General features: G+C 67.3%; 52 protein-coding genes, 4 tRNA genes and 1 pseudogene (2 of these 57 only partly in view). 44 read left to right on the top strand and 13 right to left on the bottom strand.

The features are described from left to right. From IEY36_RS14860 to IEY36_RS14835, 6 genes are all read right to left on the bottom strand, one after another. Positions 1-222 carry the 5' portion of an NUDIX hydrolase gene (locus IEY36_RS14860; protein ID WP_188968419.1) on the bottom strand. Its footprint begins 216 nt before the window's first position, so only the first 222 of its 438 coding nucleotides appear in the window; it begins with the start codon at positions 220-222; the stop codon falls past the left edge of the window. Next, positions 219-1,304, bottom strand: coding sequence for a DUF4340 domain-containing protein (locus tag IEY36_RS14855; protein ID WP_188967956.1), 1,086 nt, complete (start codon positions 1,302-1,304; stop codon positions 219-221). Before IEY36_RS14855 ends, IEY36_RS14860 begins: the two co-directional genes overlap by 4 nt. A gap of 12 nt (positions 1,305-1,316) precedes the next feature. Beyond that, complete coding sequence (locus IEY36_RS14850) at positions 1,317-3,263, bottom strand: GldG family protein (RefSeq protein WP_188967954.1); 1,947 nt, start codon at positions 3,261-3,263, stop codon at positions 1,317-1,319. Between the two features lie 4 nt (positions 3,264-3,267). Next, the gene (locus tag IEY36_RS14845; RefSeq protein WP_188967952.1) at positions 3,268-3,996 is read right to left on the bottom strand and encodes an ABC transporter permease subunit; all 729 of its coding nucleotides are present in this window, start codon (positions 3,994-3,996) and stop codon (positions 3,268-3,270) included. Next, the gene (locus tag IEY36_RS14840) at positions 3,996-4,724 is read right to left on the bottom strand and encodes an ABC transporter ATP-binding protein (RefSeq protein ID WP_188967950.1); all 729 of its coding nucleotides are present in this window, start codon (positions 4,722-4,724) and stop codon (positions 3,996-3,998) included. The genes IEY36_RS14845 and IEY36_RS14840 overlap by 1 nt, the downstream gene beginning before the upstream one ends. A 114-nt stretch (positions 4,725-4,838) precedes the next feature. Next, entirely contained in the window at positions 4,839-5,318 is a 480-nt protein-coding gene (locus IEY36_RS14835; protein ID WP_188967948.1) for an Lrp/AsnC family transcriptional regulator, read from the bottom strand. Positions 5,319-5,457: 139 nt separating this feature from the next. On the opposite strand from IEY36_RS14835, the gene IEY36_RS14830 reads away from it, so the two are divergent. Beyond that, positions 5,458-6,477 carry a 1-aminocyclopropane-1-carboxylate deaminase gene (locus IEY36_RS14830; RefSeq protein WP_188967946.1) on the top strand — a complete coding sequence of 340 codons (1,020 nt, stop codon included), beginning with the start codon at positions 5,458-5,460 and terminating at the stop codon, positions 6,475-6,477. Positions 6,478-6,481: 4 nt separating this feature from the next. Further along, positions 6,482-6,766 (top strand): hypothetical protein, encoded by a 285-nt coding sequence (locus IEY36_RS14825; protein ID WP_188967944.1) that lies wholly within the window; start codon positions 6,482-6,484, stop codon positions 6,764-6,766. A 27-nt stretch (positions 6,767-6,793) separates the two neighbouring features. Here IEY36_RS14825 and recG read toward each other — a convergent pair whose 3' ends face one another. After that, positions 6,794-8,914, bottom strand: coding sequence for an ATP-dependent DNA helicase RecG (recG, locus tag IEY36_RS14820; RefSeq protein WP_188967942.1), 2,121 nt, complete (start codon positions 8,912-8,914; stop codon positions 6,794-6,796). Positions 8,915-8,941: 27 nt separating this feature from the next. Between recG and IEY36_RS14815 the strand changes: the two genes are divergently transcribed. From IEY36_RS14815 to IEY36_RS14805, 3 genes are all read left to right on the top strand, one after another. After that, entirely contained in the window at positions 8,942-9,241 is a 300-nt protein-coding gene (locus tag IEY36_RS14815) for a succinate dehydrogenase assembly factor 2 (protein WP_188967940.1), read from the top strand. Further along, positions 9,196-12,687, top strand: coding sequence for a transcription-repair coupling factor (mfd, locus tag IEY36_RS14810; RefSeq protein WP_188967939.1), 3,492 nt, complete (start codon positions 9,196-9,198; stop codon positions 12,685-12,687). Before IEY36_RS14815 ends, mfd begins: the two co-directional genes overlap by 46 nt. A gap of 69 nt (positions 12,688-12,756) precedes the next feature. Beyond that, the gene (locus tag IEY36_RS14805) at positions 12,757-13,551 is read left to right on the top strand and encodes a hypothetical protein (RefSeq protein ID WP_188967937.1); all 795 of its coding nucleotides are present in this window, start codon (positions 12,757-12,759) and stop codon (positions 13,549-13,551) included. Between the two features lie 486 nt (positions 13,552-14,037). Here IEY36_RS14805 and IEY36_RS14800 read toward each other — a convergent pair. Next, a tRNA-Val gene (locus tag IEY36_RS14800) sits at positions 14,038-14,113 on the bottom strand. Between the two features lie 67 nt (positions 14,114-14,180). Then, entirely contained in the window at positions 14,181-14,840 is a 660-nt protein-coding gene (locus IEY36_RS14795; RefSeq protein ID WP_188967935.1) for a DsbA family oxidoreductase, read from the bottom strand. Positions 14,841-15,168: 328 nt separating this feature from the next. Between IEY36_RS14795 and IEY36_RS14790 the strand changes: the two genes are divergently transcribed. Then, complete coding sequence (locus IEY36_RS14790; RefSeq protein ID WP_188967933.1) at positions 15,169-16,584, top strand: hypothetical protein; 1,416 nt, start codon at positions 15,169-15,171, stop codon at positions 16,582-16,584. Positions 16,585-16,650: 66 nt separating this feature from the next. Here IEY36_RS14790 and IEY36_RS14785 read toward each other — a convergent pair. Together IEY36_RS14785 and IEY36_RS14780 are read right to left on the bottom strand one after the other, a co-directional pair. Next, positions 16,651-16,738 (bottom strand) — tRNA-Ser (locus IEY36_RS14785). 18 nt (positions 16,739-16,756) lie between these two features. After that, positions 16,757-18,157 carry an MmgE/PrpD family protein gene (locus IEY36_RS14780; RefSeq protein WP_188967931.1) on the bottom strand — a complete coding sequence of 467 codons (1,401 nt, stop codon included), beginning with the start codon at positions 18,155-18,157 and terminating at the stop codon, positions 16,757-16,759. Positions 18,158-18,264: 107 nt separating this feature from the next. Between IEY36_RS14780 and IEY36_RS14775 the strand changes: the two genes are divergently transcribed. From IEY36_RS14775 to IEY36_RS14620, 32 genes are all read left to right on the top strand, one after another. Next, positions 18,265-19,314: a lytic murein transglycosylase gene (locus IEY36_RS14775; protein ID WP_188967929.1), complete on the top strand. Its 1,050-nt coding sequence runs from the start codon at positions 18,265-18,267 to the stop codon at positions 19,312-19,314. Then, positions 19,311-20,177: a septal ring lytic transglycosylase RlpA family protein gene (locus IEY36_RS14770; protein WP_188967927.1), complete on the top strand. Its 867-nt coding sequence runs from the start codon at positions 19,311-19,313 to the stop codon at positions 20,175-20,177. Before IEY36_RS14775 ends, IEY36_RS14770 begins: the two co-directional genes overlap by 4 nt. Before the next feature lie 30 nt (positions 20,178-20,207). Then, positions 20,208-21,431 (top strand): D-alanyl-D-alanine carboxypeptidase family protein, encoded by a 1,224-nt coding sequence (locus tag IEY36_RS14765; protein ID WP_188967925.1) that lies wholly within the window; start codon positions 20,208-20,210, stop codon positions 21,429-21,431. Positions 21,432-21,480: 49 nt separating this feature from the next. Beyond that, positions 21,481-22,107 carry a dTMP kinase gene (tmk, locus tag IEY36_RS14760; protein ID WP_188968381.1) on the top strand — a complete coding sequence of 209 codons (627 nt, stop codon included), beginning with the start codon at positions 21,481-21,483 and terminating at the stop codon, positions 22,105-22,107. Between the two features lie 94 nt (positions 22,108-22,201). Further along, positions 22,202-23,203 carry a DNA polymerase III subunit delta' gene (locus IEY36_RS14755; protein WP_188967923.1) on the top strand — a complete coding sequence of 334 codons (1,002 nt, stop codon included), beginning with the start codon at positions 22,202-22,204 and terminating at the stop codon, positions 23,201-23,203. Positions 23,204-23,342: 139 nt separating this feature from the next. Then, complete coding sequence (metG, locus tag IEY36_RS14750) at positions 23,343-24,917, top strand: methionine--tRNA ligase (protein WP_188967921.1); 1,575 nt, start codon at positions 23,343-23,345, stop codon at positions 24,915-24,917. Position 24,918: 1 nt separating this feature from the next. Further along, on the top strand, positions 24,919-25,692 hold the full coding sequence (locus tag IEY36_RS14745) for a TatD family hydrolase (RefSeq protein WP_188967920.1): 774 nt from the start codon (positions 24,919-24,921) through the stop codon (positions 25,690-25,692). Positions 25,693-25,699: 7 nt separating this feature from the next. Further along, positions 25,700-26,488 (top strand): MBL fold metallo-hydrolase, encoded by a 789-nt coding sequence (locus IEY36_RS14740; protein WP_188968379.1) that lies wholly within the window; start codon positions 25,700-25,702, stop codon positions 26,486-26,488. A gap of 94 nt (positions 26,489-26,582) precedes the next feature. Continuing rightward, complete coding sequence (clpP, locus tag IEY36_RS14735; protein WP_229681327.1) at positions 26,583-27,230, top strand: ATP-dependent Clp endopeptidase proteolytic subunit ClpP; 648 nt, start codon at positions 26,583-26,585, stop codon at positions 27,228-27,230. A gap of 100 nt (positions 27,231-27,330) precedes the next feature. Further along, entirely contained in the window at positions 27,331-28,587 is a 1,257-nt protein-coding gene (gene clpX, locus IEY36_RS14730) for an ATP-dependent Clp protease ATP-binding subunit ClpX (protein ID WP_188967918.1), read from the top strand. A 139-nt stretch (positions 28,588-28,726) separates the two neighbouring features. Next, positions 28,727-31,132: an endopeptidase La gene (gene lon, locus IEY36_RS14725; protein WP_188967916.1), complete on the top strand. Its 2,406-nt coding sequence runs from the start codon at positions 28,727-28,729 to the stop codon at positions 31,130-31,132. 242 nt (positions 31,133-31,374) lie between these two features. Then, on the top strand, positions 31,375-31,650 hold the full coding sequence (locus tag IEY36_RS14720; RefSeq protein ID WP_188967914.1) for an HU family DNA-binding protein: 276 nt from the start codon (positions 31,375-31,377) through the stop codon (positions 31,648-31,650). 144 nt (positions 31,651-31,794) lie between these two features. Further along, positions 31,795-31,867: transfer RNA gene (locus IEY36_RS14715), tRNA-Val, on the top strand. Positions 31,868-32,160: 293 nt separating this feature from the next. Continuing rightward, a tRNA-Asp gene (locus IEY36_RS14710) sits at positions 32,161-32,237 on the top strand. 222 nt (positions 32,238-32,459) lie between these two features. Beyond that, positions 32,460-32,828 carry an NADH-quinone oxidoreductase subunit A gene (locus IEY36_RS14705; protein WP_188967912.1) on the top strand — a complete coding sequence of 123 codons (369 nt, stop codon included), beginning with the start codon at positions 32,460-32,462 and terminating at the stop codon, positions 32,826-32,828. 7 nt (positions 32,829-32,835) lie between these two features. Further along, complete coding sequence (locus tag IEY36_RS14700) at positions 32,836-33,390, top strand: NuoB/complex I 20 kDa subunit family protein (RefSeq protein ID WP_188967910.1); 555 nt, start codon at positions 32,836-32,838, stop codon at positions 33,388-33,390. After that, positions 33,383-34,045, top strand: a complete 663-nt coding sequence (locus IEY36_RS14695) for an NADH-quinone oxidoreductase subunit C (RefSeq protein ID WP_373290326.1) — start codon at positions 33,383-33,385, stop codon at positions 34,043-34,045. The genes IEY36_RS14700 and IEY36_RS14695 overlap by 8 nt, the downstream gene beginning before the upstream one ends. Next, positions 34,042-35,271, top strand: coding sequence for an NADH-quinone oxidoreductase subunit D (locus tag IEY36_RS14690; RefSeq protein ID WP_188967908.1), 1,230 nt, complete (start codon positions 34,042-34,044; stop codon positions 35,269-35,271). Before IEY36_RS14695 ends, IEY36_RS14690 begins: the two co-directional genes overlap by 4 nt. Beyond that, entirely contained in the window at positions 35,268-35,915 is a 648-nt protein-coding gene (locus IEY36_RS14685) for a complex I 24 kDa subunit family protein (RefSeq protein ID WP_188967906.1), read from the top strand. Before IEY36_RS14690 ends, IEY36_RS14685 begins: the two co-directional genes overlap by 4 nt. Before the next feature lies 1 nt (position 35,916). Further along, complete coding sequence (gene nuoF / locus IEY36_RS14680) at positions 35,917-37,212, top strand: NADH-quinone oxidoreductase subunit NuoF (protein ID WP_188967904.1); 1,296 nt, start codon at positions 35,917-35,919, stop codon at positions 37,210-37,212. 4 nt (positions 37,213-37,216) lie between these two features. Further along, on the top strand, positions 37,217-39,253 hold the full coding sequence (nuoG, locus tag IEY36_RS14675; protein ID WP_188967902.1) for an NADH-quinone oxidoreductase subunit NuoG: 2,037 nt from the start codon (positions 37,217-37,219) through the stop codon (positions 39,251-39,253). A 4-nt stretch (positions 39,254-39,257) separates the two neighbouring features. Continuing rightward, entirely contained in the window at positions 39,258-40,271 is a 1,014-nt protein-coding gene (gene nuoH, locus IEY36_RS14670; protein WP_188967900.1) for an NADH-quinone oxidoreductase subunit NuoH, read from the top strand. A 13-nt stretch (positions 40,272-40,284) separates the two neighbouring features. Further along, a complete protein-coding gene (gene nuoI / locus IEY36_RS14665) occupies positions 40,285-40,773 on the top strand; it encodes an NADH-quinone oxidoreductase subunit NuoI (RefSeq protein WP_188967898.1) in 489 nt (162 codons plus the stop codon). 9 nt (positions 40,774-40,782) lie between these two features. Continuing rightward, complete coding sequence (locus tag IEY36_RS14660; RefSeq protein WP_188967896.1) at positions 40,783-41,466, top strand: NADH-quinone oxidoreductase subunit J; 684 nt, start codon at positions 40,783-40,785, stop codon at positions 41,464-41,466. Between the two features lies 1 nt (position 41,467). After that, on the top strand, positions 41,468-41,776 hold the full coding sequence (gene nuoK, locus IEY36_RS14655; RefSeq protein WP_188967894.1) for an NADH-quinone oxidoreductase subunit NuoK: 309 nt from the start codon (positions 41,468-41,470) through the stop codon (positions 41,774-41,776). A 4-nt stretch (positions 41,777-41,780) separates the two neighbouring features. Then, positions 41,781-43,697 (top strand): NADH-quinone oxidoreductase subunit L, encoded by a 1,917-nt coding sequence (gene nuoL, locus IEY36_RS14650; RefSeq protein WP_188967892.1) that lies wholly within the window; start codon positions 41,781-41,783, stop codon positions 43,695-43,697. After that, positions 43,694-45,205: an NADH-quinone oxidoreductase subunit M gene (locus IEY36_RS14645; RefSeq protein WP_188967890.1), complete on the top strand. Its 1,512-nt coding sequence runs from the start codon at positions 43,694-43,696 to the stop codon at positions 45,203-45,205. Before nuoL ends, IEY36_RS14645 begins: the two co-directional genes overlap by 4 nt. Positions 45,206-45,209: 4 nt before the next feature. After that, positions 45,210-46,631, top strand: coding sequence for an NADH-quinone oxidoreductase subunit NuoN (gene nuoN, locus IEY36_RS14640; RefSeq protein WP_188967888.1), 1,422 nt, complete (start codon positions 45,210-45,212; stop codon positions 46,629-46,631). Then, positions 46,628-47,359, top strand: coding sequence for a biotin--[acetyl-CoA-carboxylase] ligase (locus IEY36_RS14635; RefSeq protein WP_188967886.1), 732 nt, complete (start codon positions 46,628-46,630; stop codon positions 47,357-47,359). Before nuoN ends, IEY36_RS14635 begins: the two co-directional genes overlap by 4 nt. A gap of 3 nt (positions 47,360-47,362) precedes the next feature. Beyond that, positions 47,363-48,181, top strand: a complete 819-nt coding sequence (locus IEY36_RS14630; protein ID WP_188967884.1) for a type III pantothenate kinase — start codon at positions 47,363-47,365, stop codon at positions 48,179-48,181. 5 nt (positions 48,182-48,186) lie between these two features. Next, on the top strand, positions 48,187-49,833 hold the full coding sequence (locus IEY36_RS14625; RefSeq protein ID WP_188967882.1) for a ribonuclease J: 1,647 nt from the start codon (positions 48,187-48,189) through the stop codon (positions 49,831-49,833). A 66-nt stretch (positions 49,834-49,899) separates the two neighbouring features. Next, complete coding sequence (locus IEY36_RS14620; protein ID WP_188967880.1) at positions 49,900-50,775, top strand: SEL1-like repeat protein; 876 nt, start codon at positions 49,900-49,902, stop codon at positions 50,773-50,775. A gap of 12 nt (positions 50,776-50,787) precedes the next feature. On the opposite strand, the gene IEY36_RS14615 is transcribed toward IEY36_RS14620, so the two are convergent. Beyond that, the gene (locus IEY36_RS14615) at positions 50,788-50,976 is read right to left on the bottom strand and encodes a hypothetical protein (RefSeq protein ID WP_188967878.1); all 189 of its coding nucleotides are present in this window, start codon (positions 50,974-50,976) and stop codon (positions 50,788-50,790) included. Between the two features lie 83 nt (positions 50,977-51,059). After that, on the bottom strand, positions 51,060-51,386 hold the full coding sequence (locus tag IEY36_RS14610) for a hypothetical protein (RefSeq protein ID WP_188967876.1): 327 nt from the start codon (positions 51,384-51,386) through the stop codon (positions 51,060-51,062). Positions 51,387-51,586: 200 nt separating this feature from the next. On the opposite strand from IEY36_RS14610, the gene IEY36_RS14605 reads away from it, so the two are divergent. From IEY36_RS14605 to IEY36_RS14580, 6 genes and pseudogenes are all read left to right on the top strand, one after another. Continuing rightward, positions 51,587-51,850 (top strand): DUF1467 family protein, encoded by a 264-nt coding sequence (locus tag IEY36_RS14605; RefSeq protein ID WP_188967874.1) that lies wholly within the window; start codon positions 51,587-51,589, stop codon positions 51,848-51,850. Between the two features lie 486 nt (positions 51,851-52,336). Continuing rightward, complete coding sequence (gene proS / locus IEY36_RS14600; RefSeq protein ID WP_188967872.1) at positions 52,337-53,653, top strand: proline--tRNA ligase; 1,317 nt, start codon at positions 52,337-52,339, stop codon at positions 53,651-53,653. Further along, complete coding sequence (locus IEY36_RS14595) at positions 53,653-54,900, top strand: lipoprotein-releasing ABC transporter permease subunit (RefSeq protein WP_188967870.1); 1,248 nt, start codon at positions 53,653-53,655, stop codon at positions 54,898-54,900. The genes proS and IEY36_RS14595 overlap by 1 nt, the downstream gene beginning before the upstream one ends. Continuing rightward, positions 54,893-55,585, top strand: coding sequence for an ABC transporter ATP-binding protein (locus tag IEY36_RS14590; protein WP_188967868.1), 693 nt, complete (start codon positions 54,893-54,895; stop codon positions 55,583-55,585). Before IEY36_RS14595 ends, IEY36_RS14590 begins: the two co-directional genes overlap by 8 nt. Positions 55,586-55,892: 307 nt before the next feature. Then, positions 55,893-56,057 (top strand): annotated as a pseudogene (locus tag IEY36_RS31345) (IS3 family transposase); the annotation flags it as partial. Between the two features lie 190 nt (positions 56,058-56,247). Beyond that, a protein-coding gene (locus IEY36_RS14580; protein WP_188967864.1) for a tetratricopeptide repeat protein crosses the window boundary here: on the top strand, positions 56,248-57,121 show its 5' portion. 809 nt of this gene lie beyond the right edge of the window; 874 of the gene's 1,683 nt are visible here — the first part of the coding sequence; its start codon is at positions 56,248-56,250; the stop codon falls past the right edge of the window.

The following is a 57,121-nucleotide window of genomic DNA, read 5'->3' as shown; positions in this document are numbered from 1 at the left end:
GGTCGCCAGCGCCAGGGGGCCGACCTCGACGCCGGCTTCCTCGAACAACTCACGCCGCGCGGCCGCCTCGGTGGTCTCGCCGAGATGCTGCGCGCCACCGGGAATGGACCAGCTGCCGATGCGCGGCGGTTTGCCTCGACGCACCAGCAGGACATGCTCGTCGCGAAAGACGATGCAGCCGATGCCGACCCAGGGGCGGTCGGGGTATTCGCGGCCGGTCACTGCGGCCGCGGCGGCGTATCCGGCGCCGCTGGCGCGTCGGCGGCGGGCACATCGTCGGCCGGCGTCTCGGCGGCCGGCGGGGTCGGCTCCTGGCGGAGCAGGTCGGCCATCTGCGGCACGAAGGACTTCTCCTTCCACGGCCCGACCTGATAGGCCCAGCTGCGCCATCGGGCGTTCAGCCGCGCCGCCTCGTCATCGCCCTCGGCGGCGAGGGCGATCCAGATCGTTTCGCCCGCCTTGCGCGGCCGCACCACGACGGCGAGGTTGTCGGTCAGTTCGAACCGCGCTTCGCCCAGCGGCTCGCCGGGGGCGTCCGCCTCGGGCTTCACATCGAGGAAGGTGAGGAATTCGAAGGCACGGCCGACCTCATCGAGGCTCGTCTCATCAGTCGGCGGGGCGTCGGCCGGCTCGGTGACCTGCAACTTGCCGTCGGGGCCCTCGCCACGGGTCAGCACCAGCGCCGGCTCGCCGGTGCGGTTGATGGCGACGCGGCGGACGCGTTCGCGCGGCAGGTTGGCGATGTCGCGGTCGAGCCAGAGCTGCGGGTCGGAATCGACCGGGATGCGCCCTTCGGCGAGCCAGGCCTGGTTCTCGTTCGGGCGCCGCACGAAGGCGCTTTCCGGCACATTGCCCTGGGTGCGCACGCGCCGCCGGCCAATGACCAACTCGGCGATCACAGCGTCCTGCGCATCGAGCACGCGCAGCAGCGTAGCGGTCGAACCGGCCCGCGTCGGGTCATCAAGGCCGAGGCGGTCGAGCATGTCGGGATTGGCGGTGCGCGGTTCGACGAGGCGCAGTTCGGTCAGGCCGACGAGCAGCTCGCGCACCTTCTCCTGCCGCACCGGATAGCCGCCCTTGGCGGGCAGCACCCAGGTCTCGCCGCGGCGGGCGACTTCCAGCGTGCCGTCTTGGCGCGTGGCGACGATCTTCGCGGCCGATTGCAGCCGCTGCGCCAGGCCCGGGAAGGCGAGCGCCGCCCCGGCCGGCGAGGGGGCGGGCCGTTCGGCCGGGTTCAGCAGCAGCGCGCCGCCAACCACCACGACCGCGGCGCCGCTGAGCAGGAGAAGCTGACGACGGTTCATCTGTCGTGCTCCTCAGGACCGCGCCGCGCTGCGGCGGCGCGACCGGGCGATGCCTAGGCCGATAGCGAAGAAGGCCAGCAACAACGGCACCGCGGCGATGTTGACGACGCGCAGCCAGACTTCGGTACGCTCGATGTCCCGCCGCAGGTCGAGTTGCACGGCGCGCAGCTGCTGACGTGTCTGCAGGATTTGCGCGCGTGCCGCGTCGATCTCGGCGCGCTGTTCCGGCGTGATGACGGCGGCACCTTGGCCGCGCTCGCCGCCCTGGCCCTGACGCAGTTCGCGCAGGCGGCGTTCGGTCTGCTGCAGGCGTTCCGTCAACTCGCGCTCGGTCTGACGGAAACGCGCATCGGCGTCACGGCGGATATCGTCCACCACGGTGAAGGGACGGATCGATTCACCGCGCGAACGCAGTGAGATCAGCGCGTCGCCACCGGCGAAGGTGTCGACGATGTTCGCCACCAGCGAGCCATTGTCGCTGAACGGCGTTGCCACCTGCTGGCCGAAGAAGTCCTGGGTACGCACCCAGAAGCGGTCCTCCAGCAGATCGGCATCGGCGAAAACGACCAGATTGGCGGCGCCGTCGCTATGGGCGCGATGGGCGGGGAAATCGGCCGGACGCTCGCTGCCCTCGGGCGGCGGCGGCGGGCCGTCGGGGAAGGCGGAATTCAGCTCGCCGCGGACCCGCGCGGCGATGGTCCGGTGCAGGTTCTCTGGGCGAAACTCGGCGAGGATGCGGGCCGGGTCCGGGTTCTCGCGGACACGCTCGACATTGGCCAGCATGCTGCGCTCGCTGCTCTGGAGCAGCGGCACGAATTCCACCGTGGCCCCGTCACGCCGGCGCAGATGGCCGGCTGAGGCGACTGTCACCTGGTTCAGCTGTGCCGTCGCCACCTCGGAACTGTTGATGGAATCGCCCTGCAGGTTGAACCAGGCCAAGTAGTCCACCGCTTGCACCCGGTCGGTCGGGTTGGCGCGCACCCGCCAGGCGCCGCGCAGATCGAGCACCACCGCCTCGGAGGGCGCATCGACGCCCCAGGCATTCAGCAGGCGGTTGAGCTGCGAAGCGGTATCGGTGGGCGGCCGGCCACCGGGGCCGGGGCGCGAGGCCTGGCCTTCGGAATACGGGTCGACGAAGACCATCAGCTTGCCGCCGCGCATGACGAACTGGTCGATGGCGTATTGCGTCGCATCCGACAGGTTCTGCGGATGCACCACCATCAGCACCTGTACGTCGTCCGGGATACGCTGGGTGTCGAGCGGCACGTCCTGCACGGCATAGAATTGGCGCAGCGTCTGCATTACCGCGAAGGGCTGCGGCGCCGGGCCGCCGCGCATCATCATCATCATGCGCGGATCGCCGTTCAGCGGCAGGGTGGACATCACCCCCACCACCGGCCGGCGCGGGTTCGACAGTTCATAGACCAGCCGCGTCAGGTCGAATTCCAAGAAGCGTTCGCGGTCGGGCTGGAAGAACGGGATGGAACGCTCGTCATCCAGCAGGTTGCTGCCGGCAAGACCGAAATAGATCTGCTCGCCCGACTGGTCGACCGGCACGCCCTGCATGCCGAAGGCGAGCGCGCGATCCTCGGTCTCGCTGAAGGGTTCGGGGTCGAGCACTTCCAGCTGGATCTTGCCGCCGGAGACGGCGACGTATTCCTCCAGCATGGCGCGCACGCGCTCGGCATAGGAGCCATAGGCCGGCACCGCCGCGCCGAGCCGGCGCGAATAGAACAGCCGCAGCGTCACCGGGTCCTGCAGGCCGCGCAGCACGGATTTCGTGCCGTCCGACAGGGTGTAGAGATGCTGTTGCGTCAGGTCGACGCGCGCGCGCGGCGCCACCCGGTCGACCAGCATGTTGACGCCGATCGCCAGCGCGGCCGCCGCGACGAGCCCGAGCGCCGAGGACCAGATCCGCCGCGTGCCCGGGCGAGGGGAGGGAGAGGAGGTACCGCTCATCGGGTCAGTCCGCCTTCCGGTGGTCGATGACCACGGCATTCACAAACAGGAAGAAGCCCATGAAGGAGCCGAAGAACACCACGTCGCGCAGCGCGATGACGCCGCGCACCAGGGAGTTGAAGCGTTCGGTGATCGACAGGCCGCGCGCGACCTCCGCCAGCACCGGCATCCGCTGCGAGAGGAAGTCGTTGATGATGGGGCTGCCCGCCACGGTGAACAGGAAGCAGACGGCGACGGCGAGGACAAAGGCGACGACCTGGTTCTTGGTCATCGCCGACATCGCCGCACCCACCGCCAGGAAGGCGCCGGCTACCAGAAGGCAGCCCAGATACCCGGCGGCGATCACGCCATTATCCGGCTCGCCGAGGTAGTTGACCGTCAGCACCAGCGGGAAAGTCAGCAGCAATGCGATGGCGCAGAACGCCCAGGCGGCGAGGAACTTACCGACCACCGCCTGCCATTGCGGCAGCGGCAGGGTCAGCAGCAGCTCGATGGTTCCCAGGCGCCGTTCCTCGGCCCACAGCCGCATGGTGAGGGCGGGGACGAGGAACAGGAAAAGCCAGGGCACGAAGGTGAAGAAGGGCGACAGGTCGGCCTGCCCGCGGGCGAAGAAGCCGCCCAGGGTGAAGGTCAGCGCGCCCGCCATCATCAGGAAGATGACGATGAACACATAGGCGACCGGGGTGGCGAAATAACCGGCGAGTTCGCGCCGCGCGACGATCAGCGCACCCATCAGGCGGCGTCCTTCGGCATGGTCAGGTCGCGGAACACCTGTTCCAGCGAACGGCCCGGCGCGACCAGCCCGGCCGGGGTGGAGTCGGCGAGAACCTTGCCGCCCGCGATGACGATCGCGCGGCTGCACACGGCTTCGACCTCCTCGAGGATGTGGGTCGAGATCAGGATCGCCTTCTGCGGCGCCATGCGGCGGATCAGTTGGCGGACCTCGTGCTTCTGGTTGGGGTCGAGGCCATCGGTCGGCTCGTCCAGCACCAGTACGGGCGGGTCATGCAGCAGGGATTGCGCGAGGCCGACGCGGCGCTTGAAGCCCTTGGAGAGCGTCTCGATTGGCTGCAGCTGCACGCCCTCGAGCTGGGTCAGCTGCATCGCGGCCTCGACCCGTTCATCCGCCTCCCCGCCGCGATAGCCGCGGATACTGGCGACGAAGCGCAGGAAGCCGGTGACGGTCATTTCCGGGTAGGTCGGCGCGCCCTCGGGCAGGTAGCCCAGGCTGCGCTTGGCCGCGACCGGGCTGTCCACGACATCCTTCCCGCAGATCCGCGCGGTGCCGGCGGTGGGCGTCACGAAGCCGGCCAGCATCTTCATGGTGGTGGATTTGCCGGCACCGTTCGGGCCGAGGAAGCCCACGACCTCCCCGCGATCGACGGAAAACGACACGTCGTCCACGGCCGTGAAGTCGCCGAAGCGCTTGGTCAGGCGCTCGATCTCGATCAGCGCGGGCAAAGGCAGTCTCCCCTGTGCTGGCCCATATCGGGCGGCGCGCGATTTGACCCTCCCGGGGCCGGGATGCAACCCCCCGCGCCGTTACCGTCTGCAACAGCGCGGCGGGGTGGCTTGTCAAAAATCGAGCAGCGCGTTGTCCACCACCTCCTTCATGACGAAGAAGGTGCGGGTCTGCCGGACGCCCGGCAGGCGCAGAAGCTGCTCGCCGTGCAGACGGTTGAAATCGGCGATGTCGCGCACACGGATCTTCAGGAAGAAGTCGAAATCCCCGGCGACCAGGTGGCAGTCCAGCACGAAGCTCAGCTTCCTGATGGCGTCCTCGAAGGCTGCGAAGCTCTCGGGCGTCGAGCGGTCGAGTTCGACGCCGACGATCACCAGCGTGCCGCGATGGACCAGTTGCGGGGCGATCTGCGCCCGCACGGCGGTGACGTAGCCGCGCTCGAACAGCCGCTGGGTACGGCGATGGCAGGTGGCGGGGCTGACATTCACGGCCCCGGCCAATTCGGCATTCGAGATCCGCCCGTCGCGTTGCAGCCGCTGGAGGATTCGGTGGTCGATGCGGTCGAGCTCGGAGGCGTTGGAAGGATCTTCCATTTTTTGCGTCCATATGACGAAGTACATGACCTAAACGCCAGCGGGCCGGAAGCCAAGGGCAGTAATGGCATTGTATTCGAGGGCACCTTTCAGGGTGCCGATGCTAAGCCTCCGCTCCCTTCCACGACAGGAGCGATCGGTGCTCAGACTCGACAAATTCGAACGTTTTCCCCTGACCTTCGGCCCGACGCCGATCGAACACCTGCCGCGCATGACCGCGGCGCTGGGCGGCAAGGTCGAGATCTACGCCAAGCGCGACGACTGCAATTCCGGCTTGGCCTTCGGTGGCAACAAGCTGCGCAAGCTCGAGTACATCGTGCCCGACGCGATCGCCTCGAATGCCGATACGCTGGTCTCGATCGGCGGCGTGCAGTCCAACCACACCCGCATGGTGGCGGCGACGGCGGCGAAGATCGGCATGAAGTGCGTCGTCGTGCAGGAAAGCTGGGTGCCGCATGAGGACGCCGTCTATGACCGCGTCGGCAACATCCTGCTGACCCGCCTGATGGGCGCGGACAGCCGCATCGTGCCCGACGGCTTCGACATCGGCATCCGCAAGAGCTGGGAAGACGCCATCCAGTCGGTGAAGGATGCCGGCGGCAAGCCCTACGGCATCCCGGCCGGCGCCTCGGTGCACAAGTTCGGCGGGCTCGGCTATGTCGGTTTCGCCGAGGAAGTGCGGCGGCAGGAAGCCGAGATGGGCATCCGCTTCGACTACATCATCGTCTGCGTCGTCACCGGCTCGACCCAGGCCGGCATGATCGTCGGCTTCGCCGCCGACAACCGCGCCGACCGCGTCATCGGCATCGACGCCTCCGGCACCCCGGTGCAGACCCGCCAGCAGGTGCGCGAGATCGTCGACAACACCGCCGAACTGGTCGAACTCGGCCGCGCCGTGCGCGACGACGAGATTGTCATCCTCGATGGGTATGCCTACCCCGCCTACGGCGTGCCGAGCCACGAGACGAATGAGGCGATCCGCTTCGCCGCACGAACCGAGGCGATGATCACCGACCCGGTCTATGAGGGCAAATCGATGCAGGGGATGATCGACCTGGTCAACAAGGGCTACTTCCCCGAGGGGTCGAAGGTCCTCTACGCGCATCTGGGGGGTGCGCCGGCGCTCAATGGCTACAGCTACACCTATCGCAACGGGTGAGGCCATGGTCGCCGTCGCCCTGTGCCGGATGGCGCAACCGGATGCCGCGCTGGAACGGCGGCTGTTCGAGGCGGCGCGGCTGTCGCAGCCGCATGCCGGGGCGGAACTCCTCTTTCTCGGGGAGGACCGCGCCGGCGGCGATGCCGTCCTGGTGGCGCTGCACTTCGGTGGCCTGCCCCAGGCGCTGGCCTTTCGGTCCGCGGTGGCGGGCATCGAGGGGGTGACGCTGCAATTGCTGCACCTGCGTCTGCCCTTTGACGGCGTACCGACCGCCGCGTTGTTTCCCTGACCGCGCCGGGCCGCCGGCGGCGCGGTCCTACCCCGCGTCGAGCGGCGCCATGGTGATGTCGTGCCCGAACAGGGCAAGCAGCAGCCGCGCCGCCTGGCCGCGCGGCGAGGCCAGCGCCGGGTCGCGCCCCAGCAGCACCTCGGCATCGTCATGGGCGATGTCGACCAGCCGGGCATACTCCTCGGGGTCCTCGCGCGGGTCGAGCAGCCTCGCCCCGGGCAGCCCGGCCTGGCGCGTACTGAGCGCGTCTCCGCCGCCACGCGCACGCAGATCCTCCTCTGCGATGACGAAGCCGTCATCGGAGTCGCGCAGCACCAGCAGGCGCCGCTTCTCGCCTTCCGTCAGTCCCGGCGAATGCACCAGCAGGCAGGAGGATGGCTTCGAGCCGCGCCCGACCCGCCCGCGCAGCTGGTGCAGCGCCGCCAGGCCGAAGCGTTCGGCCTGTTCGATCAGCATGATCGTCGCCTCGGGCACATCGACGCCGACCTCGATCACCGTGGTCGCCACCAGGATCTTGGTGCGCCCGGCCGCGAAATCGGCGAGCGAGGCTTCGCGCACCGCGATGTCCTGCATGCCATGGGCGATGCCGACCAGACCGGGGAACCGCCCGTTCAGCTCGGCGAAGCGGTCCTCGGCGGCCACGGAATCGTCGCGCTCGGACCCGCTGATGGCCCGCACCACCCAATAGGCGCGTTCCTCCCGCCCGATCGCCTCGCCGAGGCGCTCGATGATGTCCGGCAGCCGGTCCTGGCTGGTGATGCGGGTGACGATCGGCTGGCGGCCCGGCGGCTTGCCGGCGATGCGGCTGACCGCCATCTCGCCCCATTGCGTCAGCAGCAGCGTGCGCGGGATGGGCGTGGCGGTCATCACCAGCATGTCCACAGCGTCGCCCTTCTCGGCCAGCATCAGCCGCTGGGCGACGCCGAAGCGGTGCTGTTCATCCACCACCGCCAGCGCCAGGTCATGGAAGACGACGCCCTCCTGGAACAGCGCATGGGTGCCGAGCACCAGCGGGATCGACCCATCCGCCAGCCCCGCGAGCACACGCTTGCGTTCCTTGCCCTTCACGCTGCCGGTCAGCAGCGCGACCTTCACCCCCGCCGCGTCGCACAGTTTCTCGAAGGTGCGCAGATGCTGCCGGGCCAGCAATTCGGTCGGCGCCATCAGCGCGGCCTGCGCGCCGGCCTCGGCCACCCGCAGCATCGCCATCACCGCGACCAGCGTCTTGCCGGCGCCGACATCGCCCTGCAGCAGCCGCAGCATGCGGCGGGGCGCGGCAAGGTCGGCATCGATCTCGGCGACGGCCTGGCGCTGCGCCTCGGTGGGCGGGAAACCGAAGGCCGCCAGCGCCTTCGCCCGCAGCGTCTCGCCACCGGCCAGCGCCCGGCCGGGCCGTTCGCGCGACCTCCGTCGCACCAGGCCGAGCGCGATCTGGCCCGACAGCAACTCGTCATAGGCTAGGCGATGGCGGGGTGCCGCGCCGGGTTCGGCCTCGGGCGCCTGGATGGCGCGCAGGGCAGGGGTGAAGCCGGGCCATTTCTCGCGCCGCAGCAAAGGCGGATCCTGCCATTCCGGCAATTCCGGCAGCAGGGCGAGGGCCGCACCCATCGCCCGCGTCACCTGCGGCAGGCCGAGCGCCCCGGTCAGCGGCCAGACCGGCTGGACCTCGGGGATGCCGTCCTCCTTCGCCGAGATCTGCGGGTTCACCACGACCCAATCGTCGCCTTCCTCCTTCAGCGTGCCGGCGAACCAGCGCGTCGCACCCACCGGTAGTGCCTTTTCCGCCCAGGGCTTCTGCCAGTTCATCAATAGGGCGGTGACCGACTCGCCCTCCGCCTCGCAGCGCACCCGCACATAGGGACGGCCCTGGCCCGATCGGCCGGACTTGTGGGAGCTGATGACGACCGGGATCAGCACCTCGGAGTCGGGCAGCGCATGGGAGGGGCGGGTGATCCGTCGCCGCGTCAGGTAGCGTTCGGGCAGGTGCAGCAGCAGGTCGAGCACGCGCGGCCCGCCGGCGGCCTTGGCCATCAGCCGGGCATCGTTCTCCTTGACGCCCTTCAATTCGCCGATCGGCGCCATCAATGGTGCCAGCGCATCGGCGCCCTGCGGCATCGTCTCGTCTCGGCGGGCTGACACGATTCCCATCGCCCTCTATATGCCAGGACGGAGCCCATGCCCGAACCCCAGGACCTAGACCCTCGCCGCCGTCGCCTCGTCTACCGGGCGATGCACCGTGGTACCAAGGAAGCCGATCTCATGATCGGCGGCTTTGTCGCGCGCAACATCGCCGGCTTCACCGAGGCCGAACTCGATGCGATCGAGGCGGTGCTGGAACATTGGGACGTCGACCTGGCCGATTGGCTGTCCGGCCGCCGGCCCATCCCGCCCGAGGCCGATACGCCGATGATCCGCCGCATGGCCACCGAATGCGGCCGGACGGGCGCGGGCGTGCCGCCGGGGGCGGAGCGGTGAGGGCAGCCACCGTCCATGGCGCCCCCGAAGGCTTCGACGCCCTTCTGCTGTGCCGCCGCCGGGCGGAGACCGACGCCCCGGTGGTCCATGTCTGCCGTGACGACGCCCGCATGGCCCGGATGGCCGATGCGATCGGCTTCTTCGCCCCCGAGGTCGAAATCCTGCGCTTCCCGGCCTGGGATTGCCTGCCCTATGACCGCGTCTCGCCCAATCCCGAGATCGTCGCCGAACGCGTCGCCACCCTGACGCGGCTGCTGGAAAAGCCGACGCGCCCGCGCATCGTTCTGACCACGGTCAATGCCATCGCCCAGAAGGTGCCGCCGCCGGAAACCTTCGACGGCGCGACGATGCATCTGGCCAAGGGCGGCCGGGTGCAGCCGGAGGCACTGACCGCCTTCCTCGAATCCAACGGCTACCACCGCACCGGCACGGTGATGGAGCATGGCGAATACGCCATGCGCGGCGGCATCGTCGACCTGTTCCCCGCCGGTGGGTCCGACCCCGTCCGCCTCGATTTGTTTGGCGACGAGATCGAGGATATGCGCCGCTTCGACACGGCGACGCAGCGCAGCGGCAAGGTGGTGCCCGAACTGCGCCTGCGCCCGGTCGGCGAGGTGTTCCTCGACGAGGCCTCCCGCGCCCGCTTCCGCACCGCCTATCGCGAACTGTTCGGCGCAGCGGCAGCCGAGGACCCGCTCTATGTCTCGGTCAGCGCCGGGCGCAAGCATCCGGGCATGGAACATTGGGCCGGGCTGTTTCACGACAGCATGGCGACGCTGATCGACTACCTCCCCGGCGCCTCCGTCAGCCTCGACCATCAGGCCGAGGATGTCGCGACCGCCCGCTTCGAGATGGTCGAGGACCATTACCAGGCCCGCCGCGTGCCGGTGCGCGTCGCCGAGGGAGAAGTGCCCTACCGCCCCGCCCCGCCGGGCACGCTGCATCTCGACCGCGAGGGCTGGGACGAGATGCTCTCCGGCGGCCCCGTGCTGCTGTTCAGCCCCTTCACCGGCGGCGCCGAGGGCGGGCAGGGGATCGAGGCCGGCGGCCGCCCCGGCCCCTTGCTGACCGAAGCAAGGACGGCCGGCGAGAACGTCTTCGCCGCCTACGCCACCCTGCTCAGTGGCCAGTTGAAGGCCAAGCGCCGCCCGCTGCTCGCCGCCTGGACCAAGGGCTCGCGCGAACGGCTCGGCAATCTGTTGCGCGAGAACAACATCGCCGCCGCCCCGGCCGATGACTGGAAGGCCGCCCGCGCCCTGCCAGAGGGCGTCGTCGCCCTGGTGGTGATGGGCCTCGAACGCGGCTTCGTAGCCGCTGGCATCGCCGTCACCGCCGAACAGGACATTCTCGGCGAGCGCATCTCGCGTCCGGCGCGCCGCCGCCGCCGCGCCGACCAGTTCATCGCCGATGCCACCGAAATCGCCGAGGGCGACCTGGTCGTCCACCAGGACCACGGCATCGGGCGGTATGAAGGCCTGACCACCATCGAGGTCAGCGGCGCCCCGCATGACTGCCTGCGCCTGACCTACGATGGCGGCGACCGGTTGTTCGTGCCGGTCGAGAACATCGAGATCCTCTCGCGCTTCGGTACCGAGACGGCGGGGGTGGCGCTCGATAAGCTCGGCGGCGTCTCCTGGCAGAATCGCAAGGCCAAGGCCAAGTCGCGCATCCGCGACATGGCCGGCGAGCTGATCCGCACCGCCGCGCTGCGGCGCATGAAGGACGGTACCCTCGCCACCCCGCCCGAGGGGCTTTGGGACGAGTTCTGCGCCCGCTTTCCCTTCGTCGAGACCGAGGACCAGTCGCGCGCCATCGCCGATGTGCTGGAGGACCTCTCCGCCGGCCGGCCGATGGATCGCCTCGTCTGCGGCGATGTCGGCTTCGGCAAGACCGAGGTGGCGCTGCGCGCGGCCTTCGTCGTGGCGATGAGCGGCTCGCAGGTCGCGGTGGTGGTGCCGACGACGCTGCTCGCCCGCCAGCACGCTCGCACCTTCACGACGCGCTTCGAGGGATTCCCCATCCGCATCGCGCAGCTCTCGCGCATGGTGACAGCAAAGGAAGCGACCGAGGTCCGCGCGGGGCTGAAGGATGGCAGCGTCAACATCGTCGTCGGCACCCATGCGCTGCTCGCCAAAAGCGTCGAATTCGCCGATCTCGGCCTGGTCATCGTCGATGAGGAGCAGCATTTCGGTGTCAAGCACAAGGAAGCACTGAAGTCGCTCAAGGCCGACGTGCATGTGCTGACGCTGACCGCGACGCCCATCCCGCGCACCCTGCAACTGGCGCTGACCGGGGTGCGGGAGATGAGCGTCATCGCTACGCCGCCGGTCGACCGTCTCGCGGTGCGCACCTTCATCATGCCCTGGGACCCGGTGGTGCTGCGCGAGGCGGTGCAGCGCGAGCGCTTCCGTGGCGGGCAGATCTTCTGTGTGGTGCCGCGCATCGAGGACATGGCCAAGGTCGCCGAACGCCTGACCGAGATCGTCCCCGAGGCGCGCGTGGTGCAGGCGCATGGCCGCATCAGCCCAACCGAGCTCGAACGCATCATGACCGAGTTCGGCGACGGCAAGCACGACATCCTGCTGGCGACCAACATCGTCGAGAGCGGGCTCGACATGCCGGCGGTGAACACGCTGCTGATCCATCGCGCCGACATGTTCGGCCTCGCCCAGCTTTACCAGCTGCGCGGCCGTGTCGGGCGCGGCAAGCTGCGCGGCTATGCCTACCTGACCTGGCCACAGTCGCATCGCCTCTCGCCGGCCGCCGAGAAGCGGCTGGAGGTGATGCAGACGCTCGACAATCTCGGAGCCGGCTTCACCCTCGCCAGCCATGACCTCGACATCCGTGGCGCTGGCAATCTGCTCGGCGAGGAACAGTCCGGCCAGATCCGCGAAGTCGGCATCGAGCTCTACCAGCAGATGCTCGAGGAAGCGGTCGCCGACATCAAGGCCGGGCAGGGCAAGGGCGGCGGCGATTCGGAACGCGACTGGACGCCGCAGATCAATCTTGGCCTGCCGGTGCTGATTCCCGAGACCTATGTCGCTGACCTGCCGGTGCGGCTGGGATTGTATCGGCGCATCGGCTCGCTCGCCTCCGATGGCGAGACGGATGCGATGGGCGCCGAACTCGCCGACCGCTTCGGCCCGGTGCCGCCCGAGGTCGAGAACCTGCTCCAGGTCGTCGCCATCAAGCGACTGTGCCGGGAGGCGGGGGTGGAGAAGCTCGATGCCGGGCCGAAGGGCGTGGTGCTGTCCTTCCGCGGCAACAGATTCGCCGACCCGGCCGGGATGGTCGGCTGGGTGACGGCGCAGAAGGGCCAGGTGAAGCTGCGCCCCGATCACAAGCTGGCCCTGTTGCGGGAGATGGACCTGCCGCAGCGCGTCAAGGCGGCGCGTGACCTGCTGACCGCACTGGCCAAGCTAGTGCGGCGCGCACAGGCTGCCTAAACCGAGGGTAGTTGCCAGCCGGCGGCCCTGGACGTAATCGGAACGTGATCCGACCAAGGTGCCCCCTACATGCCCGTTGAGTTTCCCCGGCCTGCGCGTCTGGCCTCCCTGGTGGCTGCGGCGCTGATGCTTGCCGCGGGTGGTCCGCCGCCTGAACGCGTCACGACGCCGCGCCAGCAAGCCCTGCCCACCGTGGCCGCGCCCGCCGCGGCCCGAGTATCCGAGCCCGCCCCGGTGCCGGGGCCGCTAAACGCGCCAGCCGCCGCTGTGGCGGCGATCACTGCGCCGGACCTGTCGCATCTCTCGCCCGCCGACCGCGCGCGCGCCTTGGCCGATGCGCGGCCCTGGTCGGGCACGCTGTTCCTTGGTTCCTCGGTGGCCGATGGCAAGCTACGCGACCTGATCGTGGCGCCCTGGTCAGGCTCCTGGGGCGATGACACGCTGGTCGGCGGCGCGGTCCAGTATCGCGTGGCGCGCTTCTGGCGCTTCTTTATGGTCGATCTGGAAGCTGGCAGCGCCTATCGCTTCGGCGACACGGAGGGCGGTGAGTTCTGGGCGGCCGTCTATCTTCGCTACGACGGCTTTCCCTGGAGCAACTACGTCTACACGACCATCGGCCTGTCGATGGGCCCAGATTTCGTGACGCGACTGCCGCAGGTGGAACGTGGCACGGATGCGCGGCCGGAGGAGAACCAGTCGGCTTGGCTGAACTTCTTCTCGCCCGAGATCACCGTTGCTCTGCCGGAGTATCCGCAATACGAGTTGGCGTTCCGCTACATGCACCGCAGCGGCATCTTCGGCACCTATAACGGTGTGTATGAAGGCGCCAATTCCTTCGTGGTCGGCTTCCGCTACCGCTTCTGAGGCGCGACGGGCGTCACCGGGATCGAGGCGGCGCCTCGGTCCGGGACGGCACGGCGCGCAGGGCCAAGCCCTCGTCTAGCAGGCTGCGGAAATTCGATTTTCGACGGCGGCCGGCGCAACACTGTTTCGTGGGTCTCTCCCGGCTCGACAGGAAGATTCAGGCGACGGCGCGGATCGATTCATTTGCGTCTTTCGTTGCGCTTCCGATGGAGAATTTTCGCAGCCTGCTAGAGCTGCTACTGGCACCACCGGAAACCGCGGATCGAGGCGTGGCATCGATCCGGAGACGCACAGCGCGCAGGCCAAGCCTACGCCTACACGCCCGCACCATCACCGGAAACAGCGGATCGAGGCCGTGCCTCGATCCGGGAGCGCACAGCGCGACCGCGCCCATCCTGCCATACGCCGCCAACGCCCCAGTGCATGGCGCGCAAGCCAAGCACGCGGATGCGTGCGCCGGCGCTTGAGGCATAGATTTCGAGGAAATGGTGGGCGCACGTGGGATCGAACCACGGACCTCCTGCGTGTCAAGCAGGCGCTCATACCACTGAGCTATGCGCCCCCCGTTCTGGCGGGGTCGCCCTCTTAGACGCGGTCAGCGGACCGCGCAAGGCCCCCGCCGGATTCTGTCACGCATCAACCAGCGCAACGTCGAGCAGACGCTCCAGAACCTCGGGTTCCTGCGCGCCGGCGATGGCGTTGCGACCAGCGACGACGAAGCACGGCACGCCATTGATGCCGAGGCGATGGGCGCGGAGATTCTCCGCATGCACGGCATCCGCATCGGCACCCGATTCGAGGAAGCGATGCACCGCCACGCCGTCGAGCCCGACCCGCATGGCGAGTCGTACCAGCGTGTCCTCATGGCCAAGATCCGCCCCCTCGGCGAAGTGGCCGTGGAACAGCGTATCGACCATCGCATCGCCCAGCCCCTCGCGCACGGCGAAGCGCACCAGGCGATGCGCGTCGAGGCTCGATGGCATGCGGCGGATGCGGTCGAAGCGGAAGGGCACGCCCTCGGCCACGCCGAGTTCGGCGATGGTGGCATGCAGGCGCTTCGCGCGCTCCTCGCCGCCGAATTTGCGGGTGAGGAATTCCTGGCGTGGCAGCCCCGCGCTGGGGATGTCGGGGTTCAGCAGGAAGGGGCGCCAAATGATGTCGACGAGGATGTCGGGCCGCGCCCGCAGCGCGCGCCGCAGCCGCCGGGTGCCGAGGTAGCACCAGGGGCATACCAGGTCGAAGACGACATCGACCTGAAGCCGGGCGCGGGGGGGGACGAGCAGGTTCACGCCCGCATCCTAGTGCAGCGTCCGCCTGGGTGGAACCGCAACAAGGGGCAAGCCATTCTGGCCTCTCGATTCTCAACGGATGCCCGGGTGGCGGACGCGCCTGCCGGCTCGGCCATGGTGACGGGTCCCGGCACGTCGGGGGCGGCTCGGCACGAATGGTGGCGCCGGGATCGCCACGCCCCGCCTGGCGCACGCGGCGAAACGATCCTCAGGTCCATCGGACCGGTGGACAGGCCCGTCCCGGCCCCGTACTAACGTCGCTCACATCTTCGGGATCGGAGGCGGAAATGGGACGCCCCCGGTACGGCGTCGCGGGGGCCGGGCAGGCATGAAGATGAGTTCTGCGGCGCTCGCGGCAGTGCGTTCGCTACCGTTGCTGTTGTGCCTCTACATCGTCGGGCTTTGTGCTTCGATCGGCCGGCCGATCTGGATCGACGAGTTCACGCATTTCGCCTTCGCTGCGGAGCCGACGTCGCGCGCCGCGTGGGACATGTTCGTCGCGACCGCCGACTACAACCAGCATGGCCAGACCGGCATCTACATCATGCTGAACTACTGGACGCTGTCGTATCTGGGCATCGATGCAACGTTGCTGCGGTTGCCGTCGATCCTCTCGGGCCTGTTCCTGATGGCCTCGGCAGTCATGCTGTTCCGGGTCCTGGGGTTCTCGATCCTATGGCAGACCATCGTGGTCGCCGCCTTGGCGGGCCAGCACCTGCTGATGTATTTCGTCGGCGAGGCGCGCGCCTACATCCCCATCCCCGCCGCGGCTGTCGGCCTGCTGGTCTACTACGTCGCGCGCCCGCATTACCCGCGAAGCCACATCCTGTTGGCCTATGGCACCTTCGCTGCGGTGTTCGGCGCGGTCATGCATCCCTATTTCGCCGTCTATTGGCCGGCGGTCTGCCTGGTCGGCTATGTTCATCATCGCGCCGCGACGGGCAAGCGGTTTAGCCTGTCGTCACTCTTCGCTTTCGCCAATCCCATCCTGGTAGTTGTCGGTGCTGGCCTGTATGTCCTGCTCGGCGTGATGACCTGGTTGCGGGAGCAGCCGCCTTTCGAACTCGATCCCTTCGAATGGCTCCATCGGTATGGCCCGCTGGCCAATTTCACCGACTACAGCCATGCGCAATTCCTCAGCGGCCACTACGTCATCGCCGCCGGGCTTACCGGCGTCGCCGTTCTGGGGCTGCTGCTGTTGCCGGCGGACAAGCGGAAGGATTTCCGGGCTTTCTGGGCGCCAGTGCTTCTCATCGTGATGTCCCTTGCCCTCTCGCTGCTGATCAGCCTGTGCTCATACCTTGCCCAGTACTGGGTATTGCCGCGCCAATGGGTGGGGTCGGTGGCCCTTGTTGCGATCGGCGTCATCTGGCTCTGGGCTGAGGCCGCCAGGATCTGGGCGCGGCACGCGCCGTGGCTGGGGCTGGTCGTCTGCGCCATGGCCGCGCTGATCGTCTCAAGACAGTCGCTCGGTCTTCAGCGCGACAAACTGCCACAACTGATTGCCTATCTGTCCGAACCGGCATCACCTCGCGATGCCGTGACCTGCCTGCCGCCCAACCATCTCGATGTGTCGGACATGCCGAATGAGGCGCGCAACGATGCGTTCGTCGCGCTGGCGAACCGCAACATCGTCTGTGGGGGGCAGATCTGGCCGGTGTTTCGCGAATACTACAGCGGCCCACCGGCGCCGCAGACCGAGCAACAGGCATCCACCGAGCAGACCGACTTCCAAGCGCAGTGACCGACGCCGGATACCGCCAGGCTGCCTGGCGGCATCCCGATCAGGCGGCGATCCCTGCTGGTAGACTGGCGGATGGGGTGGGATTCGAACCCACGAGGGCTTGCACCCTGGCGGTTTTCAAGACCGCTGCCATAGACCACTCGGCCACCCATCCAAGCAATGCGGCGCGGGTTTATTCGCCCGCCAGCCGCGCCGCCATCATCGGCGCGCCAAGCCGCATCATCCCGTGCACATCCGGCGCCTTGTCGAGGTTCAGCACCGCATCGGCCAATTGCGCCGAACGCTCGGCACCCAGCACCGCATCGGCCAGGCCATGGAACTTCGCCCGCAACTCCGCCTCGGTCAGGAAGTTCGCCGGTTCGCCCTTGGGCAAGTTGATCTTCTTCACGAAGGTCTGGCCGCGCGCCTGCACCGTCAGCTTGCCGGACATGTATTCGGGGAAGTCGGCTTCGACCTCCGCATCCTCGACCGGCAGGATCTTCTTCATCAGCCCGCGCAGGTCGGCATCCAGCAGCCAAGCATAGCTGTCCCAGCCGAAATGCCCGCGGGCGAGCGCGCAGGCCACCACGAAGGGCCCGCTGAACTGGCCATCGACGATGTTCTGCGGGTTCTGCTTGTACTGCGTCGGCGCGCCCACCAGCAGCATGCCCTTGTTCGGCAAGCCCATGGTGACGCTCTCGATCTCTTCGGTCTTGAGGCCCAACTCGGTTCGCAGCGCGAGCGCCGCATCGACATTGGCATGGCCATACCGGCAGGACGGGTAGGGCTTCACCGCCGTTTCCATCAGTTCCCACTCGGTGCCCAGACCCTGCAACGCCCGCGCCGGGTTCGGGTTCGGCGCATACGCGCGCAGGAAGCCCGCGCGGCCTTCCAGCGCCTCGCCGGCACCGCGGAAGCCCTCACGCGCCAGGGAGGCAGCGGTCAGGCCATTGAGCGCCGACCAGCCCACCTGGAACCGCTTCGTCCAGGCGCCATTGGCCAGGAACTGCAACGACCCGGCCGCCTGGGACAGGGCAATGCCAAAGGCATCCTCGATCTGCGCCGCCGATAGGCCGAACACCCGCGCCGCCGCCGCCGCTGCGCCGAAGGCGCCGCAGGTCGCGGTGGGGTGGTAGCCGCGATCGTAATGGTCGCCACCGGGCAGCGACAGCGCCAGCCGGCAGGTCACTTCATAACCGGCGACAATCGCCCCCAGCACGGTGCGGCCGTCGGCGCCGACCATCTCGGCAGCGGCGAGGGCAGCCGGGATCACCGGCGCGCCCGGATGCAGTGTACCGGCCGCATGGGTGTCGTCGAAATCAAGCGAATGCGCCGTGGTGCCATTGACCAGCGCCGCCCCGGCCGGCGTGTAGCGTGCCGAGTCGCCGAATACCGCCGCCGAGCCGGCCGCGAGGCCCAGCGAACGCGCCGCAGCCAGCAGGGGCGCCGTGCTCTCGGCATCGTGACGGCCGCGCAGCATGTTGCCGACCAGGTCGAGCACCAGGAAGCGGGTCCGCTCCTGTACCTCGGCCGGCAGCGATTCAAAGCGGATCGCGGCGGTGAAGGCAGCAAGGTCGCGCGTGACGGCAGCCATGACGTTTATCCTCCGGACTAACTTGTGGGTTGTAGCACTCCCGGCGAGGCGGCCAAGGCATGCAAGTCGTGTTTGCTTCCGCCCGGAGCGCATGGCACCTGACGGTAATGATCACGCGCCGCATCCTCCTCGCCGCAGCGCCGCTCGCCGGCTGCGCGGCCTCGCCCTCCAACAATGCACCGGCCGCGACGGCGGCCTTGCCGGCGCCGGTTCCGGCCGCCTCGCCAGGCGCGGAACCGGAATACCTGCCGGTCGCCTCGGTGCCCTTCGACCGATTCGTCGAGGGCGTGAAGACGGAGGGCCGTCGCCGCGGCCTGTCGCAAAACGTCCTGAACACCGCCTTCGCCGGGATTAGGCCGAACCAGCGCGTCATCCAGCTCGACCGTCGCCAGGCCGAAGGCGGCATGGCCTGGGAGGAATATCGCGACCGCATCATGGTCTCGCCGACCCGGGTGCAGAACGGCCGGCGCAACTACACCGAGAACGCCGCCCTGCTGCGCCGGATCGAGCAGCGTTTCAGCGTCTCGCCCAGCGTCATCGTCGCGATCTGGGGCGTGGAGACGAATTTCGGCGGCAATACCGGCGGCTTCAAGGTGGTCGAGGCGCTGGCGACGCTCGCCTGGGAGGGCCGCCGCGCCTCCTATTTCCGCAATGAGCTGTTCGCCGCGCTGAAGATCCTCGACGAGGGGCACATCCGCAACGACCGTATGGCCGGCTCCTGGGCCGGCGCGATGGGCCAGCCGCAATTCATGCCGTCCAATTTCGACCGCTTCGCCGTCGATTTCGATGGCGATGGCCGGCGCGACATCTGGGATGACAAGGCGGATGCGCTCGCCTCCATCGCCAACTACTTCAATCGCAACGGCTGGCGCGCCGGCGAGCCCTGGGGCCTCGAGGTCATCCCACCATCCGGCTTCACCCTGGACGGCGCCGACACTCAGACGCGCCGCCCGATGCGCGACTTCGCCCGCATGGGCTTCCGTGCCGGCAATGGCGGCCCGCTGCCGACCGACCGGCCCGAGGCGCAGATCGTGCTGCCTTCGCGCGGCGCCGGCCAGGTCTTCCTCGGCCATCACAACCTGCGGGTGATCCGGCGCTACAACTCGCCGGTGAATTACGGCCTCGCGGTCGGGCTGCTGTCGGACCGGGTGGCTTGAAGACGCGCTTCCTCCTGCCGTTGCTGCTGGCCGCCGCCTGCAGCACCCCGCAGCCGCGCTACATGGTCGGCGAGCCGTACAGCCTGGGCGGCGCCTGGTCCTATCCACAGCAGGATTTTGCGCTGGTCGAGACCGGCCTCGCGACCCGCCAGCCCGGGCCGGGCTGGGGCACGCCCACCGCCAATGGCGAGGCATGGAGCGCTTCCCGCGCGCTCGCCGCGCACCGGACGCTGCAACTGCCGGCGGTGGTGACGGTGACGAACCTGGAAAACGGCTCGTCGCTGACGCTGCGGGTGAACGACCGCGGGCCGGTCAATCCGGGCCGGGTGATTGGGCTGTCGGACCGCGCGGCGGACCTGCTCGGCATCCCGCCCGGCGCCGCCGCGCAGGTGCGGCTGACGGTCGATGGCGAGCGTAGCCGCGCCCTGGCCGCCGGCGTGCTGGGCCGCGCACCGGAAGCGGTTGCCATCGAGACCGCCCCGCGCGCCGCCGTCGCCACCGAAAGCCTCGCCCCACCGCCCGGCGCGCGCGCCGCCGGCCAGCGCATCGACGCCACTCCTGTGGCCGCCGCCGCGGCGCCGGCGGCGGCCGTCGTCGCCGACATCGCGCTGCCGGAGACGGTCACGCGCGGCACGGCGCAACCGGGCAGGATCTTCGTCGAGGCCGGCACCCTGTCGCGCGCCGATGCGGCGCAACGCCTGGCCGCGCGGGTCCCCGGCGCGCGGGTCGAAGCCTTCGGCCCCCGGCGCGACCAACGCTACCGCGTGCGGAGTGGCCCATTCCAGACCGCGGCGCAGGCCGACGCGGCGCTTGAGCGGACTCTGGCGGCAGGAGTATCCGGTGCACGTATCCTGGTGGACTGACATGCCGCCCCAGAGACAGGAATTGCCAGCATGACCGATCGACGCACGCTGCTTGGCGGTGCTCTTGCCGGCCTGGCCGGGCCGGTCCTTGCCACGCCCGCGCTGGCGCAGCGCGCGCCGGCCCCGCGCGGCCGGCGCGCGGCCGCGACCCAGTCCGCCGGCTCGCCGGCCGACACGCCGCTCGGCCCGCTTGACGTGCTGGCGCGACAGGCGCTCGTCATCGATTTCGCGACCGGGGCGACTCTGCTCGAAAAGAACGCCGACGAGCTGATGCCGCCATCCTCCATGTCCAAGCTGATGACGATGTACGTCGTCTTCGAGCAGCTGAAGGCCGGGCGGCTGCAGCTCGACCAGTCGCTGCCGGTCAGCGAACGGGCTTGGCGTATGGGCGGGTCGAAGATGTTCGTGGACCTCGGGTCGCAGATCAAGGTCGAGGACCTGATCCACGGCGTCATCGTGCATTCCGGCAATGATGCCTGTGTCGTGCTCGCCGAGGGCATCAGCGGCAGCGAGACCCAGTTTGCCGAATTGCTGAACCAGACCGCGCGGCGGATCGGCCTGCAGCACAGCACCTTCCGCAATTCGACGGGCTGGCCCGACCCTGACCACAAGATGACGGCGCGCGACCTCAGTATCCTGGCGCGGCGGATCATCGCCGACTTCCCTGAATACTATCCATTCTACAACATGCGGTCCTTCCGCTATAACAACATCACTCAGGAGAACCGCAATCCGCTGCTGTCGCGTGTCGCCGGGGCCGATGGCCTCAAGACCGGGCATACGGAAGATGCGGGCTATGGCCTGACCGGCAGTGCGAAGCGCGGCGACCGGCGCGTGATCCTGGTGCTGAACGGCCTGCCGACGATGCGCAGCCGCTCCGAGGAGAGCGAGCGGCTGATGGAATGGGCCTTCCGCGAGTTCGAGGCGGTGGTGCTGTTCCGCGCCCAGGACACCATCGAGGAAGTGCCGGTCTATCTGGGTGAACGCGCCAAGGTGCCAATGGTGGGCGGGCGCGACCTGGTGCTGACCCTGCCGCGGCAGTGGCGCTCGCGCCTTGAGGTGCGGCTGCATTACGACGCGCCGCTGACCGCCCCCGTCGCGCGTGGCCAGCAGATCGGCGAGATGCAGGTCGGCGGGCAGGGGGTGCCGGAGTTGCGCGTGCCGCTGCTGGCGGGGGCGGATGTCGAGAAGCTCGGGCTGATCTCGCGCATTCCGGCGGTGGTCAGCCAGTTCGTCTTCGGCGCGCGAGGCTGACGATCGGCGGGTTTGACGCAGCCGCCGGGCGGCGCCACACCAGCCGATGATGCTGGAACCGGGACGCTTCATCACTCTGGAAGGCGGCGAGGGGGCTGGGAAGTCGACCCAGGCGCGGCGGCTTGCCAACGCGCTCGCGGCGACCGGCCGAGCCGTGCTGCGCACCCGCGAACCGGGCGGCACGCCGGGGGCGGAGCGCATTCGCGACCTGCTGCTCGGCCATGGGCCATGGGACCCGGTGGCCGAGGCCATGCTGCATTTCGCCGCCCGGCGCGAGCATCTGGTGAAGACGATCCGCCCCTTCCTCGCCATCGGCGGCTGGGTGATCAGTGACCGCTTCGCCGATTCGACGCTCGCCTATCAGGGCGCGCAGGGGCTGCCGCGCGCGGTCTGGGCGCGGTTGGCCGAGGTTGCGCTGGACGGCTTTGCCCCGGACGTGACCCTGGTGCTGGACATGGCGCCGGAGGCCGGCATGGCGCGCGCGGCCGCCCGCAGCGGCGCCGATCGATATGAGCGGATGGGGCTCGATTTCCATGCGCGGGTGCGCGCCGGCTTCCTGACGATCGCCCAGGCGGAACCAGGGCGCTGCGCGGTGGTGGATGCGGCGGGAGGCGCGGATCAGGTCTTTGCCGGGATCGCGGGGGTGTTGCGTGAACGGTTGGGGGTAGGGCTGTGATGGGGCAGGCAGGCCGGAAGGGGGCTCTGCCCCTCTCCGGTTCCGCCCCCGGAGAGTATCGCGCAACTGGCGCAGAGCCCCTCCGTCTTCACCCATGATCGACCCCCGCGCCAACCCCGACCTGGTCGGCCATGACGAGGCCGCCCGCACCCTGCGCGACGCCGCCCGCTCCGGCCGCATGCACCATGCCTGGCTGATCTGCGGCGCGCCGGGCATCGGCAAGGCGACGCTCGCCTGGCGCTTCACCCGCTGGCTGCTGGCGGGCCTGCCGGACACCACGCCGCCCTTGCACCTCGACCCGGCCAGCCCGGTGTTCCGCCGCATTGCCGCCGACACCCATGCCGACTGCTTCACCCTGGAACCCAACACCGGCGATCGCGGCGTCAAACGCGTGCTGCGCGTCGACGATGCGCGCGAAGCCGTGCGATTCCTGACGCAGACCGCGGCCGAGGGCGGCTGGCGCGTCGTGGTGCTGGACGAGGCCGAGCGGGCCGACCAGCCGCAGGTGCAGAACACCCTGCTCAAGACCCTGGAGGAGCCGCCGCCGAAGACGGTGCTGCTGCTTGTCTGCTCGGCGCCGCAGAAACTACTGCCTACGATTCGCAGCCGCTGCCGGCGGCTCGACCTCAACCCGCTCGCGGGCGGCGAGATGGACATGCTGCTGGCACGGATGCTGCCGGACCTCGCCGCGGGGGAACGCGCCCGGCTGGTGGCGCTGGCGGCCGGCTCGCCGGGGCGGGCAATGGCATTGATGGAGGCGGGCGGCCTAGCCTTGCAGGATGCGGTGGAAGCGAGCCTTGCCGCGCTGGCGACCTCCGGCGAGCCGCGCAACCACGCGCTGGCGGACAAGCTGGCGATGGACCGCACGGGCGTCGCCCTCGGCATCTTCTTCGGGCTGCTGCGCGGCGCGATCGCCGCGGCCCTGCGCGAGGCCGCGCGCGGGCAGCCGGCGCCAGGCTGGATGGGGTGCCATACGCTTGCCGTCTGGGCAGGGCTGTGGGATAGGCTCGGCACTCTCGCGGATGATACCGAGCGGTTGAATCTCGACCGCAAACAGGCCGTGCTCACGGGCCTTTCCTGGCTCGCGCACCCCTGAAACGGAGCGTTTTCAGCACCGCTGGCAATGCCGGGCCGGTTGGAAGACGCGACAAGACGACAATCCGCGCTTACGGCTCCGGCGGCGACACCGGATGACCCGCGAAGCGCGACCCGATGAAGCTCCGGACCGGATTTCCATGGCCAAGCCAAGCATCTACCTCACCACGCCGATCTACTACGTCAACGACAAGCCCCATATCGGCCACGCCTATACCTCGCTGGCGACCGATGTGCTGGCGCGCTTCAAGCGGCTCGATGGGCATGAGGTCTTCTTCCTGACCGGCACCGATGAGCATGGCCAGAAGGTCGAGAAGGCGGCGAAGGATGCCGGCGAGGACCCGCAGGCCTTCACCGACCGCGTCAGCCAAGCCTTCCGCGACCTGACCGCGACGATGGGCTTCTCGAACGACGACTTCATCCGCACCACCGAACCGCGCCACAAGGATGCCTGCACGGCACTGTGGCAGGTGCTGGCCGAGCGTGGCGAGATCTACCTCGGTGACTACGAAGGCTGGTACGCCGTTCGCGATGAAGCATTCTACGGCCCGGATGAACTGACCGAACGCGACGGCGTGAAGTATGCGCCCTCCGGTGCGCCGGTGGAGTGGGTGAGGGAGCCTTCCTATTTCTTCCGCCTGTCCAAATGGCTGCCGGAACTGCTGCGTCGCTACGACCTGCCGGAAGGCAACCCGGAACGCATCGACATCCAGCCGGAAAGCCGCCGGAACGAGGTGCGCTCCTTCGTCGCCCAGGGGCTCAAGGATTTCGGCGAAGGGTCGGAAAAGCTGGATCTTTCGGTCTCCCGCACCTCCTTCACCTGGGGCGTGAAGGTGCCGGGCGACGAGAAGCATGTGATGTATGTCTGGGTCGATGCGCTGACCAACTACATCACCGCGGCGGGCTACCCGGACACCAATGCCGAACGCTGGCGCTTCTGGCCCGCCGATGTGCATTTCGTCGGCAAGGACATCGTCCGCTTCCACACCATCTACTGGCCGGCGATGCTGCTCGCGGCCGGGCTGCCGACCGCCAGGCGCGTCTTCGCTCATGGCTGGTGGACCAATGAAGGCCAGAAGATCAGCAAGTCGCTGGGCAATGTGATCGACCCGGTCTCGCTGGTGGAGGAATACGGGCTCGACCCGGTGCGCTACTTCCTGTTGCGCGAAGTGCCTTTCGGCCAGGACGGCGATTTCTCGCGCAAGTCCTTGGTGAACCGGCTGAATGGCGAGTTGGCGGATGCGCTGGGCAACCTCGCCAACCGGACCTTGTCGCTGATTCAACGGAACTGCGAAGGCAGGCTGCCCGAGGCTGGCGACGCGGTGGTGGGCCGGGAGTTCCTCGAAGGCGTGGTGGCGCTGCCCGGCCAGCTGCGCGAGCGGCTCGACCGCCAGGAATTCCACCTGGCGTTGGAGGCGGTCATGGCTTCGGTGCGGGATGCCAATGGCTACATCACGCTCGAGGCGCCATGGGCCCTGAAGAAGACCGACCCGGTGCGTATGGCGGTGGTGCTGCGCCACCTGCACACCGCGCTACGTTGCTATGCCACGCTGTTGCAGCCCTTCATGCCTGAGACGGCGGGGAAGATGCTGGACCAGCTCGGCGTGCCGGCCGAGGCACGCGACATCGCCGCGCTTGGCACCGCTCTGCCCGGTGGGATCGCCTTGCCGGCGCCTGCCCCGCTGTTCCGCAAGATCGAGTTGCCGGCCGCCTGAGATGCTGATCGATAGCCATTGCCACCTCGACTACTTCACCGAGGCCGAGATCGATCAGGTCGTCGCCCGCGCCAAGGCCGCCGGCGTCACCCGCATGGTGACGATCGGCGTGCGTATGTCCCAGGCGCCGGCGGTGAAGGCGCTGACCGAGCGCTTCACGGAGGTCTGGGGCACGGTCGGCATCCACCCGCACAATGCCGCGGAAGGGCCACTGCCCACGCCGGAGGAAATCGCCGCCGAGGCTGAGCACCCGCGCATCATCGGCATCGGCGAAAGCGGGCTAGACTACTTCTATGACAAGGCGCCGCGCGATGTTCAGGCGGAGAATTTCCGCCGCCATATCCGCGCCGCGCGCCTGGCCGGGCTGCCCCTGGCGATCCATGCGCGGCAGGCGGATGACGATATCCTGGCCATTCTGCGCGAGGAGCGCGACGCCGGCGGCTGGTTCGACTTCCTGCTGCATTGCTTCAGCAGCGGGCAGGAACTGGCGGAAAAATCAGTGGAAATGGGCGGCTATGTGTCCTTCTCCGGCATCCTGACCTTCCCGAAAAGCCAGGACATCCGCGATGTGGCGCGGGACTTGCCTGCCGATCGCCTGCTGGTTGAGACGGATTCGCCCTATCTCGCGCCCGTGCCCTTCCGGGGCAAGCGCTGCGAGCCGGGCTTCGTGGCCTATACTGCAAAGGTTTTGGCGGAAATCCGCGGCCTGGAGATGGCGGCGCTTGAGGATCTGACCAGCACGAATTTTCGGCGTTTGTTCAGGAAGATGGCGTAAGACCTTGTTGAAGGTAACAATTCTGGGGTGCGGCGGTTCCGGTGGCGTGCCGCAGATCGGTGGCGAGGATGGCGGCGGCTGGTGGGGTGCCTGCGACCCGACCAATCCGCTGAACCAGCGCACGCGCTCCTCCGTCCTGGTCGAGGGCGGGGGCGGCGGGCGCCTGCTGGTCGATACCGGCCCGGATCTGCGGACACAGCTGTTGGCCTGCCGCGTGGCCGCGGTGGATGCGGTGCTGTTCACCCATGACCACGCCGACCATGTGATGGGGCTCGATGAGGTGCGCATCCTCAACCGGATCATTGGCCGGCCGCTGGAAGCCTTTGGCACGGAACGGACGTTGTCGATCCTCAAGCAGCGTTTCGACTACGCCTTCCTGCCCTCGACCGCGCCGGTCTTCTATCGCCCGGCGGTGGAGCCGGTGCGGTTGCGGGCAGGGGACGCGGTCGCCATTGCCGGCCACCAGGTGCAGACCTTCCTGCAGGACCACGCGGTCATGGAGACGCTGGGCTTCCGGATCGGCCGCTTTGCCTATTCCACCGACCTGGTGCGATTGCCGGCGGAAAGCCTCGCCTACCTTCACGGCCTGGATACCTGGGTCGTGGGATGCTTCCAGCGGCGGCCCCACAAGGTGCATGCCAATCTGGACCAGGTACTTGAATGGGTGGAGATGCTGCGCCCACGGCGCACGATACTGACGCATATGAGTCCCGACCTCGACCATGGCTGGATGCAGGCCAACCTGCCCCCCGGGGTCGAGGCGGCGCATGACGGCATGGTCCTGACACTGGACTGACACAGGCAGGGCTTTCACGGGGGCGGGGTATGCCCCACATTCGCCTCGAAGACGGTGGGCTGATTCGGCGCCACCGGGACGAAAGGACATCACCATGATTCGGGATCGCGACCCGGTCGAAGTCTACAATAACTCTCTGGTTCCGATGGTCATCGAGCAGACGGCCCGCGGTGAGCGTGCCTTCGACATCTACTCGCGCCTGCTGAAGGAACGCATTATCTTCCTGACGGGGCCGGTGTTCGATCAGGTTTCTTCTCTGATCTGCGCCCAGTTGCTGTTCCTTGAAAGCGAGAACCCCGCCAAGGACATCGCTTTCTACATCAATTCTCCGGGCGGCGTCGTTTCTGCCGGTCTCGCCATGTACGATACAATGCAGTACATCCGCGCGCCCGTCAGCACCGTGTGCATCGGCCAGGCCGCCTCGATGGGCTCCCTGCTGCTGACCGCCGGCGCCAAAGGCAAGCGCTATGCCCTGCCGAACAGCCGGATCATGGTCCACCAGCCCTCCGGCGGTGCCCAGGGCCAGGCGACCGACATCGAGATCCAGGCGCGCGAGATCCTGAAGCTGCGGCAGCGGCTGAACGAGATCTACGTGAAGCACACCGGCCAGCCGATCGAGGCGATCGAGCACAAGCTGGAGCGCGACAGCTACATGTCGGCCGAGGAGGCCCGTGACTTCGGCCTGATCGACCATGTGGTCGAAGAACGCCCCGTTCCGGCCAGTGAAACCACGAAGGCGTGATCACGCCTATCGGACGGGCCGTGTTTCGCTTTCCCCCCGGGCTCCCGGGGGCTACATTCCTGTTGCAGTTTCCCGTACTTGCGGGGAACACGGAGACCGCATGAGCAAGTCCGGCGATTCCAAGAACACTCTCTATTGCTCGTTCTGCGGCAAGTCGCAGCATGAAGTCCGCAAGCTCATTGCGGGGCCGACCGTCTTCATCTGCGACGAATGCGTCGAACTGTGCATGGACATCATCCGCGAAGAGCACAAGACGACGCTTGTGAAGTCGCGCGATGGCGTGCCGACGCCCAAGGAGATCTGCAAGGTTCTTGATGACTATGTCATCGGCCAGGACCATGCGAAGAAGGTCCTCTCGGTCGCAGTGCACAACCACTACAAGCGGCTGGCCCATGGCGGGAAGAACCCCGACATCGAGATCGCCAAATCCAACATCATGCTCGTCGGCCCCACCGGCTCGGGCAAGACGCTGCTGGCGCAGACGCTGGCGCGCATCCTCGACGTGCCCTTCACCATGGCCGACGCCACCACCCTGACCGAGGCGGGCTATGTCGGCGAGGATGTCGAGAACATCATCCTCAAGCTGCTGCAGTCCGCCGACTACAATGTGGAACGCGCCCAGCGCGGCATCGTCTACATCGACGAAGTCGACAAGATCAGCCGCAAGTCGGACAACCCCTCGATCACCCGCGATGTGAGCGGGGAGGGCGTCCAGCAGGCGCTGCTGAAGATCATGGAAGGCACCGTCGCCTCCGTGCCGCCGCAGGGCGGGCGCAAGCATCCGCAGCAGGAATTCCTCCAGGTCGATACCTCGAACATCCTGTTCATTTGCGGTGGCGCGTTTTCCGGCCTCGAGAAGATCATCGGGGCGCGCGGCAAGGGCTCGGGCATCGGATACGGCGCCGATGTGCGGGACCCGGATGAGCGTCGCACGGGCCAGATTCTGCGCGAGGTGGAGCCCGAGGACCTGCTGAAATTCGGCCTGATCCCGGAATTCATCGGCCGTCTGCCGGTGGTCGCCACGCTGGACGACCTCGACGAGAAGGCGCTGATCGAAATCCTGACCAAGCCGAAGAACGCCCTGGTCAAGCAGTATGGCCGGCTGTTCGAGATGGAGGGAGCGAAGCTCACCTTCACGGAGGACGCGCTGAAGGCGGTCTCCGCCCGTGCCATCCAGCGCAAGACCGGCGCGCGTGGCCTACGCTCGATCATGGAGGCGATCCTGCTCACCACCATGTTCGACCTGCCAGGGCTCGAGGCGGTTGAGGAGGTGGTGGTGAACCGTGAGGTCGCGGAAGGCCGCGCCCAGCCGCTGTTCATCTATGGCGAAAGGCCGGCCGAGCAGACCTCGGCCTGAATTGTACAGGGCGTTCCAGGACGCCCTGTCAAGATCTTGAGCGGGCGCCTCAGGGGTCCAACATTCCCTGAAATGCCGTGGCGCCCCGCCCGTGCCGCCCTTGGGCGGGCCGGGCGCCGACTGTCCCTAGTGAGGTCACATGACGGATACCATCCGCGGCGAACTCCTTCCGGTGCTCCCCTTGAGGGACATCGTGGTGTTCCCGCACATGATCGTCCCCCTTTTCGTCGGCCGCGAGAAGTCGGTCCGCGCGCTCGAGGCGGTGATGAAGGACGACAAGCAGATCCTGCTCGTCGCGCAGAAGAACGCTGCCCAGGACGATCCCGGGGCGGATGACCTGTACCAGGTCGGCACCGTCTCGACGGTGCTGCAGCTGCTCAAGCTGCCCGACGGCACCGTGAAGGTGCTGGTCGAGGGCGGCCGCCGCGCACAGATCGCCGCCTTCAAGGAAACCGCGAACTACTTCGAGGCCTTCGCCGAGCCGGTCGAGGAGATCACGGCCGAACCGCGCGAGGCCGAGGCGCTGGCGCGCACGGTGGTCTCGCAGTTCGAGCAGTACATCAAGCTCAACAAGAAGATCGCCCCCGAGGTGCTGGTCTCGATCAACCAGATCGAGGAGCCGGCCAAGCTCGCGGATACGGTCGCCTCGCATCTCGGCCTCAAGATCCCCGAGAAGCAGGAGCTGCTGGAGACGCCGTCCGTGACGGCGCGGCTCGAGCGCGTCTTCGCCCATATGGAGGGCGAGATCGGCGTGCTGCAGGTGGAAAAGCGCATCCGCAACCGCGTGAAGCGGCAGATGGAGAAGACGCAGCGCGAGTACTATCTGAACGAGCAGCTCAAGGCGATCCAGAAGGAACTGGGCGAGGGCGAGGACGGCAAGGACGAGGCCGCCGAGCTCGAGGCCAAGATCAAGGCCACCAAGTTCCCCAAGGAAGCCCGTGAAAAAGCGCTGCAGGAGCTGAAGAAGCTTCGCTCCATGTCGCCGATGTCCGCCGAGGCGACGGTGGTGCGCAACTACCTCGACTGGATGCTGTCGATCCCCTGGAAGAAGCGTTCCAAGGTCCGCAATGACATCATCGAGGCCGAAAAGGTGCTCGATGCTGACCATTTCGGCCTGGAGAAGGTGAAGGAGCGGATCATCGAGTATCTGGCGGTGCAGTCACGCTCGCCGAAGATCCGCGGGCCGATCCTGTGCCTGGTGGGCCCGCCTGGCGTGGGCAAGACTTCGCTTGGCAAGTCCATCGCGCGGGCGACGGGGCGCAACTTCGTGCGCATGTCGCTTGGCGGGGTGCGGGACGAGGCCGAGGTGCGCGGCCATCGCCGGACCTATATCGGGTCCATGCCTGGGAAAGTGATCCAAGGCATGAAGAAGGCGAAGACCAGCAATCCGCTGTTCCTGCTCGACGAGATCGACAAGCTCGGTGCCGATTGGCGCGGGGACCCGTCCTCCGCGCTGTTGGAAGTGCTGGATCCGGAGCAAAACAGCACCTTCGCCGACCACTACCTGGAAGTGGACTACGACCTTTCGGACGTGATGTTCGTGACGACCGCGAACTCGCTCCGCATGCCGCAGCCGCTGCTGGACCGCATGGAGATCATCCGCATCCCCGGCTATACCGAGGATGAGAAGGTCGAAATCGCCAAGCGCCACCTGATGAAGAAGGTAAGCGAGGCGAATGGCCTGAAGGACACCGAGTGGTCGGTCTCCGACACCGCGCTGCGCGACCTCATCCGGTACTACACGCGCGAGGCCGGCGTTCGCAGCCTGGAGCGTGAGATTGCCGGGCTGGCGCGCAAGTCGGTGAAGGAGATCGTCTCCAAGCAGGCCAAGAAGGTCGTCATCACCCACAAGAACCTCGAGAAGTTCGCCGGCGTGCGGAAGTTCCGCTACGGCGAGGCCGAGGCCGAGGACATGGTCGGCGTCGTCACCGGCCTGGCCTGGACCGAGGTGGGTGGCGAGATCCTGACCATCGAGTCGGTCATGCTGCCGGGCAAGGGCAATGTGAAGACCACCGGCAAGCTTGGCGATGTGATGCAGGAATCCGTCTCGGCGGCAATGTCCTACGTCCGCTCCCGCTCGACCAGCTTCGGCCTGAAGCCGACGATGTTCGAAAAGCGAGACATCCATGTGCACGTCCCGGAAGGGGCGACGCCCAAGGATGGGCCTTCCGCGGGCATCGCCATGGCGACCTCGATGGTCTCGGTGCTGACCGGCATCCCGGTGCGGCGCGACATTGCCATGACCGGCGAGATCACGCTGCGCGGACGGGTGCTGCCGATCGGGGGGTTGAAGGAGAAGCTGTTGGCCGCGCTGCGGGCGGGCATCAAGACCGTCTTCATCCCGAAGGACAACGAGAAGGACCTCGCCGAGATCCCCGACAACGTGAAGAAGAACCTCGAGATCATCGCGGTCTCCCACGTCGACGAAGTGATCGGCAGGGCGCTGGTGAAGAAACCCGAGGCCATCACTTGGGCGGAGCCGGAGGAGACTCCGGCACCGCGCGCAGGGGAGGCTGCCGCGGTCGGGACCGTGCTGCCGCACTGACCGATTCGCCCCTGTCGTGATGACCGGAAACCCCGGCGGAGCAACGCTTCGCCGGGGTTTTGCTGTGGAAAACCCAGGCTGCCGTTGCAATGTTGTCGCATGATGCAGTGCAAATGGCGGTTTTCCGCCGCGAATCCGATGGTCTGTCGTTGACGGTGTCAAACCCGCGCTCCTAGTGTCCGCGCTGACCGGACCGGCCGACTCGCCGATCTGTCATCCGCACCATCGGAGGGGGATACCCAGTGAACAAGCAGGACCTCATCACCGCCGTCGCCGAGGCAACCGATCTGCCCAAGGCGAAGTCTGGCGATGTCGTGGACGCGGTTTTCGCCGCGATTGAAGGGGCGCTCGCGAAGAAGGGCGGCGAGGTTCGCCTCGTGGGCTTCGGCACCTTCTCGACGTCCAAGCGCAAGGCCGGCAAGGGCCGCAACCCGCGTACCGGCGAGGAGATCAAGATCCCCGCCAGCACGACCGTTCGCTTCAAGGCTGGCAAGGGCCTGAAGGACGCCGTGAACTGATTCTGCCGGATTCGGCAGCATTCTCGAGGGGCCGGTCCGCAAGGGCCGGCCTTTCGTGTTCCTGGCGCCTCCCGCGCCTGGAGAGACGCCCCGCCTCGGCATGATTCCACCCGAACGGAATCTGCTCTATGGAGGGCCACGCGAGGGCGCTTAGCTCAGCTGGTAGAGCGCCTGCTTTACACGCAGGATGTCGGCGGTTCGAACCCGTCAGCGCCCATTCACCGCGGCCGTTGCAAAGCGGCATGGTGCCCGCCGCTGATGATTCTCACACGAAGCGACGCCCCGTCGGCTGCCGGCGTGGCGCTGGTGTATCCGGCGATGGCGCGCACCCACCGCCCGGCCACCCCGCTGGATGAGATTGCCACCCGCTCCCGCACACGCCAGCGGACGGTCAGAACCACCATCTCCGCGCCGCGGGGGTGGCATCTTCGTCCTCATGCGGAATCACTGTCGTAGCCCGCTTGACTAGCCCCGCTCCGGGCCGTATTCCCCCGCACCTGCCGCGGAGAAGCGGGTGTAGCTCAGTTGGTTAGAGCGCCGGCCTGTCACGCCGGAGGTCGCGGGTTCGAGCCCCGTCACTCGCGCCACGCGCAGGAGCGAATAAAGCGGCGCCCGGGACAACCCGGGCGCCGCTTTCGTTATCACCCCCATGCTAAACGCCTCGTAACGCAAATCCTTGAAAACAAGGCGCCACCGACTATGGCGAAGCGCGAGAAGGGCGGGTAATGTCCGCCCGCGCTGCGCTGCGGTATGGCTGGCGCGGCACAATCCATGTTCCCGCATGGCGGGCAGGGGAGAGCAAGGTTCCGATGACCCAGCCGCTGCTGGCCGAATATTTCCCGATCCTCGTCTTTCTCGGGATCGCGGGCGGCGTCGCCATCGCGATGGTGGGCGGTGCCTTCCTCGCGGCACGGCAGAAGCCCTATGCGGAGAAACTGTCCACCTACGAATGCGGCTTCGCGCCCTTCGAGGATACGCGGCACCGATTCGATGTGCGCTTCTACTTGGTCGCCATCCTCTTCATCATCTTCGACCTGGAAGTGGCTTTCCTGTTCCCCTGGGCGATCGCGCTGGGCGGGATCGGCTGGCTCGGCTTCGGTTCGATGATGGGCTTCCTCTTCGTGCTGACGGTGGGCTTCCTCTACGAATGGCGCAAAGGCGCCCTGGACTGGGAGTGAGCGCCCGATGAGCAATACCAATGAGATCGCCTGGAACAGCCAGGCCCTGGCTCCCGGCGCGGCGCAGGACGCCGTGATCAACGCCGTGACTGAGGAGATGACGGAGAAGGGCTTCGTCGTCGCCAATGTCGACAAGGTGGTGAACTGGGCGCGCACCGGCTCGCTCTGGCCGATGACCTTCGGCCTGGCCTGCTGCGCGGTGCCGATGATCCACGCCTACATGGCGCGCTACGACCTCGACCGATTCGGCGTCATCCCGCGCGGCTCGCCGCGCCAGTCGGACGTGATGATCGTCGCTGGCACGCTGACCAACAAGATGGCCCCGGCGCTGCGCAAGGTCTACGACCAGATGTCGGAACCGCGCTGGGTCATCTCGATGGGGTCCTGCGCCAATGGCGGCGGGTACTACCACTATTCCTACAGCGTGGTGCGCGGCTGCGACCGCATCGTGCCCGTGGACATCTACGTGCCCGGCTGCCCGCCGACGGCCGAGGCGTTGGTCTACGGCATCCTGCAGCTGCAGAAGAAGATCCGGCGGACGGGGACCATCCTGCGTGGCTGAGAACGAGACGACGGCCGTCGAGGCCGTGCCCGAGAACCCGCTGCGCGTGCTCGGCGCGGCGATCGCCCAGGCTGCCGGGACGGCGGTGACCGGCTTCACGCTGGAACGCTTCGGTGCGGAACTGGTGGTGCAGGCGCAGCGTGATCAGCTGATCACGCTGATGACGCTGCTGCGCAACGAGCCGGCCTTTGGCTTCGAGCAATGCATGGACATCTGCGCCGTCGACTGGCCCGAGAAGGCCGAGCGATTCGAAGTCGTCTACAACCTGCTCAGCCTCGCGCATAACCACCGCGTCCGCGTTGTCGTCACGACCGATGCGGCGACGCCGGTGCCGTCGGTCGTGGATCTCTGGCCGAGCGTTACCTGGTTCGAGCGCGAGGTGTGGGACATGCATGGCGTGGTCTTCGCCGGCCAGCCCGATCTGCGCCGCATCCTCACCGATTACGGCTTTGACGGGCATCCGCTGCGCAAGGACTTCCCGCTGACCGGCTTCGTCGAATTGCGCTACGACGAGGAGCTGAAGCGCGTCGCCTATGGCCCCGTGCAACTGACCCAGGAATTCCGCGACTTCGACTATATGAGCCCATGGGAAGCAATGACCTCGCTGCCGGGCGACGAGAAGGTCCATCTGAACCGCCTGGAGGGCCCGGCATGAGCGCGCAGCCCCTGCCCGCGATCGGCGAGGCGCCGGTCGAGACAGTCACCCGCACCATCGAGGGCGACAGCCACACGATCAACTTCGGCCCACAGCATCCGGCCGCGCATGGCGTGCTGCGCCTGGTGCTGGAAATGAAGGGCGAGGTCGTCGAACGTGCCGACCCGCATGTCGGCCTGCTGCATCGCGGCACCGAGAAGCTGATCGAGCACAAGACCTACATCCAGGCGCTGCCGTATTTCGACCGCCTCGACTACGTCGCGCCGATGAGCATGGAGCATTCCTTCGCCATCGCGACGGAGCGCCTGCTCGGCATCGAGGTGCCGGAACGCGCGCAGTATATCCGCGTGCTGTTCGCCGAAGTGTCGCGGCTGCTGAACCACCTGCTGAACATCACCACCTACGTGATGGATTGCGGCGCCATCACGCCGGCACTGTGGGGCTTCGAGCAGCGCGAGACGTTGCTGGAATTCTACGAGCAGGTCTCCGGCAGCCACTACCACGCGAACTACTTCCGTCCCGGCGGCGTGGCGAAGGACCTGCCGGCGGGTCTGGAGGAGAAGATCGGCGACTGGGCCGACAAGTTCCCGGCCTTCATCGCCGACATGGAACGCCTGGTCACCAACAACCGCATCTTCAAGCAGCGCACTGTCGATATCGGCGTGATGACGGCCGAGCAGGCGATCGAGTGGGGCTTCTCCGGCCCCTGCCTGCGCGCCTCGGGCTGCGCGTGGGACCTGCGCAAGGCGCAGCCCTATGACGTGTATGACCGCATGGAGTTCGACGTGCCGGTCGGCACGCGCGGCGATTGCTACGACCGTTATCTCGTGCGCGTGCTCGAGATGAAGGAGAGCCTGAAGATCATTCATCAGTGCCTGGCGCAGATGAAGCCGGGGCCGATCAAGATCCAGGACCACAAGATCACGCCGCCATCGCGCAAGGATATGAAGCGCTCGATGGAATCGCTGATCCATCACTTCAAGCTCTACACCGAGGGCTATCACGTCCCGGCGGGCGCGACCTATACGGTCACCGAGGCGCCGAAAGGTGAGTTCGGCGTCTATCTCGTGGCAGACGGGACGAACAAGCCGTATCGCTGCAAGATCCGCTCGCCGGGTTATGCGCATCTCCAGGCGATGGAGGTGCTTTCCAAGGGTCACATGCTGGCCGACGCCGTGGCGATCATCGGTTCGCTCGACGTGGTGTTCGGGGAGATCGACCGGTGAGCACTGAGCATCATCATGCGGATTCGGGCGCACATACGCACGACGAGCCGACCTCCTTCGCCTTCGACGCGGAGAGCGAGGCGAAGATCGCGGCCATCATCAAGCGCTACCCGGAAGGCAAGCAGGCCTCCGCGGTGATCCCCGCGCTCTATGTGGCGCAAAAGCAGATGGGCCGACTCACGGGCAGCGCCTGGGTGCCGCGCGTGGCGATGGATGTGATCGCCGAGCGCCTCGGCATGGCGCCGATCCGCGTCTACGAGGTCGCGACCTTCTATTTCATGTTCAACACCAAACCGATCGGCCATTTCCACCTGCAGGTCTGCGGCACGACGCCCTGTTGGCTGCGCGGATCGGACGAGGTGCTGCGCGCCTGCAAGGATGCCGGCGGCCTCAAGGGCTACGGCGACACCAGCGCCGACGGCAACTTCACGCTGACCGAGATGGAATGCATGGGCGCCTGCGTGAACGCGCCGATGGTCGCCGTCGATGACGACTACTACGAAGACCTCGACTACGAGAGCACGGTGAAGCTGATCGAGGCGCTGAAGCGCGGTGAGCGACCGACCCCGGGCAGCGTCATTGGCCGGCAGACCAGCGCGCCGGTCGGCGGCCCCATGGTGCTGACCGGTACGGAGAGCGAGTGACATGGCCCTTTCCGACAAGGACCGCATCTTCCAGAACCTCTACGGGCTGCACCCCTGGAACCTCGACGCGGCGCGCAAGCGTGGCAATTGGGACGGCACGGCGGCGATCCTCGCCCGCGGTCGGGATTCGATCATCGACGAGATGAAGTCCTCCGGCCTGCGTGGCCGCGGCGGCGCCGGTTTCCCGACCGGTATGAAGTGGTCCTTCATGCCGAAGCAGTCCGACGGGCGTCCGTCCTATCTCGTGGTGAATGCCGACGAATCCGAGCCCGGCACCTGCAAGGACCGCGATATCATCCGCCACGATCCGCACACGCTGATCGAGGGCTGCCTGATTGCCGGCTTCGCGATGGGCGCGGTTGCCGGCTACATCTACATCCGCGGCGAGTACTACAACGAGAGTGTCGTGCTCGAAGCCGCGATCGCCGAGGCCTATGAGGCCGGGCTGCTCGGCAAGAATGCCTGCGGGTCGGGCTATGACTACGACCTCTACGTGCATCGCGGGGCAGGGGCCTATATCTGCGGCGAAGAGACCGCGTTGATCGAAAGCCTCGAAGGCAAGAAGGGCATGCCGCGGCTGAAGCCGCCATTCCCCGCCGCCGTCGGCCTCTATGGCTGCCCGACCACGGTGAACAACGTCGAGACCATCGCTGTGGTGCCCGAGATCATGCGCCGTGGCGGCGCCTGGTTCGCCTCCTTCGGGCGCGAGCGGAACCAGGGCACCAAGATCTTCTGCATCCAGGGTCATGTGAACAAGCCGTGCAACGTGGAAGCCGAGATGGGCATCCCGATGCGCGAACTGATCGAACGCTATGCCGGCGGCGTGCGCGGCGGGTGGGACAACCTGCTCTGTGTCATCCCTGGTGGGTCCTCGACGCCGCTGCTGCCGAAGTCTGTCTGCGACGACGTGCTGATGGATTTCGACGCGCTGCGCGAACACAAGTCGGGCCTCGGCACGGCAGGCGTGATCGTGATGGACAAGTCCACCGACATCATCAAGGCGATCGCGCGCCTCTCGGCCTTCTACAAGCATGAGAGTTGCGGCCAGTGCACGCCCTGCCGCGAAGGCATGGGCTGGGTGAAGCGCATGATGGACCGCATGGTCACCGGCGATGCGGAGATCGAGGAAATCGACGTCCTCGAGAACGTCACGCGACGCATCGAAGGGCATACGATATGTGCCCTCGCCGATGGCGGCGTCTGGCCGGTGCAGGGTCTGATCCGGCACTACCGGCCGCTGATGGAAGAACGCATCGCGGCGTACAAGGCGCGCAACACGCGTCTGGCGGCGGAGTAAGCCCATGGCCAAGGTCACCGTCGACGGCATCGAGGTCGAGGTCCCCAACGGCGCCTCCGTGCTGCAGGCCTGCGAGGCCGCCGGCAAGGAAGTGCCGCGTTTCTGCTACCACGAGCGCCTGAGCGTCGCCGGCAATTGCCGGATGTGCCTGGTGGAAGTGGAGAAGGCGCCCAAGCCCGTCGCCTCCTGCGCCTATCCCGTGAATGACGGGATGAAGGTGTTCACTGACACGCCGGTGGTGCGCAATGCGCGCCGCGGCGTGATGGAATTCCTGCTGATCAACCACCCGCTCGACTGCCCGATCTGCGACCAGGGCGGCGAATGCGACCTGCAGGACCAGGCCTATGCCTTCGGTTCCGACGCGTCCCGCTACGGCGAGCCGAAGCGGGCGGTGAAGGACAAGGATATCGGCCCGCTCATCAAGACCGTGATGACGCGCTGCATCCAGTGCACGCGCTGCGTCCGCTTCTCGGCCGAGATCGCCGGCACGCCGGAACTCGGCGGCACGAATCGCGGCGAGAACATGGAAATCGGCACCTATGTCGAGAAGGCGCTGACCTCCGAACTCTCCGGCAACCTGATCGACATCTGCCCGGTCGGCGCGCTCACGTCGCGCCCCTACGCCTTCGTCTCGCGCCCGTGGGAATTGAAGAAGACCGACAGCATCGATGTGCTGGACGCAGTCGGCGCCAATATCCGCGTCGATGCGCGCGGCCCCGAGGTGCTGCGCATCATCCCGCGCATCAACGAGGCGGTGAACGAGGAATGGATGGCCGATCGCGGCCGCTTCTCCTTCGATGGGCTGAAGCGTCGGCGGCTCGATCGCCCCTGGGTGAAGAAGGACGGCAAGCTAGCGCCGGCCACTTGGCCGGAGGCTTTCGCGGCCATCGCGACGAAGCTCTCCGCGCTGCCCGGCGACCGCATCGGCGCCATCGCCGGCGCGCTGGCGGATGCGGAATCCGTCCTGGCGCTGAAGGATTTGATGGCGGCCTACGGCTCGGCTAACCTCGATTGCCGCGAGGACGGCGCGACCATCGACGCATCGCGGCCCGATTTCTACCGCTTCAACTCCACCATCGCCGGCATCGACGAGGCCGACGCGCTGTTGATCATCGGCAGCGACGTGCGTCGCGAGGCGCCGGTGCTCAATGCCCGCATCCGCAAGCGCTGGTCGGCCGGCAAGTTCCCGGTCGCCTATGTCGGGCCGCGCGGCCTCGACCTGACCTATCCGGCGCAGCATCTGGGCGTGGGCCCCGATGCCATGCAGGGCTTCGCCGAGACGCTGAAGGCCGCGCAAAAGCCGATGATCATCCTCGGCCGCGGCGCGCTGCAGCGTGCCGATGGCGCGGCGGTGCTGGCGGCGGCGTGGCAGCTCGCGGCCGAGACCGGCGCGCTGACGCCTGATTGGCATGGCTTCAACCTGCTGCATCTGTTCGGCGGCCAGGTCGGCGCGCTCGAACTCGGCTTCGTGCCGGGGCAGGGCGGCAAGGATGTCGCCACCATGCTGGCCGGCGGCGTCGATGCGCTGTGGCTGCTGAACGCGGATGGCTTCGACCCGGCGCGCATCGCCGCGGGCACCTTCGTCATCTACCAGGGCCATCATGGCGATGCGATGGCCGGCCGAGCCGACGTCATCCTGCCGGGTGCCGCGTACACCGAGAAGGACGCGACCTGGGTGAACACCGAGGGTCGCGCGCAGCGTGGGCGCCTCGCGATCTTCCCGCCCGGTGAGGCGAAGGAGGATTGGCGCATCATCCGCGCCTATAGCGAGGGCGTCGGCAAGACGTTGTCCTATGACGACATGCACGCGATCCGCGCGCGGCTCGCGGCGACGAGCCCGGTCTTCGCGCGGGTTGGCGAAGTGGCGCGCGTCGGCTGCACCGACCCGGCCGGGCCGGCGGCGAATGGCGCGGTGACGGGGGCCGCCTTCGTGTTGCCGTTGCCGGTCTATCACCAGGCGGATGTCATTAGCCGCGCCTCGGATGTGATGGCGCAATGCGCCGCGACCTATGGGCCCGCACCGGCCCTGGCGGCGGAGTGACGTGATGGTGGACTTCCTCTTCAACCACCCGATCGGGATCCTGATCCTGACCGTCGTGAAGACGCTGGCGCTGCTGGTGCCGTTGCTGATCGGCGTCGCCTACATGACCTATGCGGAACGCAAGATCATGGCGGCGATGCAGATGCGCAAAGGGCCGAACGTGGTGGGCCCCTTCGGCCTGCTGCAGCCCTTCGCCGACGCCATCAAGATGCTGATGAAGGAAACCATCGTGCCCACGGGCGCGAGCCGGGTCCTCTTCCTCTTCGCGCCGATGCTGACCTTCATGCTGGCGATGATCGCCTGGGCCGTCATCCCGGTGAACGATGGCTGGGCGATCGCCGACATCAATGTCGGCATCCTGTACCTGTTCGCGATCAGCTCGCTCGGCGTCTATGGCGTCATCATCGCGGGCTGGGCGTCGAACTCGAAATACGCCTTCCTCGGCGCGATGCGCTCCGCGGCGCAGATGGTGTCCTACGAAGTCAGCATGGGCTTCGTCATCGTGACCGTGCTGCTCTGCGTTGGCTCGCTGAACCTGACCGAGATCGTGCGCGCGCAGCAGACGGTGTGGTTCGCCATCCCGCTGTTCCCGATGTTCGTCATCTTCTTCATCAGCACGCTGGCCGAGACCAACCGCGCGCCGTTCGATCTTCCCGAAGGTGAGTCGGAACTCGTCGCCGGCTTCTTCGTCGAATACAGCTCGATGTCCTTCGCGCTGTTCTTCCTCGGCGAATACGCGAACATGATCCTGATGTCCTCGCTGACGGTGATCCTGTTCCTCGGTGGCTGGCTGCCGCCGATCGACATCGCGCCGTTCAACTGGATCCCGGGTCCGATCTGGTTCATCGCGAAGATCTGCCTGTGCCTTTTCACCTTCGTCTGGGTGCGCGCGACCTTCCCGCGCTACCGCTACGACCAGCTGATGCGTCTCGGCTGGAAGGTGTTCCTGCCGTTCAGCCTGGTGTGGCTGGTGCTGACGGCGGCCGTTCTGAAGCTGACCGGCTGGCTGCCGGCTTGATGAGGTCCTGACCATGGCCGCTCTAGACCGCGTCGCGCGCAGCCTGCTGCTCTCCGAGCTCGCCTCGGGGATGGCGCTGACGCTGAAGTACTTCTTCAAGAAGAAGGCGACGCTCAACTACCCGTTCGAGCGCGGCCCGCTGGGTCCGCGCTTCAAGGGGGAGCACGCGCTGCGCCGCTACCCGAACGGCGAGGAACGCTGCATCGCCTGCAAGCTGTGCGAGGCCGTCTGCCCCGCCCAGGCCATCACCATCGAGGCCGAACCGCGTGAGGATGGCTCCCGCCGTACCACGCGCTACGACATCGACATGACGAAGTGCATCTATTGCGGGCTGTGCGAGGAAGCCTGCCCGGTCGATGCCATCGTCGAAGGGCCCAACATGGAATTCGCCACCGAGACCCATGCGGAGCTGATCTACACCAAGGAAAAGCTGCTCGATAACGGCGACCGCTGGGAGCCGATGCTGGCCGAGCGGCTGCGCCTCGATGCGCCGTACCGGTAAGGCCGTCCGATGATCGCCGCTCTCGCCTTCTACGTCTTCGCCGCCATCCTGATCGCCTCGGCGGTCATGGTGGTGACCAGCCGCAACCCCGTTTATTCGGTGTTGTTCCTGATCCTCGCCTTCTTCAACGCGGCGGGGCTGTTCCTGCTGGCCGGCGCCGAGTTCCTCGCGATGATCCTGGTCATCGTCTATGTCGGCGCGGTCGCGGTGCTGTTCCTCTTCGTCGTGATGATGCTCGACATCGACTTCACGCAGTTGCGAGAGGGCTTCCAGCGCTACGCGCCGATCGGCGCCATCATCGGCGCCATCCTGCTGATCGAGCTGCTGATGGTGGTCACCACCTGGCGCTTCGCCCCCGAAGCCATGACGCTGCGGCTCAACCCGATGCCCGCCGGCGTGACCAACGCCGAGGCGCTTGGGCGCATCCTCTATACGGACTACATCTACCTGTTCCAGGCTTGCGGGCTGATCCTGCTGGTGGCGATGATCGGCGCCATCGTCCTGACGCTGCGCGAACGCCCGGGCACCCGCCGGCAGAATGTCGGCGAACAGATCGCGCGTAGCGGTTCCGTCGCGCTGCGCTCGGTGCCGCAGGGTGCGGGGCTGAAGGTGATCGGCATCGAACGACCGCCATCGCCCGAGGAAGCCAAGCCCAAGGAAGTCGAATATCACGGTCATGGGGGGCATCACTGAGATGGCCGTTTCCCTCACGCATTTCCTGACCGTCTCGGCGATCCTGCTCGTCCTCGGCGTGTTCGGTATCTTCCTCAATCGAAAGAACGTCATCGTCATCCTAATGTCGGTCGAGCTGATACTGCTCGCCGTGAACCTCAACCTGGTCGCCTTCTCCGGCGCGCTGGGCGACCTCACGGGCCAGGTCTTCACCATGTTCATCCTGACCGTGGCGGCGGCCGAAGCGGCGATCGGCCTGGCCATCGTGGTCATCTACTTCCGCAACCGCGGTACGATCGAGGTCGAGGATATCTCGACCCTGAAGGGCTGAGACTATGCTCATCGGCGCCGTTTTCTTCCCGCTGCTGGGTGCCAGCATCGCCGGGTTCCTGGGCCGCTGGATCGGCGACAAGGCGTCGCAGATGACGTCTGTCATCTGCATGGCGCTTGCCGCCGCCTGTGGCCTGACCGCCTTCTACCAGGTTGCACTCGGCCATGCGCCGCAGACGCTCGACATCCTGACCTTCGTCGACGTCGGCGGGTTCGAGGTGTCCTGGGCGCTCCGCTACGACACGCTGAGCGCGGTGATGGTCGGCATGGTCACGCTGATCTCGACCATGATCCACCTCTACAGCGTCGGCTACATGTCGCATGACCCGACGACGCCGCGCTTCTTCGCCTATCTCTCGTTGTTCACCTTCATGATGCTGATGCTGGTGACCGCCGACAATCTGGTGCAGCTGTTCTTCGGCTGGGAAGGCGTCGGCCTCGCGAGCTACCTGCTCATCGGCTACTGGTACGAGAAGGAAAGCGCCTGCGCCGCAGCGATGAAGGCCTTCATCGTCAACCGTGTCGGCGACCTCTTCTTCATGCTCGGCCTGGCACTGACCTTCTGGACCTTCGGGTCGGTTGAGTTCAACACCATCTTCGGCGCCATCGACCAGCATCGCGACGCCATGATCGGCGGCATGCCGGCCTATGAGGTCATCTGCGTCCTGCTGTTCCTGGGCGCCTGCGGCAAGTCGGCGCAGCTTGGCCTGCATGTCTGGCTACCGGACGCGATGGAAGGCCCGACGCCGGTCTCAGCCCTGATCCACGCGGCGACGATGGTCACCGCCGGCGTCTTCCTGGTCGCGCGCATGTCGCCAATCTTCGAATACGCGCCGACGGCGCTCGCGATCGTCACCGTGGTGGGTGCTTCCACCGCGCTGTTCGCCGCGACGATCGGCTGCGTGCAGAACGACATCAAGCGCGTCATCGCCTATTCGACCTGTTCACAGCTCGGCTACATGTTCTTCGCCGCCGGCGTCGGCGCCTATCAGGGCGCGATCTTCCACCTCTTCACCCACGCCTTCTTCAAGGCGCTGCTGTTCCTCAGCGCGGGCTCGGTGATCCACGCGATGTCCGACGAGCAGGACATGCGCAAAATGGGCGGCATCTGGAAGAAGATCCCGATCACCTATGCGGTGATGTGGGTGGGCTCGCTGGCGCTGGCGGGCGTGCCCTTCTTCGCCGGCTACTACTCGAAGGACTTCCTGCTGGAGGCGGCCTTCGCGTCGCATACCGGCGTGGGGATGTACGCCTGGGTCTGCGGCGTGGCCGCGGCCTTCCTGACCGCCTTCTACTCCTGGCGGGTGATCATCATGACCTTCCACGGCGCCCCGCGCGCGGACCATCACACGATGGAACATGTGCATGAGAGCCCCTGGGTGATGCTGGCGCCGCTGCTGGTCCTGGCGGCCGGCGCGATCGGCGCCGGCGCATTGTTCGCGCCGGACTTCATCGGCCATCACTGGGAGCAGTTCTGGAACGGCGCGATCGTCAACGGCCCGCACAACCACATCATGCATGATGCGCATGAGGTGCCGGAATGGGTGGCGCTGCTGCCGACCGGCGTTGCGCTGTCGGGCATCGCGCTCGCCTACATCATGTACATGTTCGCGCCGTCGATCCCCGGCAAGCTCGCCGCGACCTTCCATGCCATCTACCTGTTCCTACTGAACAAGTGGTATTTCGACGAGCTCTATGACGCGATCTTCGTCCGCCCGACCCGCGCCCTCGCGCGTATGCTCTGGCAGAAGGTCGATGCCGGCATGATCGATGGCGTCCCCAACGGCGTGGCGGCGCTCGCCGTCGACGCCGCCCAGGGGGCGGTGCGCCTGCAGACGGGGCGCGTCGCCAGCTATGCTTTCGTCATGATCGCGGGCCTCGCGGTCTTCGTTACTCTGCTCGTCTTCGGAGCCGCCCGATGAACGCCGCCGGCTTCCCGCTGCTCAGCCTGCTGACCTTCCTGCCGCTGGTGGGCGCGGCCTTCATCCTGACCCTGCGCGGCGAGGACAAGGTCGTCGCCGAGAACGCCCGCTGGGCCGCGCTGTGGACCAGCCTGATTGTCTTCGCGCTGTCGCTGATCCTGTGGTTCCGCTTCGACAAGGCCGATGCCGGCTTCCAGTTCGTCGAGCGGCTCGACTGGCTGACCGATTTCGGCATCACCTATCATATGGGCGTGGATGGCATCTCAGTCCTGTTCATCCTGCTCTCGACCCTGCTGACGCCGATCTGCATCCTCGCCTCCTGGGACGCCATCCAGACCCGTGTGCGGGAATACATGGTCGCCTTCCTGGTGCTCGAGACAATGATGGTGGGCATGTTCTGCGCCCTCGACTTCATCGTCTTCTACGTCTTCTTCGAAGGCGTGCTGATCCCGATGTTCCTCATCATCGGCGTCTGGGGTCACAGCCGGCGCGTCTATGCGTCCTTCAAGTTCTTCCTCTACACGCTGCTCGGCTCGGTGCTGATGCTGCTGGCGATCCTGCTGCTGTGGTTCCGCGCCGGCACCACCGACATCCCGATGCTGTTCGAACACGCCATCCCGCCGGCGCTGCAGACCTGGATCTTCCTCGCCTTCTTCGCCTCCTTCGCGGTCAAGGTGCCGATGTGGCCGTTCCACACCTGGCTGCCCGATGCCCACGTCGAGGCGCCGACGGCCGGTTCGGTCATCCTGGCCGGCGTGCTGCTGAAGATGGGCGCCTACGGCTTCCTGCGCTTTTCGCTGCCGATGCTGCCGCAGGCATCGGTCGACTTCGCGCCCTTCATCTACGCGCTGTCGATCATCGCCATCGTCTACACCTCGCTTGTGGCGCTGGCGCAGGAGAACATGAAAAAGCTCATCGCCTATTCTTCCGTGGCGCATATGGGCATCGTCACCCTCGGCATCTTCACCTTCACGGTGCAGGGGCTGTCCGGCGCGCTGTTCACCATGCTCAGCCATGGGCTGGTCGCCAGCGCGCTCTTCCTCTGCGTCGGGGTGCTGTATGATCGGGTGCATTCGCTTGACATCGCGCGTTATGGCGGTGTCGCGAAAATCCTGCCCGCCTACGCCATCGTCTTCATGTTCTTCACCATGGCGTCGGTCGCGCTGCCGGGCCTTGCCGGCTTCCCCGGGGAATTGCTGGTCATCGTCGCGGCCTGGAAAGTGAACCCCTGGATCGCCTTCGGCGCCGCCCTCGGCATGATCCTCGGCGCCGCTTACATGCTGTTCCTCTACAAGCGCGTCGCCTTCGGCAAGATCGCCAAGCAGGACCTGCTCGCCCTGCTCGACCTGTCGGCGCGCGAACGCCTGGTCTTCGCGCCGCTCGTGCTGCTGACCCTATGGATGGGCGTGGCGCCACAGAGCTTCCTCTCCTTTTTCGAAGCCTCGGTGACCGCGCTGGTGGTGCGGCACGAAGCCGCACTCGGCGCCGCACGCCTGGCGGGGATGTGATCCGATGAACTGGACTCTCGCTCTCCCCGAACTCGTCCTCGCCCTCTGCGGCCTCGCCATCCTCGGCGTGGGCGTGGTGCAGAAGTGCAACGCCTACTACGCCTGCTCGATGGCTGCGATCGGCGCCTTCCTGCTCACCGCGGTGCTGGTGCTCGGCGCCGCGGAAGGCACCGGCTATGGCGGGCTGGTCGTGTCCGACGCCTTCTCCCGCTTCTCGCGCGTGCTGATCCTGATCGGCGCGGCCGCCGGCGTGACGCTCTCGCTCGACTTCAACGCGAAGGAAGGCATCGACCGCTTCGAATTCCCGGTGTTGCTCGTCTTCGCGACGCTCGGCATGCTCATCATGGTCTCGGCCAACGACCTGATGTCGCTCTATATCGGGCTCGAACTGCTCTCGCTCAGCCTCTACGTCGTCGCCGCCTTCAACCGCGACGATGAACGCTCGGCCGAAGCGGGCCTCAAGTACTTCGTGCTCGGCGCGCTCGCCTCGGGGCTGCTGCTCTATGGCTCGTCGCTGGTCTATGGCTTCGCCGGTACGACCAATTTCGACCACATCGCCGACACGCTCTCCGACCCCGCCCGCGCGACACCGGGCGTCATCGTCGGCATGGTCTTCGTCATCGTCGGACTGGCCTTCAAGGTCTCCGCCGTGCCATTCCACATGTGGACGCCCGACGTCTATGAAGGCGCGCCGACGCCGGTCACCGCCTTCTTCGCCGCTGCCCCCAAGGTCGCCGCCATCGCGCTGTTCGCCCGCGTCCTCGGCGGGCCCTTCGGGGACCTCGCGGGCCAGTGGCAGCAGGTGATCGTGGTGATCTCGCTGCTCTCGATGGTGCTCGGCGCCTTCGCCGCCATCGGGCAGGAGAATATCAAGCGGCTGATGGCCTACTCGTCCATCGGCCATGTCGGCTACGCACTGGTCGGCCTCGCCGCGGCGTCGGAAGCCGGGCTGCGCGGCCTGCTCATCTACATGGCGATCTACCTGCTCATGAATCTCGGCGCCTTCGCCGTGCTGGTCTCGATGCGCCGGCAGGGCAGGGCGGTCGAGAAGGTCTCCGACCTCGCCGGCCTCGCCAAGACCGACCTGTCCATGGCGGTCTGGATGGCGATCTTCATGTTCTCGATGGCCGGCATCCCGCCGCTCGCCGGCTTCTTCGGCAAGATGTTCGTCTTCAAGGCGGCCATCGATTCGGGCCTGTGGACGCTGGCGATCGTCGGCGTGCTCTCCTCGGTCGTCTCGGCCTTCTATTACCTGCGCATCGTGAAGGTGATGTTCTTCGACGAATCGGCTGGCGCCCTCGACGCCCGGCCGGCCAGCTCGGCCTTCGTCATGGCGGCTTCGGGCCTGTTCACCACATTGTTCTTCCTCTACCCGGCCCCGCTGGTGGCGGCGGCGCAGGCGGCCGTGGCCTCGATCCTGGGGTGACCCCGCCGGGCTTCCGCCTCCATGTCCATGAGGCGCTGCCCAGTACCTCGGACCTGGTGATCCGGCTTGCCGAAGCGGGGGAGCCGGAAGGCCATGCGGTCCTCGCCCTGCGCCAGACCTCCGGGCGCGGCACCCAGGGCCGCGCCTGGCAGGGGCCATCAGGCAACATGTACATGTCGGTCCTGCTGCGGCCGGCGGAGCCGCTGCGCTTTGCCGCGCAATGGAGCCTGCTCGCCGTGGTCGCCGTCGCCGATGCGCTGGCGCCCTATCTGCCCGACCCGTCGGCGCTGAGCGTGAAATGGCCGAACGACCTGATGCTCGGCGGCGCCAAATCAGCCGGCATCCTCACTGACATCGCCGCCGATGCGTCGGGTGGCATCGCCTGGGTCGTCCTCGGTATCGGGGTGAACCTCGCTCTGGCGCCGGAGGTGCCGGGGCGGATGACGGCCTGCCTCGCCGACCTTGGCGTCACGCCGCCCTCGCCGCAGCATTTCGCGGCCGACCTGCTCGCCGCCATCGACCGCCGCCGTATCGAGCGCGCGGCCCATGGCTTCGCCCCGCTGCGCGCCGCCTGGCTGGCCCGCGGCCCGGCGATCGGGACCCATCTTGCCATTCGCCGCCAAGGCGCCGAGATAGCCGGCCGTTTCGCAGGCCTCGCCGAGGATGGCAGCCTGCTACTCGACACCGGTGAGCGCATCCAGACGCTCGCCTCGGGGGAGGTCGCCTGAGTCATGCTGCTCGCCGTCGATGCCGGTAATACCAACGTCGTCTTCGCCGTTCACGACGGGAAGGAGTGGCTCGGCCGCTGGCGCATCGCCACCCGCACCGATCGCACTTCCGATGAATATGCCGTCTGGCTGCTGGCGCTGTTCCAGCATGCCGGGATCAACGCCAACAACGTCACGCGTTGCGTCATCGGCACGGTGGTGCCGGCGGCGCTGTACAATCTGCGCCGGCTCTGCCGGGACTGGTTCGATACCGAGCCGCTGATCGCGCGCGCGCATCTCAACTGGGGTTTCGAGATCCGCGTCGACCAGCCCAATGAGGTCGGCGCCGACCGCCTGCTGAACGCGCTGGCCAGCCACACCCACTACAAGGGCCCGCTGGTGGTGGTCGATTTCGGCACCGCGACGACCTTCGACGTCGTCGATTCGGACGGTGCCTATCTCGGCGGCGTCATCGCGCCGGGCATCAACCTGTCGATCGAGGCGTTGCACCGTGCCGCCGCCCGCCTGCCGCGCATCGGCATCGGCCGTCCCCAGGCGGTGATCGGCCGTTCCACCGTGCCGGCGATGCAATCAGGCATCTATTGGGGCTATGTCGGGCTGATTGAGGGTATTATTTCCCGCATCAAGGCAGAGTATGGTGGTCCGCTGAAAGTCGTCGCTACCGGCGGCCTCGCCTCCTTGTTTGCCGAGGGGACCCTTGTCATCGAGAAGACAGACCCCGACATCACCCTTGAGGGCCTGCGCCTGCTCGCGGACCGTAACCCCGTACCTGTTTTCCACCACAGCGCCCTGCGCGACCCCCTGAGATCGGATTCAGACTGAACACGATGAACGCCGTCTCCGGCGACCTTGCCTTCCTCCCGCTGGGCGGGACGGGCGAGATCGGCATGAACCTCAGTGTCTATCGCTGCGACGATGCACTGCTCGCCGTCGATTGCGGCCTTGGTTTTGCCGGCCACGACAATCCCGAAGTCGATGTGATGGTGCCCGACCCTGCCTGGCTGGCCGATCGGCGCGACCGGCTGGTCGGGCTGGTGATCACCCATGCGCATGAGGACCATATCGGCGCCGTGGTGCATCTGTGGCGGCAGTTCCGCTGCAAGGTCTATGCGACGCCCTTCGCCGCCGCGGTGCTGACGCGCAAGCTGGCCGAAGCGGGCCTGCTGAACGAAGTGCCGCTGGTGGTGACGCAGCCCCGCGCGCGCTTCACCCTCGGCCCCTTCGACCTGCAATACCTGCCGGTGGCGCATTCCATCCCGGAATCCCAGGCGCTGGTGCTGCGCACCCGCCACGGCACGGTGCTGCATACCGGCGACTGGAAGCTCGACCCCGACCCGCTGATCGGCCCGCGCACCGATGAGGACGCCTTCGCCAAATTGGGCGAGGAAGGCGTGCTCGCCATGGTCTGCGATTCCACCAATGCGATGGTGGAGGGCCATTCGGGCAGCGAGGCCGATGTCCGGCGCAACCTCGCCGCGCTGATCCGGGGCATGACCGGGCGCGTGGCGGTCACCGGCTTCGCCTCCAATGTCGCGCGGATCGAATCGATCGCCCTGGCTGGCCGGGCGGCCGGCCGGCAGGTCTCGCTGTTCGGACGTTCGCTGCGCAATATCGAGGCTGCCGCGCGCGAATGCGGCTACCTGAAGTCCATTCCCGCCTTCGTCCCCGAGGATGAGGCCGGCTACCTGCCCGATGACGAGATCCTGCTGATCTGCACCGGCAGCCAGGGCGAGCCGCGCTCGGCGATGACCAAGATCGCGGAGGACACCCACCCCAACATCGCGCTCGGGGAGGGGGATACCGTGATCTATTCCTCGCGCCGCATTCCGGGCAATGAGAAGGCGATTCAGCGCGTACAGGATGGCCTGGCGCGGCGCGGCTGCCGGGTGATGACCGATGACGACCACATGGTCCACGTCTCGGGCCACCCGGCGCGCGACGAGCTGAAGCGGCTCTATGCCCTGGTGAAGCCGCGCTATGCGGTGCCGGTGCATGGCGAATGGCGGCACATGCAGGAACATGGCGCCCTGGCGCGCGACTGCGGCGCCATCCCCTTCCTGATCGAGGATGGCGACATGCTGCGCCTGTCGGGCAACCGGCCGGAAGTGGTGGAGGGTGTCCCCACCGGGCGCTTGGCGATCGATGGCGACCGCCTGCTGCCGATCGACGGCGCGCTGTTGGCCGCCCGCCGGCGCATGATGTTCAACGGCATGGTGGTGGCGTCGCTCGCCGTCGATGCGCAGGGGCGGGTACTCGGCGAACCGCAGATCTCCGCCCCCGGCCTGTTCGAGGTGGGGGACGCGGACCCGGTGCTGATCGCGGCCGAGTTCCGCCGCACCATTGCCGACCTGCCGGCGGCGCTGAAGCGCGAGGACGACCAACTGCGCGAGGCCGCGCGTTCGGCGCTGCGCAAGGCGGTGGGCAAGCGGCTACGCAAGCGCCCGATGGTCGAGGTGCATCTGCTGCGCATCTGACGGTGCCCGATGCTGGCCTTTGCGACCTCGATTCGGCACAGTTTTCGTCGGGAGGTCGTCAGGGTCATGCGTCGAGACGGACTGCTTCGTCACCTGATGCTGCCAGCCTTTGTTGCCTGGCTCGGTGGCTGCGCGCTGATCGCCGGAGGCGCGCCGGTGCCGAGCCAACCGCCGCCGCTCCCCACCGCGCAGCAGCGGGCCCAGGCCGCCAGGCTCCAGCGGGACGGCCTGCGCGCGATGAACCCGCCGCGCGGCATCCCAGCCGATCCGGCGCGGGCGTCGCAGCTGATCGAGGCGGCGGCGGAACTCGGTGACCCCGATGCCCAGATGCTGGTCGCCGGCAGCCATCTGTTTCGAACGGATAGTGGACGCGACGCGGCGGCGGCGCTTCCCTGGCTCCATCGCGCTGCGCAGCAGGGTTCGCCGGAGGCCCAGTATCGCCTGGCCCGGCTGATCGAAGCCGGCGACGGCACGCCGGCCGAGCCGGCCTGGGCGGCCGTCTGGTTCCAGCGCGCCGCTGAACGCGGCCTGCCGGAGGCGCAATTCGCCATGGGACTATTGCAGGTGGCCGGCATCGGGACTGCGGCCGATGAGGCGGAGGCCTTGGCGCGCATCGCGCTCGCGCAGCGGCGTGGGGTCGCGGCGGCGCAACGCTATCGGCTGGCGCTTCAGCCCCGCGTGCCGCCGGCGCAGGCCACACAAGCCGCGGCGCGGATCGCCGCGGAAACCGCGCAAGGCCCGGTGACGCCAGTGGATCGGCCGCTGGTCCGGTTTGCCCAGTCGGCACTGTCGAGGACCGGCGCGTGGAACCGGCCTGTCGATGGGCTCGACGGGCCGCAGACGCGCGCCGCTTTGGTGGATTTCGCGCGGCGCCAGGGGCTCAACGCCGCCGGGCCCTACGATCCCGTGGTGATCGACCGGCTCAGGGCCAGCGCGCATTGAGTTCCTTCGCGGTCACCTGACCCCCAGCCGAGGATCGGAGGGCGGCAGGCCGAGCAGGCTGTCGACCCGGGCAACGACCGCCGCGCTGAGCGGCCGGTTCGCTGCGTCGTCGAGTTCCTGCGCCCTCGCCGAGGCGATCGCGCTGTTGCGGTAGGCGACCTGCGTTGGGGTGAAGGCCGGCAGGGCGAGCGCGCTTAGCATCGCCTGTTCATAGGAGGCGATCTGCCCGACACGGGAATTTGGTGCGGCATTGGCCCGCGCGGTCGCGGAGGCGTGCGCCGCGTTCAATGCGCCGAGGGCACTCGCGACTGCGCCGCGATCGTGACCGGGGTCACCGCGCTCCGCATTGCCAGGGCCGCCGCGCCCGGAGCCGAGCCCGCCACTGTTGCTGGCGTTGCCGCTGGCATTGCCGGGACCGCCGCTCCCATGTCCGCCGGCGTTGCCGGCACCGCTACTCCCGTGTCCGCCGCCATTGCCGCCGCCACCACCGTTCCCGCCACCGCTTCCGCCGCCGTTGCCGCCACCACCTCCACCGCCGCTACCTCCGCCGCCACCACCCCCACCGCCGCCACCTCCGCCGCCACCACCTCCGCCGCCACCACCTCCACCACCGGCGGCCTGGGCGCCGGCGTTAAAGATCGGCAGCAGAGACGGCACAGTCGCGAACGCGACACCGCCGATCAGCAGGATGATGCGGGAGGAGGGGAGAATACGGGCGATCTGCGGCATCTGGACTGTTCCTTACGGCCGGAGCGCGCCAAATGACTCAGGCCCTCTGGCGCGCGTCCCGAAAACGCTGCACCTATTTACCATGACATGGTTCACTGGAGTTGTCGTCTACCTGCTGGTCTGGTGGACGGTTCTGTTCTGCATCCTGCCGATCGGGACGCGCCCGGTATCCGACAGCAACCCGGCCGATGGCGGATGGCGCGGCACGCCGGCCGCGACGCATCTGTTGCGCAAGGCGATCGCGACGACGATCGTCGCGGGCATCGGTTGGTTGGGCATTTTCGCGCTGGTCGAGAGCGACTGGCTCTCCTTCCGCAGCGGGACCTTTGCGCTACCGGCGCCGTGATGCGTAATGTGGCATCCAGTTGGCGGATTTGCTCCGCTTTTACGCAGGATGCGGTTCAGCGCCGCTTTTTTCATCCTGCGTTGCGGTATTTTTCGTTGTCGCCAGGGCCGTGTGCGGCCATTCTTATTTTCAGGAAGAGATTGGTTCTCTTCCTGCCGTGTGACTGGCGTTTCCTCCCTAAACTTGGGCCGCGACCTTTGGGGCGCGGCCCTTTCTTTTTCTAGAGCTTCCGCTGACGTGAAGGCAAGCGGAAAGCATGCTATCTCACGCTGATTGTGTATTTTTCTGTCGTCAGACCCTTCGCAATCGCAGCATTCTTACCAAGTCAGCTCGGGCATCGTCCCAGTCATTGTGACCGGCTGGCCTTGCCGCCGTCATGAAGGCCCGTCCCGGGACCATGTGGAGACCGTCACGGCGCGCTGGCCCCTTTCAGCCTCGCGCCACCGCCAGTAGGTTCCCGCCGACGACCGTCGCAAAGGACCGCCCGTGCGCCTCTCCCGCGCCTTCCTGCCCACGCTGAAAGAAACCCCCGCCGACGCGCAGATCGCCTCGCATCGCCTGATGCTGCGCGCAGGGCTGATCCGGCAGACCTCGGCCGGCATCTATGCCTGGTTGCCGGCCGGGTTGCGCGTGCTGCGCCGCGTCGAGCAGATCGTCCGCGAGGAACAGGACCGCGCCGGCGCGCAGGAAATCCTCATGCCGACCATCCAGCCCGCCGAGCTGTGGAAGGAATCGGGCCGCTACGACGACTACGGCAAGGAGATGCTGCGCATCCGCGACCGCCATGAGCGCGAGATGCTCTTCGGCCCGACCAACGAGGAAATGGTCACCGAACTCTTCAAATCCTTCGCCCGGTCGTATCGCGACCTGCCGCGCAACCTCTACCATATCCAGTGGAAATTCCGTGACGAGGTGCGCCCGCGCTTCGGCGTCATGCGCGGCCGTGAATTCCTGATGAAGGACGCCTATTCCTTCGACATCGACCAGGCCGGCGCACAGCATTCCTACCGGCAGATGTTCCTCGCCTATCTGCGCACTTTCCAGCGCATGGGCCTGACCGCCGTGCCGATGCGCGCCGACACCGGCCCGATCGGCGGCAACCTCTCCCACGAATTCATCATCCTCGCCGAAACGGGCGAGAGCGGCGTGTTCTACGACGCGACCTATGAGACGACCGACTGGGCCGGCACCGATGTCTCGACCGACGACGTCACCGGCCTGGAAGGCTTCTTCAACGGCGTCACCGCCTCCTACGCCGCGACGGACGAGATGCACGATACCGCCGCCTGGGCCGCGGTGCCCGAGGATCGCCGCAGAGAGGGCAGGGGCATCGAGGTCGGCCACATCTTCTATTTCGGCACCAAGTATTCCGCCGCGATGGGCCTGACCCTCGCCGGCCCGGAAGGCACCACCATCGTACCGGAAATGGGCTCCTACGGCATCGGCGTCTCCCGCCTGGTAGGCGCGCTGATCGAGGCGAACCACGACGAGGCCGGCATCAAATGGCCCGACGCCGTCGCCCCCTGGGCGGCCGTCATCCTCAACCTGCGCCCCGGCGACGTGGCAACGGACGCGATGTGCGAAGACCTCTACGCTCGCCTCGGCGATGACGCCGTCTATGACGACCGCAGCGCCCGCGCCGGCGAGAAATTCGCCGATGCCGATCTGATGGGCTTCCCCTGGCAGGCCATCATCGGCCCGCGCGGCGCCGCCGCCGGCAAGGTTGAATTGAAGCGCCGCGCCACCGGCGAACGCGTGGAACTCTCCCTCGACGACGCCATCGCCAAGATCCGCGGCGCCTGATGTTCAACGCCTTCGAGCGGGCCATTGCCTTTCGCTACCTGCGTGCGCGCAAGGGCGAACGCTTCGTCTCGGTGATCGCCATCTTCTCGCTGGTGGGCATCGCCCTCGGCGTGGCCACGCTGATCATCGTCATGAGCGTGATGAACGGCTTCCGCGCCGAACTGCTCGGCCGCATCCTCGGCCTGAACGGCCATCTCGGCATCTACGCCGCCGAAGGCCCGTTCCGCGACTATGACGCGGTCGCCGACCGAATCCGCGCCATCCCCGGCATCGTCGCGGCAACGCCGATCGTCGAGGGCCAGGTGCTCGTCACCTCCGAGGCCGGCGGTGCCGCCGGTGGCCTCGCGCGCGGTATCAAGCCCGATGACCTGCGCGCCAAGCGCATCATCGCCGAAGGCATCCGGCTCGGCAGCCTCGCGGATTTCGAAGGCGAGGACGCCATCGTCATCGGCACCCGCCTGGCCAACCGCCTGCGGGTCACGGTGGGCGACACCATTTCGCTGGTCTCGCCGCAGGGCCGCACCACGGTGTTCGGCACGGTGCCGCGGGTGAAGGGCTATCGTGTCGTCGCGCTGTTCGAAGTCGGCATGAACGAATACGACAGCAGCTTCGTCTATCTGCCGCTGCAGGCTGCCCAGCTGTTCTTCCGAGAACCCGGCGCGGCGACGCAGATCGAAGTCTTTGTCGAAGACCCGACGCGATTGCGCTCGATCGTCCGCGACATTCGCGAGCGTGCCGGTGCACCCATCCGGGTGCTGTCCTGGCAGGATGCGAACTCGTCCTTCTTCAACGCGGTGCAGGTCGAACGAAACGTTATGTTCCTGATCCTGACGCTTATCATCGTCGTCGCCGCCTTCAACATCGTCTCCTCGCTGATCATGATGGTGAAGGACAAGGGCCGCGACATCGCCATCCTGCGCACCATGGGCGCGACGCGTGGCGCGGTGATGCGCATCTTCCTGCTCTGCGGCGCCTCGGTCGGCGTGCTTGGCACGCTGATCGGCTTCCTGATCGGCGTGGTGTTCTGCTGGAACATCGAGAGCATCCGCCAGGCGCTGCAACGCCTCTCGGGCACCGAGTTGTTCAGTCCCGAGGTCTATTTCCTCACCCGCCTGCCGGCGATCCTCGACTACAACGAGGTCGCCCAGGTGGTCGGCATGGGGCTGTTCCTGTCGCTGCTGGCGACGCTCTACCCGTCCTGGCGCGCGGCCAAGACCGACCCGGTGGTGGCCCTGCGCAATGAGTGACGCCCCCCTGCGCCTCGCTGCCGTTGAGCGCCGCTACCGCTCCGAAGCCGGCGACCTGCCGGTGCTGCGCGGTGCCGACCTCGACATCGCCGCGGGCGAGATCGTCGCGCTCGTCGCGCCCTCGGGCACCGGCAAGTCCACCCTGCTGCATTTGGCCGGCCTGCTGGAAAAGCCTGATGCCGGCGAGGTCTTCGTCGATGGTCGCGCCGCCGGTTCACTCTCCGACGATGGCCGCACCGCGATCCGCCGCACGACGATCGGCTTCGTCTACCAGTTCCACCATTTGCTGCCGGAATTCACCGCTGAGGAGAACATCGCGCTCCCGCAAATGGCGGCCGGCGCGTCGCGACGCGATGCCTTGGCGCGGGCGCGCGATTTGCTCGCCGCCTTCGGCCTGACCGGGCGAGAGAGCCATCGCCCCGGCAAGCTGTCGGGTGGCGAACAGCAGCGCGTGGCGATCGCCCGTGCGCTCGCCAACCGCCCGCGCATCCTGCTCGCCGACGAACCGACCGGGAACCTCGATGTCGGAACCTCGGACCGGGTCTTCGCGGAGTTGCTCGAGCAGGTGAGGGGGCATGGCGTCGCCGCGCTGGTCGCGACGCACAACCCGGCACTGGCGCGGCGGATGGACCGGATCGTGACGCTCGCCGAGGGGCGGGTCGTTCCCGTTGTGGGCGAGGATTGACCACGGAGGGGGGTGTCGCCCCTCTCCAAACCTCATCCCACCAAGGGCCTGAGGCCTTCAGAAGCGCATACTTGATACTGGGCGCCCCGCGAGCAATCAGCGCAGGGGCCCGCATTTGCGCTCGGCGGCGCTTCATGGTGGCAGCACCCCCATTCTGCGCCGTACCAATAGACGGCATTCCAAAGGGCACTGCCCTTTGGTGGGGTGGTTTGAATATGCATACCCACTTGACCGCGACGTCATGGCCTGGGTCGCCGCCTCCGGCGGCGGCATCAGCGGCGAGATGGTCCGCGACATGACGCTCGACTACGTCAACGTGAACCCACGGCCAGACGCTATCTCCGTCCTGCAGCGCCTGGCCGAATGGTTCGAGGACTACAGCACCATCCACTCTCACAGCGGCGTGCGCATGCGCTCGCCGCGCGAGTTCATCGCTGATCAGTCAGCAACCCAAACCGCTTGTCCGGTTTGATGGGGGCAACTCAAACCCACGGCTAAATTCTCAACCAGACTCTTACCGACTTAACCCCTTTGCTGCATCGAGCTAAGGGTTAGTTCTACACGCAACACGTTTATCCCGATTCATGAAAGTTTCCATGCAGGACGGTGAGTCATTGCGGAATGCTAAGGGTTGGGCCGGGAACCAGCCTGCCGCCATCCCGATGGCAGATGAGATCGCCGCCATCGAGCAACAGCTCAAGCAGCAGGGGGCGGGCGAGGAGGACCTTGGAGCGCGCATTCTCGCCGCCCGCTTGCGCTGGCCGCATGATTTGCGGCTTCAGCTTCTGCAGGGAAGCTGGCTGGAAGCCACCGGGCGGGGCGATGACGCCGCTGCCTGCTTTCGCACTGCCCAGGCCGAGCACCCGGCCAATCCCTGGCCCGCGGTACGCTTGGTTGAGCTGCTGCTCCGGCAGCGGCGGCAGGAGGAAGCGCGCGGCGACTTCCGGGCCAGCGTATGGGGCGGCACGGCGCCCGAGCGGACGCGGCTCGGGCTGTTGTCGGTCACGACCGCCAGTATCCCGGACGTCGCCGGTCGCGAGGCGTATCTGCGCAGTCTGCTGAGCCAGCATCCGGACGACCGGTTTGTCCTGCTCAAGCTGGCCGTGCTGCGCTACCGCCAGAAGGATCGACCGGCGGCGGAGGCCCTGTTCGCCGAGGCTGCCCGGCTCGGCCCGATGACCGACGAAGCCCAGCTCATTCAACTCGATCTGCACTTCGCGGCGGCGCGGTTCGAGGCTGCCTACGGCCTCGCGCGCGACCTGCAGGCACGGCATCCCGATCGCGTCGAATTCGCCCGCCGCAGCATCCAGGCCGCGTTGTTCCTGCACCGGCTCGACGAGGTGATCGCGCAGTTGCAGACGGCGCTGCTGCGCTGGCCCGAGGATTGGCTGCTGTTGTTCCGCTACAATCGCTGTCCGTTGCCTGGTGAGGTCGACCGCAAGCTGTTCGCCGCGCTCTCGACGCGACAGGAGGCCCTGACGGGCAACGACCGCTGGCTGTTCCAATACGCCATCGCCAGCCTGCGTCATGCCGATG

The organism is Neoroseomonas lacus (assembly GCF_014644535.1).
Classification (GTDB): Bacteria; Pseudomonadota; Alphaproteobacteria; order Acetobacterales; family Acetobacteraceae; genus Neoroseomonas; species Neoroseomonas lacus.
This window is presented reverse-complemented; position numbering and strand designations above follow the sequence as displayed.

Excerpts from the sequence above, each read along its gene's own strand:
- IEY36_RS14855 (WP_188967956.1), bottom strand. The coding sequence starts at position 1,304 with ATGAACCGTCGTCAGCTTCTCCTGCTCAGCGGCGCCGCGGTCGTGGTG.
- IEY36_RS14850 (WP_188967954.1), bottom strand. The coding sequence starts at position 3,263 with ATGAGCGGTACCTCCTCTCCCTCCCCTCGCCCGGGCACGCGGCGGATC.
- IEY36_RS14845 (WP_188967952.1), bottom strand. The coding sequence starts at position 3,996 with ATGGGTGCGCTGATCGTCGCGCGGCGCGAACTCGCCGGTTATTTCGCC.
- IEY36_RS14835 (WP_188967948.1), bottom strand. The coding sequence starts at position 5,318 with ATGGAAGATCCTTCCAACGCCTCCGAGCTCGACCGCATCGACCACCGA.
- IEY36_RS14825 (WP_188967944.1), top strand. The coding sequence starts at position 6,482 with ATGGTCGCCGTCGCCCTGTGCCGGATGGCGCAACCGGATGCCGCGCTG.
- recG (WP_188967942.1), bottom strand. The coding sequence starts at position 8,914 with ATGGGAATCGTGTCAGCCCGCCGAGACGAGACGATGCCGCAGGGCGCC.
- IEY36_RS14815 (WP_188967940.1), top strand. The coding sequence starts at position 8,942 with ATGCCCGAACCCCAGGACCTAGACCCTCGCCGCCGTCGCCTCGTCTAC.
- mfd (WP_188967939.1), top strand. The coding sequence starts at position 9,196 with ATGCGGCCGGACGGGCGCGGGCGTGCCGCCGGGGGCGGAGCGGTGAGG.
- IEY36_RS14805 (WP_188967937.1), top strand. The coding sequence starts at position 12,757 with ATGCCCGTTGAGTTTCCCCGGCCTGCGCGTCTGGCCTCCCTGGTGGCT.
- IEY36_RS14790 (WP_188967933.1), top strand. The coding sequence starts at position 15,169 with ATGAAGATGAGTTCTGCGGCGCTCGCGGCAGTGCGTTCGCTACCGTTG.
- IEY36_RS14780 (WP_188967931.1), bottom strand. The coding sequence starts at position 18,157 with ATGGCTGCCGTCACGCGCGACCTTGCTGCCTTCACCGCCGCGATCCGC.
- IEY36_RS14775 (WP_188967929.1), top strand. The coding sequence starts at position 18,265 with ATGATCACGCGCCGCATCCTCCTCGCCGCAGCGCCGCTCGCCGGCTGC.
- IEY36_RS14765 (WP_188967925.1), top strand. The coding sequence starts at position 20,208 with ATGACCGATCGACGCACGCTGCTTGGCGGTGCTCTTGCCGGCCTGGCC.
- tmk (WP_188968381.1), top strand. The coding sequence starts at position 21,481 with ATGCTGGAACCGGGACGCTTCATCACTCTGGAAGGCGGCGAGGGGGCT.
- IEY36_RS14755 (WP_188967923.1), top strand. The coding sequence starts at position 22,202 with ATGATCGACCCCCGCGCCAACCCCGACCTGGTCGGCCATGACGAGGCC.
- metG (WP_188967921.1), top strand. The coding sequence starts at position 23,343 with ATGGCCAAGCCAAGCATCTACCTCACCACGCCGATCTACTACGTCAAC.
- IEY36_RS14745 (WP_188967920.1), top strand. The coding sequence starts at position 24,919 with ATGCTGATCGATAGCCATTGCCACCTCGACTACTTCACCGAGGCCGAG.
- clpP (WP_229681327.1), top strand. The coding sequence starts at position 26,583 with ATGATTCGGGATCGCGACCCGGTCGAAGTCTACAATAACTCTCTGGTT.
- clpX (WP_188967918.1), top strand. The coding sequence starts at position 27,331 with ATGAGCAAGTCCGGCGATTCCAAGAACACTCTCTATTGCTCGTTCTGC.
- lon (WP_188967916.1), top strand. The coding sequence starts at position 28,727 with ATGACGGATACCATCCGCGGCGAACTCCTTCCGGTGCTCCCCTTGAGG.
- IEY36_RS14705 (WP_188967912.1), top strand. The coding sequence starts at position 32,460 with ATGACCCAGCCGCTGCTGGCCGAATATTTCCCGATCCTCGTCTTTCTC.
- IEY36_RS14700 (WP_188967910.1), top strand. The coding sequence starts at position 32,836 with ATGAGCAATACCAATGAGATCGCCTGGAACAGCCAGGCCCTGGCTCCC.
- IEY36_RS14690 (WP_188967908.1), top strand. The coding sequence starts at position 34,042 with ATGAGCGCGCAGCCCCTGCCCGCGATCGGCGAGGCGCCGGTCGAGACA.
- nuoF (WP_188967904.1), top strand. The coding sequence starts at position 35,917 with ATGGCCCTTTCCGACAAGGACCGCATCTTCCAGAACCTCTACGGGCTG.
- nuoG (WP_188967902.1), top strand. The coding sequence starts at position 37,217 with ATGGCCAAGGTCACCGTCGACGGCATCGAGGTCGAGGTCCCCAACGGC.
- nuoH (WP_188967900.1), top strand. The coding sequence starts at position 39,258 with ATGGTGGACTTCCTCTTCAACCACCCGATCGGGATCCTGATCCTGACC.
- nuoI (WP_188967898.1), top strand. The coding sequence starts at position 40,285 with ATGGCCGCTCTAGACCGCGTCGCGCGCAGCCTGCTGCTCTCCGAGCTC.
- IEY36_RS14660 (WP_188967896.1), top strand. The coding sequence starts at position 40,783 with ATGATCGCCGCTCTCGCCTTCTACGTCTTCGCCGCCATCCTGATCGCC.
- nuoK (WP_188967894.1), top strand. The coding sequence starts at position 41,468 with ATGGCCGTTTCCCTCACGCATTTCCTGACCGTCTCGGCGATCCTGCTC.
- nuoL (WP_188967892.1), top strand. The coding sequence starts at position 41,781 with ATGCTCATCGGCGCCGTTTTCTTCCCGCTGCTGGGTGCCAGCATCGCC.
- IEY36_RS14645 (WP_188967890.1), top strand. The coding sequence starts at position 43,694 with ATGAACGCCGCCGGCTTCCCGCTGCTCAGCCTGCTGACCTTCCTGCCG.
- nuoN (WP_188967888.1), top strand. The coding sequence starts at position 45,210 with ATGAACTGGACTCTCGCTCTCCCCGAACTCGTCCTCGCCCTCTGCGGC.
- IEY36_RS14630 (WP_188967884.1), top strand. The coding sequence starts at position 47,363 with ATGCTGCTCGCCGTCGATGCCGGTAATACCAACGTCGTCTTCGCCGTT.
- IEY36_RS14625 (WP_188967882.1), top strand. The coding sequence starts at position 48,187 with ATGAACGCCGTCTCCGGCGACCTTGCCTTCCTCCCGCTGGGCGGGACG.
- IEY36_RS14620 (WP_188967880.1), top strand. The coding sequence starts at position 49,900 with ATGCGTCGAGACGGACTGCTTCGTCACCTGATGCTGCCAGCCTTTGTT.
- IEY36_RS14615 (WP_188967878.1), bottom strand. The coding sequence starts at position 50,976 with ATGCTAAGCGCGCTCGCCCTGCCGGCCTTCACCCCAACGCAGGTCGCC.
- IEY36_RS14605 (WP_188967874.1), top strand. The coding sequence starts at position 51,587 with ATGACATGGTTCACTGGAGTTGTCGTCTACCTGCTGGTCTGGTGGACG.
- IEY36_RS14595 (WP_188967870.1), top strand. The coding sequence starts at position 53,653 with ATGTTCAACGCCTTCGAGCGGGCCATTGCCTTTCGCTACCTGCGTGCG.
- IEY36_RS14590 (WP_188967868.1), top strand. The coding sequence starts at position 54,893 with ATGAGTGACGCCCCCCTGCGCCTCGCTGCCGTTGAGCGCCGCTACCGC.